This window comes from Flagellimonas flava (genome assembly GCF_900129665.1).
GTDB classification, from domain to species: Bacteria; Bacteroidota; Bacteroidia; order Flavobacteriales; family Flavobacteriaceae; genus Flagellimonas; species Flagellimonas flava.
Genome location: NZ_FQWL01000001.1, coordinates 748769 through 806439, shown reverse-complemented (window position 1 = coordinate 806439; position 57671 = coordinate 748769). Strand labels below are relative to the sequence as shown.

The 57671-nt window shown below is 42.3% G+C and carries 50 protein-coding genes (2 of these 50 running past the window's edge); 32 read left to right on the top strand and 18 right to left on the bottom strand.

Features of this window, described 5'->3' with window-relative positions; all coding sequences use genetic code 11:
• Together BUC10_RS03665 and BUC10_RS03660 are read left to right on the top strand one after the other, a co-directional pair.
• Positions 1–518 carry the 3' portion of an ABC transporter six-transmembrane domain-containing protein gene (locus tag BUC10_RS03665; RefSeq protein ID WP_073176527.1) on the top strand. It extends 328 nt beyond the left edge of the window, so 518 of the gene's 846 nt are visible here — the last part of the coding sequence; its start codon lies beyond the left edge, outside the window; its stop codon occupies positions 516–518.
• 52 nt (positions 519–570) lie between these two features.
• On the top strand, positions 571–978 hold the full coding sequence (locus BUC10_RS03660; protein ID WP_073176526.1) for a thiol-disulfide oxidoreductase DCC family protein: 408 nt from the start codon (positions 571–573) through the stop codon (positions 976–978).
• Positions 979–997: 19 nt separating this feature from the next.
• On the opposite strand, the gene BUC10_RS03655 is transcribed toward BUC10_RS03660, so the two are convergent.
• Genes BUC10_RS03655 through aroC form a run of 5 tightly spaced genes read right to left on the bottom strand, consistent with a single transcriptional unit; the run spans position 998 to position 6484 of the window.
• Positions 998–2170 carry a flavohemoglobin expression-modulating QEGLA motif protein gene (locus BUC10_RS03655; protein WP_073176525.1) on the bottom strand — a complete coding sequence of 391 codons (1173 nt, stop codon included), beginning with the start codon at positions 2168–2170 and terminating at the stop codon, positions 998–1000.
• A complete protein-coding gene (locus tag BUC10_RS03650; protein WP_073176524.1) occupies positions 2167–2994 on the bottom strand; it encodes an N-formylglutamate amidohydrolase in 828 nt (275 codons plus the stop codon). The genes BUC10_RS03655 and BUC10_RS03650 overlap by 4 nt, the downstream gene beginning before the upstream one ends.
• Positions 2987–4018, bottom strand: a complete 1032-nt coding sequence (gshB, locus tag BUC10_RS03645; protein WP_073176523.1) for a glutathione synthase — start codon at positions 4016–4018, stop codon at positions 2987–2989. Before gshB ends, BUC10_RS03650 begins: the two co-directional genes overlap by 8 nt.
• Positions 4019–4036: 18 nt before the next feature.
• Positions 4037–5362, bottom strand: coding sequence for a dicarboxylate/amino acid:cation symporter (locus tag BUC10_RS03640; protein ID WP_073176522.1), 1326 nt, complete (start codon positions 5360–5362; stop codon positions 4037–4039).
• A 57-nt stretch (positions 5363–5419) separates the two neighbouring features.
• A complete protein-coding gene (gene aroC / locus BUC10_RS03635; RefSeq protein ID WP_073176521.1) occupies positions 5420–6484 on the bottom strand; it encodes a chorismate synthase in 1065 nt (354 codons plus the stop codon).
• A gap of 194 nt (positions 6485–6678) precedes the next feature.
• Here aroC and BUC10_RS03630 point away from each other — a divergent pair, with 194 nt between their 5' ends.
• Positions 6679–7581, top strand: a complete 903-nt coding sequence (locus BUC10_RS03630; RefSeq protein WP_073176520.1) for a UDP-2,3-diacylglucosamine diphosphatase — start codon at positions 6679–6681, stop codon at positions 7579–7581.
• Here the strand turns inward: BUC10_RS03630 and BUC10_RS03625 are convergent.
• Entirely contained in the window at positions 7552–10464 is a 2913-nt protein-coding gene (locus BUC10_RS03625; RefSeq protein WP_073176519.1) for an FAD-binding and (Fe-S)-binding domain-containing protein, read from the bottom strand. The genes BUC10_RS03630 and BUC10_RS03625 overlap by 30 nt on opposite strands.
• Before the next feature lie 87 nt (positions 10465–10551).
• Here BUC10_RS03625 and BUC10_RS03620 point away from each other — a divergent pair, with 87 nt between their 5' ends.
• The gene (locus BUC10_RS03620) at positions 10552–11046 is read left to right on the top strand and encodes a hypothetical protein (protein ID WP_073176518.1); all 495 of its coding nucleotides are present in this window, start codon (positions 10552–10554) and stop codon (positions 11044–11046) included.
• Between the two features lie 97 nt (positions 11047–11143).
• Positions 11144–12256 (top strand): TlpA disulfide reductase family protein, encoded by a 1113-nt coding sequence (locus BUC10_RS03615; RefSeq protein WP_245812769.1) that lies wholly within the window; start codon positions 11144–11146, stop codon positions 12254–12256.
• 62 nt (positions 12257–12318) lie between these two features.
• Here BUC10_RS03615 and BUC10_RS03610 read toward each other — a convergent pair whose 3' ends face one another.
• Positions 12319–12969 (bottom strand): rhomboid family intramembrane serine protease, encoded by a 651-nt coding sequence (locus tag BUC10_RS03610; protein WP_073177139.1) that lies wholly within the window; start codon positions 12967–12969, stop codon positions 12319–12321.
• A gap of 53 nt (positions 12970–13022) precedes the next feature.
• On the opposite strand from BUC10_RS03610, the gene BUC10_RS03605 reads away from it, so the two are divergent.
• The 4 genes from BUC10_RS03605 to BUC10_RS03590 all read left to right on the top strand — a co-directional run bounded on the left by BUC10_RS03605 (position 13023) and on the right by BUC10_RS03590 (position 16471).
• Positions 13023–13937, top strand: a complete 915-nt coding sequence (locus BUC10_RS03605; protein ID WP_073176516.1) for a lysophospholipid acyltransferase family protein — start codon at positions 13023–13025, stop codon at positions 13935–13937.
• Positions 13927–14793, top strand: coding sequence for an alpha/beta fold hydrolase (locus BUC10_RS03600; protein WP_073176515.1), 867 nt, complete (start codon positions 13927–13929; stop codon positions 14791–14793). Before BUC10_RS03605 ends, BUC10_RS03600 begins: the two co-directional genes overlap by 11 nt.
• A gap of 78 nt (positions 14794–14871) precedes the next feature.
• Positions 14872–15864, top strand: a complete 993-nt coding sequence (locus BUC10_RS03595; RefSeq protein WP_073176514.1) for a sterol desaturase family protein — start codon at positions 14872–14874, stop codon at positions 15862–15864.
• Between the two features lie 67 nt (positions 15865–15931).
• Positions 15932–16471, top strand: coding sequence for a nuclear transport factor 2 family protein (locus tag BUC10_RS03590; protein WP_073176513.1), 540 nt, complete (start codon positions 15932–15934; stop codon positions 16469–16471).
• Here BUC10_RS03590 and glmM read toward each other — a convergent pair.
• Positions 16468–17859 carry a phosphoglucosamine mutase gene (gene glmM, locus BUC10_RS03585; RefSeq protein ID WP_073176512.1) on the bottom strand — a complete coding sequence of 464 codons (1392 nt, stop codon included), beginning with the start codon at positions 17857–17859 and terminating at the stop codon, positions 16468–16470. The two genes, BUC10_RS03590 and glmM, sit on opposite strands and share 4 nt — an antisense overlap.
• An 86-nt stretch (positions 17860–17945) precedes the next feature.
• Here glmM and BUC10_RS03580 point away from each other — a divergent pair, with 86 nt between their 5' ends.
• From BUC10_RS03580 to BUC10_RS03570, 3 genes are read left to right on the top strand one after another with little or no spacing between them, the layout of a single operon-like run.
• Positions 17946–18539 (top strand): acyl carrier protein phosphodiesterase, encoded by a 594-nt coding sequence (locus BUC10_RS03580; RefSeq protein WP_073176511.1) that lies wholly within the window; start codon positions 17946–17948, stop codon positions 18537–18539.
• On the top strand, positions 18527–20209 hold the full coding sequence (gene ggt / locus BUC10_RS03575) for a gamma-glutamyltransferase (RefSeq protein WP_073176510.1): 1683 nt from the start codon (positions 18527–18529) through the stop codon (positions 20207–20209). The genes BUC10_RS03580 and ggt overlap by 13 nt, the downstream gene beginning before the upstream one ends.
• 11 nt (positions 20210–20220) lie before the next feature.
• Entirely contained in the window at positions 20221–21138 is a 918-nt protein-coding gene (locus BUC10_RS03570) for an ATP-grasp domain-containing protein (RefSeq protein WP_073176509.1), read from the top strand.
• Here BUC10_RS03570 and BUC10_RS03565 read toward each other — a convergent pair.
• Entirely contained in the window at positions 21135–22022 is an 888-nt protein-coding gene (locus BUC10_RS03565) for a LysR family transcriptional regulator (RefSeq protein WP_245812767.1), read from the bottom strand. The two genes, BUC10_RS03570 and BUC10_RS03565, sit on opposite strands and share 4 nt — an antisense overlap.
• 88 nt (positions 22023–22110) lie before the next feature.
• Between BUC10_RS03565 and BUC10_RS03560 the strand changes: the two genes are divergently transcribed.
• Entirely contained in the window at positions 22111–23019 is a 909-nt protein-coding gene (locus BUC10_RS03560; protein WP_073176507.1) for a DUF1338 domain-containing protein, read from the top strand.
• A gap of 115 nt (positions 23020–23134) precedes the next feature.
• Positions 23135–23581 carry a hypothetical protein gene (locus BUC10_RS03555; RefSeq protein ID WP_131819038.1) on the top strand — a complete coding sequence of 149 codons (447 nt, stop codon included), beginning with the start codon at positions 23135–23137 and terminating at the stop codon, positions 23579–23581.
• A gap of 50 nt (positions 23582–23631) precedes the next feature.
• Here BUC10_RS03555 and BUC10_RS03550 read toward each other — a convergent pair whose 3' ends face one another.
• The gene (locus BUC10_RS03550) at positions 23632–24393 is read right to left on the bottom strand and encodes an XRE family transcriptional regulator (protein ID WP_073176505.1); all 762 of its coding nucleotides are present in this window, start codon (positions 24391–24393) and stop codon (positions 23632–23634) included.
• Between the two features lie 103 nt (positions 24394–24496).
• On the opposite strand from BUC10_RS03550, the gene BUC10_RS03545 reads away from it, so the two are divergent.
• Together BUC10_RS03545 and BUC10_RS03540 are read left to right on the top strand one after the other, a co-directional pair.
• Positions 24497–25099 (top strand): TIGR03915 family putative DNA repair protein, encoded by a 603-nt coding sequence (locus tag BUC10_RS03545; RefSeq protein ID WP_073176504.1) that lies wholly within the window; start codon positions 24497–24499, stop codon positions 25097–25099.
• 33 nt (positions 25100–25132) lie between these two features.
• Positions 25133–25918, top strand: coding sequence for a DNA alkylation repair protein (locus tag BUC10_RS03540; RefSeq protein WP_073176503.1), 786 nt, complete (start codon positions 25133–25135; stop codon positions 25916–25918).
• 53 nt (positions 25919–25971) lie between these two features.
• On the opposite strand, the gene BUC10_RS03535 is transcribed toward BUC10_RS03540, so the two are convergent.
• The gene (locus tag BUC10_RS03535; RefSeq protein ID WP_073176502.1) at positions 25972–26496 is read right to left on the bottom strand and encodes a hypothetical protein; all 525 of its coding nucleotides are present in this window, start codon (positions 26494–26496) and stop codon (positions 25972–25974) included.
• Positions 26497–26582: 86 nt separating this feature from the next.
• On the bottom strand, positions 26583–27467 hold the full coding sequence (locus BUC10_RS03530) for a nucleoside hydrolase (protein ID WP_073176501.1): 885 nt from the start codon (positions 27465–27467) through the stop codon (positions 26583–26585).
• 125 nt (positions 27468–27592) lie between these two features.
• Between BUC10_RS03530 and uvrA the strand changes: the two genes are divergently transcribed.
• The 5 genes from uvrA (at position 27593) to BUC10_RS03505 (ending at position 37095) form a co-directional block, all read left to right on the top strand.
• Positions 27593–30454 (top strand): excinuclease ABC subunit UvrA, encoded by a 2862-nt coding sequence (uvrA, locus tag BUC10_RS03525; protein ID WP_073176500.1) that lies wholly within the window; start codon positions 27593–27595, stop codon positions 30452–30454.
• 14 nt (positions 30455–30468) lie between these two features.
• Positions 30469–31155 carry an LOG family protein gene (locus tag BUC10_RS03520; RefSeq protein WP_073176499.1) on the top strand — a complete coding sequence of 229 codons (687 nt, stop codon included), beginning with the start codon at positions 30469–30471 and terminating at the stop codon, positions 31153–31155.
• Positions 31156–31169: 14 nt separating this feature from the next.
• On the top strand, positions 31170–34001 hold the full coding sequence (locus BUC10_RS03515) for a gluzincin family metallopeptidase (protein WP_073177128.1): 2832 nt from the start codon (positions 31170–31172) through the stop codon (positions 33999–34001).
• A 159-nt stretch (positions 34002–34160) separates the two neighbouring features.
• Positions 34161–36572 (top strand): alpha-ketoacid dehydrogenase subunit alpha/beta, encoded by a 2412-nt coding sequence (locus BUC10_RS03510; RefSeq protein ID WP_073176498.1) that lies wholly within the window; start codon positions 34161–34163, stop codon positions 36570–36572.
• Between the two features lie 145 nt (positions 36573–36717).
• Complete coding sequence (locus BUC10_RS03505) at positions 36718–37095, top strand: DoxX family protein (protein ID WP_073176497.1); 378 nt, start codon at positions 36718–36720, stop codon at positions 37093–37095.
• A 2-nt stretch (positions 37096–37097) separates the two neighbouring features.
• On the opposite strand, the gene holA is transcribed toward BUC10_RS03505, so the two are convergent.
• On the bottom strand, positions 37098–38099 hold the full coding sequence (gene holA, locus BUC10_RS03500) for a DNA polymerase III subunit delta (RefSeq protein ID WP_073176496.1): 1002 nt from the start codon (positions 38097–38099) through the stop codon (positions 37098–37100).
• Positions 38100–38125: 26 nt separating this feature from the next.
• Between holA and BUC10_RS03495 the strand changes: the two genes are divergently transcribed.
• The 3 genes from BUC10_RS03495 to BUC10_RS03485 all read left to right on the top strand — a co-directional run bounded on the left by BUC10_RS03495 (position 38126) and on the right by BUC10_RS03485 (position 40555).
• Positions 38126–38572 carry a type I restriction enzyme HsdR N-terminal domain-containing protein gene (locus tag BUC10_RS03495; protein ID WP_073176495.1) on the top strand — a complete coding sequence of 149 codons (447 nt, stop codon included), beginning with the start codon at positions 38126–38128 and terminating at the stop codon, positions 38570–38572.
• Positions 38573–38584: 12 nt separating this feature from the next.
• Complete coding sequence (locus BUC10_RS03490; protein WP_073176494.1) at positions 38585–39586, top strand: glycosyltransferase family 2 protein; 1002 nt, start codon at positions 38585–38587, stop codon at positions 39584–39586.
• A 96-nt stretch (positions 39587–39682) separates the two neighbouring features.
• A complete protein-coding gene (locus BUC10_RS03485) occupies positions 39683–40555 on the top strand; it encodes an OmpA/MotB family protein (RefSeq protein WP_073176493.1) in 873 nt (290 codons plus the stop codon).
• Between the two features lie 51 nt (positions 40556–40606).
• Here BUC10_RS03485 and BUC10_RS03480 read toward each other — a convergent pair whose 3' ends face one another.
• Positions 40607–41227: an L-threonylcarbamoyladenylate synthase gene (locus tag BUC10_RS03480; RefSeq protein WP_073176492.1), complete on the bottom strand. Its 621-nt coding sequence runs from the start codon at positions 41225–41227 to the stop codon at positions 40607–40609.
• Positions 41228–41436: 209 nt separating this feature from the next.
• Between BUC10_RS03480 and BUC10_RS03475 the strand changes: the two genes are divergently transcribed.
• Complete coding sequence (locus tag BUC10_RS03475; RefSeq protein WP_131819037.1) at positions 41437–42780, top strand: hypothetical protein; 1344 nt, start codon at positions 41437–41439, stop codon at positions 42778–42780.
• A gap of 168 nt (positions 42781–42948) precedes the next feature.
• Here BUC10_RS03475 and BUC10_RS03470 read toward each other — a convergent pair whose 3' ends face one another.
• Entirely contained in the window at positions 42949–45273 is a 2325-nt protein-coding gene (locus BUC10_RS03470) for an ATP-dependent helicase (protein ID WP_073176490.1), read from the bottom strand.
• 136 nt (positions 45274–45409) lie between these two features.
• On the opposite strand from BUC10_RS03470, the gene BUC10_RS03465 reads away from it, so the two are divergent.
• The 5 genes from BUC10_RS03465 (at position 45410) to BUC10_RS03445 (ending at position 50221) form a co-directional block, all read left to right on the top strand.
• Positions 45410–45949 carry a DsrE family protein gene (locus tag BUC10_RS03465; protein WP_073176489.1) on the top strand — a complete coding sequence of 180 codons (540 nt, stop codon included), beginning with the start codon at positions 45410–45412 and terminating at the stop codon, positions 45947–45949.
• A gap of 10 nt (positions 45950–45959) precedes the next feature.
• Positions 45960–47231: an amidohydrolase gene (locus BUC10_RS03460; protein WP_073176488.1), complete on the top strand. Its 1272-nt coding sequence runs from the start codon at positions 45960–45962 to the stop codon at positions 47229–47231.
• A gap of 2 nt (positions 47232–47233) precedes the next feature.
• On the top strand, positions 47234–48808 hold the full coding sequence (locus tag BUC10_RS03455; protein WP_073176487.1) for an FMN-binding glutamate synthase family protein: 1575 nt from the start codon (positions 47234–47236) through the stop codon (positions 48806–48808).
• A gap of 32 nt (positions 48809–48840) precedes the next feature.
• Positions 48841–49614, top strand: a complete 774-nt coding sequence (locus tag BUC10_RS03450) for a hypothetical protein (protein WP_073176486.1) — start codon at positions 48841–48843, stop codon at positions 49612–49614.
• Positions 49615–49702: 88 nt separating this feature from the next.
• Positions 49703–50221, top strand: a complete 519-nt coding sequence (locus BUC10_RS03445) for a DUF7935 family protein (RefSeq protein ID WP_073177125.1) — start codon at positions 49703–49705, stop codon at positions 50219–50221.
• Between the two features lie 3 nt (positions 50222–50224).
• On the opposite strand, the gene BUC10_RS03440 is transcribed toward BUC10_RS03445, so the two are convergent.
• Positions 50225–51139 carry a patatin-like phospholipase family protein gene (locus tag BUC10_RS03440; protein ID WP_073176485.1) on the bottom strand — a complete coding sequence of 305 codons (915 nt, stop codon included), beginning with the start codon at positions 51137–51139 and terminating at the stop codon, positions 50225–50227.
• Positions 51136–53313 carry a M1 family metallopeptidase gene (locus tag BUC10_RS03435; protein WP_073177122.1) on the bottom strand — a complete coding sequence of 726 codons (2178 nt, stop codon included), beginning with the start codon at positions 53311–53313 and terminating at the stop codon, positions 51136–51138. Before BUC10_RS03435 ends, BUC10_RS03440 begins: the two co-directional genes overlap by 4 nt.
• A 46-nt stretch (positions 53314–53359) precedes the next feature.
• Between BUC10_RS03435 and recG the strand changes: the two genes are divergently transcribed.
• Positions 53360–55465 carry an ATP-dependent DNA helicase RecG gene (gene recG, locus BUC10_RS03430; protein WP_073176484.1) on the top strand — a complete coding sequence of 702 codons (2106 nt, stop codon included), beginning with the start codon at positions 53360–53362 and terminating at the stop codon, positions 55463–55465.
• A 55-nt stretch (positions 55466–55520) separates the two neighbouring features.
• Here the strand turns inward: recG and BUC10_RS03425 are convergent, their stop codons facing one another.
• Positions 55521–56633, bottom strand: coding sequence for a DUF2911 domain-containing protein (locus tag BUC10_RS03425; protein ID WP_073176483.1), 1113 nt, complete (start codon positions 56631–56633; stop codon positions 55521–55523).
• 413 nt (positions 56634–57046) lie between these two features.
• Between BUC10_RS03425 and leuC the strand changes: the two genes are divergently transcribed.
• Positions 57047–57671, top strand: partial view of a 3-isopropylmalate dehydratase large subunit gene (gene leuC, locus BUC10_RS03420; RefSeq protein ID WP_073176482.1) — the 5' portion only. It continues 785 nt past the right edge of the window; only the first 625 of its 1410 coding nucleotides appear in the window; it begins with the start codon at positions 57047–57049; its stop codon lies off the right edge, out of view.

Sequence of the window (57671 nt, the reverse complement as noted above, 5' to 3'; positions counted from 1 at the left end):
AATTCTTGGAAAATACCCTGCCAGAACTGATCAATACCCTTATTGGATTAGTGGGTGTGATGTGTATTCTCCTCTTGTTGAATCAAAAAGTCTTTTGGGGAGGTGTGCTAGTAACCGGGATGGTGGTGGTCATCTATGCGTTGAGCAGTAAAAAGACCATATTCTTCAATGAACAGGCCAACGATGAACTCGAACGGCAAGTAGAAGTAATCTCGCAAAAGAATACCGTTAAACTGGGAGAGCATCTAAAGAGAATGATGCGCTGGAACATCAAACTATCCGATTTGGAGGCACTGAACTTCTCCCTATCCTGGATTGTTGCCTTAGCTTTTTTAGTTCTTTCCATTATTGTTGGTGTAGGGGACGGAATTGATACCTACGGAGCCCTCTTCGCATTGGTAATGTATGTGTTCCAATACATCGAAAGTGTTTTACAGCTTCCTGTGTTTTACCAAAATTGGTTACGGCTTCATGAGATTTTAGCCCGGTTAAGACAGGGGGGGCATAACGGTAGTTAGTCCAGAATCATGTCCCTTAGGGTTTCATCCTTTTGCGCCTTATCTTTGTACTGTGGAAGAAGGTAAAAAAATCATCTTGTTCGATGGGGTTTGTAACCTCTGCAATGGAGCAATCCAATTTATCATTAAACGGGATAAAAAGGATAGCTTTCGCTATGCGGCTCTTCAAAGTGACACAGGTTTGCGTTTAGTGTCAGAACGGGGAATAGACACAACCAAGGTGGATTCCTTTATTCTCATAGAACCAGGGGTAGCGTACTTTGTAAAGTCTGATGCAGCTTTACGGATTGGTCAGCAGTTTGGGGGGCTTTGGAAGGCCCTTACAATCTTCACATGGATTCCCAGAACCTTCCGTAACGCTATTTATGACCTAGTAGCCAAAAATCGCTACAAATGGTTTGGACGCAAGGATTCCTGTATGATTCCTACCCCAGAATTGCAAGCCAAGTTTTTAGGGTGACCCTAAAAATCAATCCTACCTATTTGAGGTTGTTCAGGATAAAATCCAAGGTCTTGTTAGTATTCAACTTTTGCGAGAAAGAAAGGCTTTGGTGCGTAATGGGCTGGGCAAGTCCAAGACTGCGGAGATAGCGTATAATTTCTTCGTCTTCCAAAGCGACTTTTCCAGATAAGAGCACATCCAAACTTTCCTCTTTTTGGTACCGCTTATAGATTTTACGAAGCCCACTTAGGTACAAACGGTCTTTGGTAAATCCACCTCCCCTGTGCGCCCGTAGGGTAATGGCAAAGGCTTCGTCTTTGTTTAATTTGTATTGCCCGTGGATCAAATCAAAGGTATCTGCAAAGGAATACCCCTTGATTAAACTATCCGCCGCCAACACGCGATACGAAAGTTCCTTCAACCGTTTTAAAGTCAGTGCCCCTCCCATGTATTCACTAAAAACGGCCAGACCTTCCTGGGTTTCCACATTCTTCGGCAAACCATTGGAAAAAATCTTTAGCGGTTGCAATAGGCCGTTGAAAGTGGTGACCAAATGGATTCCAATCTCATGGTTGGCAAGCGTAAGCAATTGGTTTTTACTGAACTTAATGTTCCTGCGGATCAACAGCGACTGGGAGCTGTTACTTACCATCGCCTCGGCAGCGATATGAGTAGAATATTTGATGTTCAGCGGGAAACTATACCGCTGGGAAAAATCCTCAAAATAGGCCCGCGCTTCCTCTGGGGAAAACACTTTTTCCATATCTGAAGAAAGTGGCTCATCCTCAAAATGAAGAATATATCTCGCATTTTGAACGTCCCGCTCAGTAGGTGTTCCATAAACTCTTAAGGAATTGTAGTAGAAGTTCTTTTGTTTTCCAATGGTTTCAATGCACTGGATCATATTGGAATAATGATAGATGACCCGCTGGTATAATTGACGGATTTGATCATCTTGGATACGCTCCAAACGCTGGGAAAAAAATAGCCGATGCAGTTTGTATGGATCAAACTTGAGCTTGGGATACTTAAAATTGGGCTCAGCGGTGAACTTAGAAGCATAAAACCGCTGCTTTTCCTTTTCGATGTTCAAAGGGTTGATGTAGCCCAACAGTTCAATGCGACGCACCAAACGGTCCAAGTTGGCATCAATCTCAAAAAGGTGACCGTATTCTTGCTGTAATTCTTTTGTTTCTTGGGCTCCGATCATTTGTTTGCTGCTTCAAATTCTTTCACCATTTCCGGAATCAAGGTTTTCAGCTGCTGTTCAACAGCTTGTACTACCTCGGGAAATATGACTCCCGTAAGTTCGTCGCAATATACTTTGGAAATTTCCGTGGCCAAAACCAAAGTGTTATTAAAATTCTTTGTGATGTATTTCAAAAAATGTCCGTTCCCCTGGAAGGTGTCATTGACTTTGGAAGTGGTTTTTATCCCATTTGGAAGCGCTATGCATTCCAATTTTGATCTCCAGCTTTCCACTAATGCCCCATACCGTTCATTATCAATATTTGATGTGCCCAAATTCCAAACCGGCACCTCCCGGTCCCAGCGTTTCCAATTATAACTGTGCATATCGAATACAATTACATCTCGGAAATCGGTCTCAAGTTTATGTATCAATGCGTTTACCACCTTGTAAAAATTGGCGTGTTTGGCTAGACTATGTTCTTTTTCCTCCTCAACCAAAGGTTTCTTCCAGAGTTGCTTTCCCCAGGCCGTATCAAAAATAGCCGTATCTGGGGGACGGTTAAGATCGTATTCAAAGCGGCTGTCACAACCGGCGATTACAATCGGAAAACCTTGGACCATCTGTTTGGTACAAGGATCTTCTTCATACCACCGCTCATACTCGGTATGCAGGCAATTGTCCCAAAGGGATTTCCGAAATTGATGTCCATCATGAACTGCCCCACAAACAAAAGGCACATATGTATCAATTTTCACAGTAAAGGAGTAATCTTTGGAAACGGCTTCAAAGCACGCACCTTCCCCTATCAAGGCAATGATATTTTCTATGGAAAGTTTACGCATTCTCTACTTCGCTCCGCAATCTGGACCTTCTATCAAAAGCCTGAAGTTTATCAATCACCTTACTCTCCACAAAATCAATGACCTTGCATTGAATCTTGGTTTTGTAGACTTTGTTCATATAGGTTATTCCCCCTGGAGACATGACGTTCACTTCCACCAATTTCCCACCTATCACATCAATACCTACAAAATACAAACCGTCATTAACCAACTTGGGGCCTATTTGCTTGCAAAGGGCCTTTTCTTCTTTGGTGAGGGAATGTTTGGCAACGGACCCCCCTGCCGAAACGTTGGAACGATGATCATCTGAACCAGGAACACGCCTCATGGCACCAATGGGTTCCCCGTTCAAAATTAAGATTCGCACATCACCCTGGTCCGCACCTTCAATATACTCCTGAAGAATTACATAGTTGGAGCTACCATCTGAATTGGTCACGTAAAAATCCAAAAGGGATTTGATGTTGGACATGGCGGATTTTTCAATTAGGATGACACCAGAACCACCAAAACCATTCAAGGGCTTCAGAATCATCTTGTCCGCTGTAGATTCCTTAATTTGTTGAACCAAATATCTTTTGTTCTTGGAAACATGCGTTGCTGGGATGATATTGCTATGGCTATCCCCAAAAGCAGCAGTATACAGCTTATTGTTAGCTTCACGAAGGCCTTGTAAAGAGTTCATGATAAAAACGTCATCCTTAACCGAATCCAAAAAATTGAGCATCAGTGGATCCAGTGGAGGATTGGCTCGCATGAATATCACGTCAAATCCTGCCAAGGGAAGCATTTCTTCACGTATAGAAGCCTGTTTGTAAAAGGTTTTTAAGCTACTGGACACTTTTTCCATCCTGTTGATAACGGTACAAAAAGCACTGGTAACACTATTTCTAATAGTCAGGTTTGCGGGAGTGCATAGTGCCACTCCATGTCCACGTTTTACACATTCATGAATAAGTGCCAAACTGGTGTCATTTTCCGGTTGTATCTCATCCCATGGATACATTAAAAAACAAATATTCATAACGTTCTTTTTAAGGGTTTATCTAACTTCATCCAAATGATCGTCCCATTCTTTGACATTGGGTTTACCCAATTTACCAACAGATTTGGCCACTACCATGGAGACGGTCGCATCTCCGGTTACGTTTACCACGGTGCGGCACATATCCAATGGTCTGTCCACCGCAAAAATCAATGCCAGACCAATGGCCAGTTTATCCGCGGGGAAACCAATCGATTCCAGAACAATTACCAACATCACCATGCCAGCTCCAGGGACCGCTGCGGAACCAATGGACGCTAGTAAAGCGGTTAGGACAATGGTCAACTGATCCGCAAAAGTGAGGTCAAAGCCCAAAGCTTGGGAAATAAATACTGCCGCTACGCCTTGATACAGGCTGGTACCATCCATATTAATGGTAGCACCTACTGGAAGCACAAAACTCGAAACTTCCTTATCCACACCGATATGTTCTTCCACCCGTTCCATTGTCACCGGTAAGGTGGCAGCACTGGAACTCGTTGAGAAAGCCAGCAATTGTGCCGGGCTGATTTCTTTTAAAAACCAAAAGGGGTTCTTTTTGGTAAAGGTGGATACCACAATGGTATAAAAAACAACCATGAGCAAAAGTCCACCTACGACAACACCTGCATACTTCAATAGAGCTAGTAACAAATCTGGGTCACTCGAGGAAACTACAACGCTGGCCAGCAGCGCAAATACGGCATAAGGAGCCGAAAGCATGATCAGATCTACCATTTTAAGTACCACGTCATTCAGCGAATCAAAAAAGTCTTTAAGCGGTTTTGCCTTGGTTTCGCCGATCAAAAGCATGGAAATTCCAAGGAAGATGGTGAAAAAGATAACCTGAAGCATAAGGCCATTTTCACTCATTGCCTTTAAAGCATTATCAGGGACCATATCTTCTAAAAACTGCAAGGGTCCACTATCTTTTTGCTTGGTAGCTTCGGCCAATTTGGATGTTACCCCGGAATCCGATGCATAGGTTTCAGTAAGCTTGGCCACCGTATCTTCACCAATGCCATTTCCAGGTTGCAGAATGTTTACCAAGATAAGTCCAATCGTTATCGCTACCACGGTTGTAAGGATGTAAATCCCAATCGTCCGCAAACCGATGTTCCGAAATTTAGAAATGTCCTTTAAATCGGAAATACCCTTTACCAAAGAGGCAATGATCAGTGGAATGGCTATAAGTTTAAGGAGCTTGACAAAAATAGTTCCAAAGGGCTGGATCCAATCAGAAACAAAATTTTTCCCCCAATCCACTTGGGTCATGACAAATCCGAATACTATTCCCAAAAGCATTCCAATCAGGATCTGCCAGTGCAGTTCTAATTTACGCATACATCTGTTTTAGGAAAGTAAGATACTATTTTGACCCGAAAACCCCTAACCGGCCGGTTAGATTTTGTTGGTTCTGGCCAAAAGAGTGAAGTCGGCCAAAACCAGAGCAGCCATGGCCTCCACGATGGGTACCGCGCGAGGCACAACACAGGGGTCGTGGCGTCCTTTTCCTTGTGTTGTTACCTTTTCCCCTTCTTTGTTTATGGTTTCGTAGGCCTGTAAGACTGTGGCAACAGGTTTGAAGGCGACATTGAAATAAATATCCATACCGTTGCTGATACCCCCTTGGACCCCTCCACTTAAGTTGGTTTTGGTGCTCCCATCCGTATCGAAGGCGTCATTATGCTGGCTTCCTTTCATTTTAACCCCATCAAAACCGCTCCCATACTCAAACCCCTTTACCGCATTTATGGATAACATTGCAGCCCCTAAAGCAGCATGGAGTTTATCAAAAACCGGCTCTCCTAGACCAATAGGTACATTTTGTAGTACACAGGTGATTACACCGCCAATGGTGTCACCTTCCTTTTTGATGGATTTGATGTAGGCTTCCATTTTTTCAGCCATATCCGTGTCTGGGCAACGCACTGGATTGGTCTCTATTTTTGAGAAATCGAGTTCCTTATAGCCCTTCTCCAATTTCATTTCTCCCACTTGGGAAACAAAGGCATTGATTTGGATACCGTTTAAAAACTGCTTTGCGATAGCCCCCGCGACAACCCTGCTTGCAGTTTCCCGCGCAGAACTTCTCCCTCCTCCACGGTAATCTCGAAAACCGTATTTTTTATCGTACACATAGTCCGCATGGGATGGTCTGTACGAATCCTTGATGTGGGAATAATCCTTGGATTTTTGATTGGTGTTATGGATTGCAAAGCCGATTGGGGTACCTGTGGTCTTTCCTTCAAAAATCCCTGAATAAAACTCAACGGTATCCGGTTCTTTTCGCTGGGTCACAATAGCGGACTGACCTGGTTTTCTTCTGTCCAATTCCACCTGAATCTGTTCCAAGTTCAATTGAATGCCAGCGGGACAGCCATCCAAAACGCCCCCTATGGCCCTTCCGTGGGATTCCCCAAAGGATGTTAATTTAAAAAGTTGGCCAAATGTATTTCCTGCCATAAGGTTAGCTATTCGGTAAACTTCAAAGGTAGAGGTTATAAACCGTTTTCAAAAACCGCCCTGGACATAATGTTAATGTAACAAACGGTATCAATGCATCATGTTTATTTAACACTATCCTCATGAATTATTGATTTGAAATTGATTTTAAGTTTATTCCTACGCATTTATTTTGCACCCAAACCTGTAAGTCATTGAAAAAAAGGAAGATTGAACTGGCTGTGATCTCGGATGTGCATTTAGGTACGTATGGCTGTCATGCAGATGAGCTCATAGCATATCTAAACAGTATTCAACCCAAAAAGTTGGTCCTGAATGGCGATATCATTGATATTTGGCAATTTAGTAAGCGCTATTTTCCGTCCTCCCATTTAAAGGTTCTTAAAAAACTTATTGGTATGGCCTCAAAAGGAACCGAGGTTTACTATATCACTGGAAATCATGATGAAATGCTTCGTAAGTTCAGTGATACTTCAATGGGAAATTTTAAAATCATGGATAAACTGGTCTTAAATTTGGATGGCAAAAAGGCCTGGATTTTTCATGGTGATGTTTTTGATGTCTCGATACAAAATGCAAAATGGTTGGCCAAACTTGGTGGCTACGGTTATGATCTTTTGATACTGATCAATAGTTTTTTCAATTGGGGCTTGACCCAAATGGGACGTGAAAAATACTCCTTGTCAAAACGTATTAAAAATAGCGTTAAGAGTGCGGTTAAGTATATCGACAATTTTGAACGTACAGCCGCTGATCTTGCCATAGAAAATGATTACGATTATGTAATCTGTGGTCACATCCATCAGCCCAAAAAGGAACATTACGAAAATAAGTACGGAAGCTGTGTCTACCTGAATTCGGGAGATTGGGTTGAAAACCTCACCGCTTTGGAATATTCCTTTAAGCGTTGGCGGATCTACCATTATAACCATGATCGATTATCCCCATTTTTTGTAGATGAGGATTTAAAGGAGATGGATATGAACGAACTCATTGCCTCCATCACCAATAAAGATGCTGAAATTGAGGAACTTACAAAGGACATTCAAACGGAAAGGGCAAAAGGTTTAGACAACCAAGGCTTCGAGCAAGATTGAAACTGGATGTTGAGCCTCCCTATCCGTACCGTCCTTAATTTGGTGTCGACAGCTGGTGCCATTGGCTGCAATCAAGGTGTCAGACCGGCTTTTCCTAACTGTCGGAAACAATCTTAGTTCCCCTACTGCCATGCTGGTCTGGTAATGTTCTTTTTCATAGCCAAAAGAACCCGCCATCCCACAACATCCAGAAGGAATAATAGAAACCTTATAGTTAGATGGTAGGTTGAGAATGTCGAAAGTGACCTTCTGGTTGGATAAGGCTTTCTGATGACAATGATTATGAATTTTCACCTCTTTTGCATCGGTTGTGAAATCCGATGCCGAAATAACTCCCTTTTCAATTTCCAAAGCCAAAAACTCTTCCACCAAAAGGGAACGATTGGCAAGCATTTCCACAAATGGGTTGTTTGGGCAGAGTCTTTTGTATTCGTCTCGAAACGAAAGTATCGCTGAAGGTTCAAGGCCTACAATCTTTACCTCATCTTTCAAAACGGACTCAAGTTGTTTAAGGTTTTTAACCGCCAACTGTTGCGCTTGCTTCAAAAAACCTTTGGATAAATATGTTCTTCCGCTTTCAGCAAAGAACAATTGAACGTCGTACCCAAGGCCGCAGAGCAGGGCTATGGCATCTTTTCCAACTCCAACATCCAGATAATGCGTAAACTCATCAATATAGAGAACTACTTTCTCCTTTGTTATCTTATTCGTGGAGGCCGTCTTCTCAAGGTAGGCTTCAAAATTAACATTGTGCACTTCAGGCAAACTCCGCTCCATGGCCACATTACTGACTTTTTTTAGAATTCCCCCCAAAATCCTTGAATTATACACCGCATTCGTCAATCCTGCCATCTTACTGCCAAGTGCATTAATTTTGGTATTGTGCGCAAACAGTTTGCTACGTAATGAATAACCGTTCTTTTCCTGATACTGATACAGAAACTCAGCCTTCAAGGTGGCAATATCCACATTACTTGGACATTCGCTTGCGCAAGCTTTACAACTGAGGCATAAATCAAAAACTTCCTTTAGTTCTTTATGGTCAAATCGATTCGGTTGGTCAGAATTGGTCAAAAACTCCCTTAGGGTATTGGCCCTACCTCGAGTCGTATCCTTTTCGTTTTTGGTGGCATGGTAACTGGGACACATGCCGCCCTTCATGGTATGACTTTTTCTACAATCCCCGCTGCCGTTGCATTTTTCCGCAGCTTTGAGGATGCCTTCACTATCTGAAAAATCCATAAGGGTCTCAACTGCAGGTTCCTGACGGTCAATTTCATATCGCAGCGACTCATCCATTGGAAATGCGTCCACAATCTTACCTGGATTAAATATATTATTGGGGTCGAAAGTGGTCTTTAAGCGTTTTAGCAGCTGGTAATTCTCTTCTCCGATCATCATAGGAATGAACTCTGCTCGGACAATCCCATCTCCATGCTCACCACTAAAACTACCCTTGTATTTTTTTGTCAATCGAGCAACATCTGTAGTGATATCCCGAAACAACTTTACGTCCTGCGATTTTTTAAGGTTAAGAATGGGGCGTAGATGTAATTCACCTGCTCCTGCATGGGCATAGTAGACAGCTTCCTGGCCATAACCTTTCATGATTTGGGTAAACTCCCCAATAAAGTCCTTTAGGTCATCTAAGGCTACAGCGGTATCTTCAATACATGCAACAGCCTTGCGGTCCCCTACCATATTTCCCAAAAGACCCAGTCCTGCTTTGCGCAGTTCAATGGCCTTGGCGATGTCAGCACCCTTAAGTATCGGATTGGCATAGCTGAGCCCTGTTTTTTCTATGGTCACTAAAAGGGAGTCCAATTGGTCCTGAAGTTCTTCCTCCGTATCCGCCTTGACTTCCAACATTAATATGCCAGCGGGGTCACCATCCACAAAAAAACGGTTTGCCAATTGCGCCCTATTGTTTTTTGTACAATCCAGAATCACCTTATCCATCATCTCGCACAGGTGAAGACTGTGCTGCATAACCGGTGCCACATCCGCAAGGCAGTCCTCCAAGGTATGGTAGTGGGTAGCCACCATGGCCGAAAAAGCAGGCGGTAAATCGTCCAGTTGCAAAGTCACCTCAGTGGTAAATGCCAAAGTGCCCTCACTCCCACTCAAAAGTTTGCTGAGGTTAAAATCCTCTGTACATGTTCCGAACAAATTGTTGTTCAGAAGCTCATCAACCGCGTAGCCGGTATTTCTTCGGTGGATACTCGGATGGGGGAATTCCTCATGAATTCTTTCTTGAGTTTCCTTATTGCCAAGTTCATCTGCGATGAAGCGATACAGGGCGCCTTCCAAGGTTTGAAGGGCTTGTTTATGTTTAAAATCATCTTTTTTCAACGCCCCAACAGAGATTTCACTGGCGTCGGAGAGTATACATTCCATACCCACAATCTTATCACGGGTGACCCCATATTGGATAGATGTTGTCCCGGAAGAATTGTTTCCGACCATTCCCCCGATCATGCAACGGTTGGATGTAGAGGTGTTGGGACCAAAAAAAAGACCGTATGGTTTCAAATACTGGTTCAATTCATCCCTAACCACCCCAGGTTGCACCCTGATCTGCTTTTTAACTTCATCCAAATGGATTATTTTGGTGAAATAGCGAGACACATCGACCACAATTCCATCACCTACACATTGCCCGGCCAAAGAAGTACCTGCAGTTCTTGGGATCAAGCCCACTTTATGTGCATTTGCAAATGCAATAAGTTCTTTAATGTCATCAGCATGCTTGGGATATGCTACAGCCACAGGGAGTTTTCGATATACCGAAGCATCCGTGGCGTATAGGGCCCTGCTGAGATCATCAATCAATAATTCGCCATGTAACTTTTCGGAAAGTGCCGTGAAAAAAGATTTTTCCAATCTGGAACAATTTTTGGTAACCTAATTCAGTTTTAGTGTCTAAAGAGACACAAAGCTATCTTTAATTTTTAACTAAACGAGAAACTTATGAGGATTACCACATTATTTATCGGACTTTTTTTGTTTGCAACGTATTTTGCGAGTGCTCAAGATATTTCTGAGCATGCATTAGGCTTGCGTCTTGGTGACAGTGATGGTTTCGGAGCCGAGATTTCCTATCAAAAGTCCATTGGTAGATACAACCGGGCTGAATTTAACCTGGGATGGCGAGACAGCCGGAATTTTGATGCTTTCAAACTTTCCGGAGTTTACCAATGGGTACACCAATTGGATGGTAACTTTAACTGGTACTACGGTGTTGGTGGAGGATTGGGAAGTGTTGACTTTGAAAACATTCCTGGCGCTGAGGACAATGACGGCCTCTTTGTTTTTGCTGCAGGTGATATAGGAGTGGAATATAATTTTGACATTCCACTGCTCTTGTCATTGGATTTTAGGCCTGAAATTGGGTTGATTGGATACGATGGGTTCGACAATGATTTTGATTTTGATATCGCCCTTGGGATTCGATATCAGTTCTAAAGTATAAACATAAAACTGACAAGCCCTTGACCTTTAAGAGAAGTTAAGGGCTTTTTTATGCCATCGGTAATGAATACCTTAGCAACTTAAACTGAAAATGATGAGAAAAATCTTGATGATTGCCCTAGGAGTTGTATGTCTTACCTCCTGCAACTCCACTCCTGAAGGATATACCGTTAATGGAACGGTTACCGGGGAATTGGACAACGGAACGGAAATTTTTCTAAAGACTACAGATTCCCTGAACCAATTGGTAGATATTGATACCACAACGGTTGAAAATGGGGTTTTTGCTTTTTCTGGGTTTCAGCAGGAGCCCAAACTGCACTATATTTTTGTTGGGACCGATCGTGGAAACATTCCATTGGTATTGGAAAATGGTAAAATCGACCTGAAATTTCAAAAAGATAGTATGAACTATGCCAAAGTCAAGGGCACGGTTCAAAACGACATGTTCATGGAATATCTGGATGAATCCCGAAAGCTTTCTGACCGTGCCCGCTCCATGCAGGATGACATGCGTTCAGCTGCACAGCAGCGCGATACAGCTACTGTTGCCGCTATACGCGAAGAATATGTAGAGTTCCAGGATGATGTGAAGAATTTCAACATCGACTTCGCAAAGCAAAATACCAATGCGCTTATCTCCGTGTTGATCATACGAAATTTGATGATGAGCAAGGCATTGCCCAATGCCGAAATCAAAACCATGTTCGAGAATCTTACCACGGAAATGAAAGCTTCGGCACCAGGAGTTCAGCTCAAAGCGCAATTGGACAAATCAAAAGCAACGGAAATTGGTGGAGTTGCACCGGAATTCTCTGCACCAACACCTGATGGGAATGTGTTGGCTCTTAGCGAGGTCAAGGGAAAAGTTACCCTAGTGGATTTCTGGGCGGCATGGTGTAGACCCTGCAGGGCGGAAAACCCGAATATTGTTAACGTATACAATAAGTACCATGATAAAGGCTTGAATATTATTGGGGTATCCCTGGATACCAGGGCAGAAGATTGGACCAAAGCCATAGAATCCGACGGTCTGGCTTGGAACCATATATCTAACCTCAAGCGTTTTAGGGACCCAATAGCGGAATTGTACAATATCAATGCCATTCCCGCTGCGTTCCTCTTGGATGAAAATGGGGTGATCATAGCCAAGGATCTAAGAGGTCCTGCCTTGGAACAAAAAGTTGCCGAGCTTTTAAACTAGACTAAGGCCCGTTTCGAATACCAAAGCTGAAGTAAAACTTCAGCTTTTTTTTGTGGAATTCTCTAAATCTTTCCCATTTTTTCCAAGGCAAAAAGAATCAGAATTGGGATAGCCATCAAAACAACTATCAAGGTATCTGTCATAAAAAGCTCCGGTTTGAATAACAAGGTAGTTGCATACCCCCCAATTGCCCCTCCAAAGTGCGCCGTATGTCCAATATTGCCCAATCGACTTTTCATCCCATAAATGGAGTACAACAAATAGGCAATTCCCAAAACGTAGGCCGGTAGGGGTATAGGTATGAACATTATTCCCAATTGCATATCGGGATTTAAAAGAATTGCTGCATATAAAATACCAATAACAGCACCACTAGCACCAACAGCACTGTAATGCGGTTCATCTTTATGAAAGAACAAGGCCAATAGACTACCTCCCAAAAGACTTATAAAGTAAATGATCAAAAATTTGCCTGGACCAAACCAATTGATGACCACATTGGCAAAAAAATAAAGCGTAAACATATTAAAGAACAAGTGGGAAATATCCACATGTAAAAACGCGGAGGTTGCCATGCGTTCCCGTTGCCCTGCTTGTATGCCCCCGATACTGAACTTATATCTTTCAAAAAAATTGGTGTCGCTAAAACCGCGTAGGGATACGAGAATGTTGGCCGCCATAATTGCTATTGTGGCGACATGTAAATTGTGCATGGGCATAAAGGTTTGGATTCAAATATAGCTATATTTGCTCACAAGAATTACGTATGCAGCTGCTTGTTTTTGTGCTTGTTTATCCCCTACTCTGGCTGGTTTCAAGACTTCCGTTTAAACTCATCTATATCATCTCCGATGGTGTCTATCTTTTATTGTACCGAATCGTTGGATATCGAAAAAAGGTAGTGCGAAGTAATTTGCAACTGGTGTTTCCCAGCAAATCGGACACAGAACGTAAACAAATTGAAAAAACCTTCTATAAGCATCTGTGCGATATGTTTTTGGAAATGATCAAAACCATGGGTATCTCCAATAAACAGCTCCAGAAACGCTTTGTGTTCACCAATTTGGAAGTGCTTCACAACTTAGAGCGGCAAAACAAAAGTATAATGCTGATGTTCCCCCACTATGCCAGCTGGGAATGGGTCATTGCATTGGATAAGCACATTGCTTCAAAAGGATATGCCATCTATCAGAAAATTGGGAATAAGTATTTTGACAGGTTGGTCCGGGATATCCGACAAAAATTTGGCACCACGCTAATATCCACCAAAGACACCAAGGAGATTGTGGCAAAGAATAAGGAACAGGATCAGTTGAGCATGTATGGTATATTGAGCGATCAATCCCCCATGGTTAAGAAGGCCCATTTATGGACTCCTTTTATGGGTATTACCGTGCCCGCCCATACCGGAGCAGAGCTGTTGTGCAAAAAACTGGAATTGCCAGCGGTATATCTAAAAGTATCCAAACTTAAACGCGGACATTACCAAGGTACTTTTAAGGTACTTACAGAAAATCCTGGGAACCTTGACGAATTTGAGCTCACCAAAAGCTTCCTCAAAGAGGTGGAGATGGCTATAATGGAAGCTCCAGAATACTACTTTTGGACCCATAAGCGATGGAAACATAGGAACAAGGTTCCCATGGAATTTCAAAAGACCTCCGATTCCCATGCCCCGTAAGCGAAGATTTCTAAAACGAAAAATTCTTGGCCTGCTGATTTTGGCCTATCTGTTATTTGCCAACTCGTGTATGACCATGCGTACTTCCCAAAAGCAAACGGTCCAATATTTTAAGGACAAAGGCATCACCTTTAAAGAGGGAAATTTAGAAATTCAAGCTCGAAATCTGCACTATATCCAAACGGGGCAGGAAGATGCTCCAACGCTGGTGTTCATTCATGGCTCTCCAGGAAGTTGGGATGCCTACAAAGCCTATTTAGCGGACTCCATTCTCACTGCGCAATATAGAGTTATTGCTCCGGACCGCCCTGGCTTCGGTAAAAGTGAATTTAGAAAAAGTATGGCTTTGCAGCCGCAAGCTGAAATACTCAATCAATTTTTAAAACAGCTAGACAACGGGCAGCCCTATACATTAATCGGACATTCTTATGGTGGTCCACTTATTGTCCAAATGGCGCTAGATCAACCAGAGCTATACCAGAATCTGGTCGTGCTAGCGGGGGCATTGGACCCCAATGCAGAAAAACCTGAGAAATGGAGAAAACCTCTTACATGGTTTCCGCTTAAATACTTGGTGCCGGGAGCTTTAAAGCCTTCAAATGATGAACTTTGGATGCTCAAGGATGATTTAAAAATTTTGGAATCAAGACTTAAAAGCTTAGCCCAGCGAACACTCATCATCCATGGCACCGAAGACAATCTGGTCCCCTACCAAAATGTACCTTTCATGGAGAAGCGGTTTAGCAATGTGGACAGCATTAAAGTAATTCCGATCGAGAACGAAAATCACTTCATTGTTTGGAATCAGGAAAAGTTGGTCAAGCAATCCATACTGGACTGGGTTCGAAGTCGTTAATCGTTTTATTGGTTGGCCTGAAAACGCTGTTGGTCTAAATTTTCTGTGCCCACGATTAAAATTCCATAAACTTAGAGTATGGAAATTCTTCTTGAACTTTGGAACGAAGTTATTGGTTTTTTGGGCATTACACAGGCCCTGGAACTCTTACAGGCAGGTGACTATACGGTTTTTACAACTTACGATGGTGTCGCTTCCCTTATTTATCCAATAATTCCCTTCCTCCTTATCTTGGAGTTCATAGTAGGTCTTGTTTATAAAAAACCGCAGATTAAAGTATACCGTGTAAATTTTCTCATCTATATCTTTAATAGGTTTGTTGGGCGATTTATCGCCATTGCCATGGTGACATTTTGTATAGGGGTTTTCAGCAAATATGCCATACTTCAAACCTCCTACACCTGGTATTGGCTTATCTATGCTTATATCGTTTGGGAACTGGCTCATTTTGTCTATCATTATCTAGGTCATAAAGTGCGTCTTTTTTGGTGCCTTCACTCCACCCATCATGCTCCAGAAGAGATGAATCTTTCCGTTACCCATGCCCACTTCTTTTTGGAAGCGCCTTATGCGGATACCATTCGGACATCCATCTGTATTGTGTTGGGCGTGAAGCCAGAACTATTATTTACGGTAATGTTCATAGATGGCACCTACGGTGCATTTATTCATATTGGCGAAAACATGATCAGGGATGCACGTTTTGGTTTTCTCAATAAGATTATGCTAACACCTTCCCATCATCGTGTGCATCATGCACGAAACCCATTGTATATGGACACCAATTTTTGTAATCTCCTCAACATCTGGGACCGGGTCTTTGGCACCTATCAAGAGGAGCAAAAAACGGTTCAAATTGAATATGGCATTACACGGCAAATGGACTCCGGTAATTTTTGGGATGTTTATTTTGGGGAAATAGTTGCCTTGGCAAAAGATGTTTTTAAAGCGCCGGGCATCGTGAACAAATTCTTGTATATAGTTATGCCTCCCGGCTGGAGCCATACCGGAGAGCACAAAACCGCCAAAGTGGCTCGAAATCACTATCTGTCCACTCAGCAGGAATCTTAAACTTATCCTAAAAAACTATTGCTCAGGCTTTTGTTTTTTAAATTGAAGGACATTCAAAAACCAAAAAATGAAACAGTTCTTCACATTGATCCTATTGTTGGGGTTTGGAATTTCATCTGCCCAACAGAAAAAAGAAATCCCAAAAGAAACTCTTGAAGCCATTAAAACGGATATATGGATTCCTTTTATGGAATCGTATGCCCAACTTGATTCGGACATGCTAAAATCTGTACACTCTTCGGATATTGTGCGGGTTACCATTGATCAAAACGAGGTGCGAACAGGTGAACCCTACCTGGATTATTTTGGTGCATTTCTAGATCAAACCAAAGAACAAGGTGGAAAATTGGCCATTGCCTTTGCCATTAGTTCCACTGCAATTGATGAATCTGGAAAAATCGCCTATCAAACCGGATACTATCGATTTGGCGCGGCCCGTGACGCCAACTCTGAGTTTAAAACAAGAGGATACGGCCGATTCAATGTAGGGCTACGGTTAGCAAACAACGGCTGGAAAATTTGGTTGGACTCCGATAAAAGAGTGGATATTACAGCCGATGAGTTTAATGGACAGGAAATCGTTTACGAACTAGACCCGGTCGACTAATCGAGACCGGCAATCTCCTTTATTTCACCTATAATACGGTCAGCTAACCCATCAGCCTGGTCTTGGGACTTGGCTTCTGTGTAAATTCGGATGATAGGTTCCGTGTTGGATTTACGAAGATGTACCCAATTTTCGGGGAAGTCAATTTTAACACCATCTATGGTGGACACTTCTGCGGTCTTGTATTTTTCGTACATGGCTTCCAAAAGGGCATCAACATCCAATTCCGGTGTCAACTGAATTTTCTTTTTGCTCATGAAATAACTGGGGTAGCTGGCCCTAAGCTCCGCAACGGTTCCCCCTTTTTCCGCTAAAAGCATTAGGAACAAAGCCGTACCAACAAGGGAATCCCTACCATAATGACTTTCAGGATAGATTATTCCGCCATTACCTTCCCCGCCAATAATAGCATTTGTGGCTTTCATTTTAGCTACTACATTGACCTCTCCTACGGCAGCGGCTTGGTACGTTCCTCCATGTTTTTGGGTCACATCCCGTAGCGCCCTGGAAGATGATAGGTTAGAAACGGTATCCCCAGGTGTTTTGCCCAACACATAATCCGCACAGGCTACCAAGGTGTATTCCTCACCAAACATTTCCCCATCGTTGCTGATAAAAGCCAAACGGTCTACATCTGGATCTACAACGATGCCAAAATCGGCGTTTTCCTTAACGACCAATTCGCAAATATCCCCCAAGTGTTCTTTTAAGGGTTCGGGGTTATGCGGAAAATGCCCAGTGGGATCGCAATATAGTTTTATCACTTCCACCCCAAGTTCTTCCAATAATTTGGGAATGGCAATACCGCCTGTGGAGTTTACCCCATCAACCACAACCTTAAAACCTGCTTTTTTGATGGTTTCCTTATCCACCAAAGGAAGCTTCAATACTTCATCTATGTGGATATCGATATAAGAATCATTTTTATTGACCTGCCCCAAGTCATCTACCTCGGCAAACTCAAAGCTTTCATTTTCCGCCAGCTCCAAAATCAAAGCGCCTTGCTCGGCATCCAAAAACTCACCTTTTTCATTTAGAAGTTTAAGGGCATTCCATTGTTTGGGATTATGACTGGCTGTTAAAATGATGCCCCCATCCGCTTTTTCCAAAGGAACCGCTATTTCCACAGTGGGTGTTGTGGACAAATCCAAATCAACCACATCTATTCCCAAACCAACCAAAGTGGATACTACTAGGTTTTGAATCATTTCCCCCGATAATCGGGCATCCCTGCCAATGACGACGGTTAAATCATCCTTCCCAGAATAGGATTTCAACCAAGTTCCATACGCAGCCGCAAACTTGACTGCATCTATTGGGGTTAAATTATCGTTGGTCCTGCCTCCAATAGTGCCTCGAATTCCGGAAATAGATTTTATAAGTGTCATAGTTGTTAAAAAAGTTTTTGCAAATATAAACGGCCATACGGTATTCAAGGTTTCGAATTTGTAAATTTCCACAGGAAAACTGTTCCATGAATTTTCTGGCACATATCTATCTTTCGTTTGACGACCCCGAAATCACATTGGGCAATTTTTTTGCGGACCATATTCGGGGGAATAAATTCAAGCACTTCCCAGACCGTATCCAGAAAGGCATAGTACTCCATCGTGAAATAGACACCTTCACCGACTCCCATCCTATTGCCAAACAAAGCAGTAAAAGACTCCACAAAAACTACAGTCACTATAGTCGTGTCATCGTGGATATATATTATGACCATTTTTTAGCCAAAAATTGGAGCACTTATTCCAATGTTCCACTTGCAAACTTCATTGATAGTTTCTATGATTTGCTTGAAGACAATTATGCACTTTTACCCTTGGCTACTCAACGTATGATTCCATACATGATTGCAGATAACTGGTTGTTGAGTTATGCCCATTTGGATGGGATTTCAAAGGTTTTGGATGGAATGAACCGCCGCACCAAAAACAAATCAAAAATGAACTTTGCCATCTTGGATTTGGAAGAACACTATGGCGCCTTTGAAAATGAGTTCACACTTTTTTTTGAAGAATTGATTACCTTTTCCAAAGAAAAATTTATCTCCCTATGCGAAGACTGATCTTTATCCTTCCCCTCTTACTTTTTACAACCTGCAAAAAACAACCCACACAACCTACCGGCCTCGTTACAGAAAATGCCATGGTGGTAACGGCCCGGGCAGAAGCTTCCAAAATTGGTTCCGACATCATGGAAAAAGGGGGCAATGCCTTTGATGCCATGGTAGCCACGGAATTGGCATTGGCTGTAGCTTATCCTTATGCAGGCAATCTTGGCGGTGGTGGTTTTATGGTCTATCGAAAAAACAATGGCGAAGTTGGCGGTATAGATTATCGTGAAAAGGCTCCCTTATCCGCACACAAGGACATGTATTTGGATTCTTTGGGTAATGTCATTTCTAAGATGAGTACCGTGGGGGCCACAGCGGTTGGCGTTCCTGGCACGGTAGCCGGGGTGATTGCCGTCCATGAGAAGTTTGGTTCCCTGCCCCTATCCGATTTAATCGAACCTGTCATTGCCTTGGCCAGAAAAGGTGTAATTGTTACGGAAAAGCAGCTTCAACGTATCACGCATTACAAAGAAAGTTTTGTCGAAGTCAATGGCGATAGCACAAAATTTGCCCAGCCCTTCTCGGTTGGTGATACCATAAAGTACCCAAAACTCGCCCAGACCCTTACCCAAATATTGGAAAAAGGTCGGGATGGATTCTACAAAGGTGAAGTTGCCGAAAAGTTATCCAGTTTTATCCAAGAAAAAGGTGGTTTTGTCACCATGGCAGATTTGGAAAAATATGAAGCCAAATGGCGAGACCCAATCGTGTTTGATTATAAAGAGCTTAAAATGATTTCCATGAGTCCCCCGAGTAGCGGCGGAGTGACCATCAACCAGATTTTCAAAATGATGGAACCCCACGACATTGGGTCTTTCGGTCATAATTCTTCCAAATCCATACAGTTGTTCACCGAAGCGGCAAGAAGGGCCTATGCCGACCGAAACTATTTCCTGGGTGACCCAGATTTTGTAGACATTCCATTTGATGTACTTTTGGATGACACCTATCTGGAAGAACGCATGGCAGATTTTTCATTTGAAAAAGCCTCTCTATCATCAGCCATTGGCCATGGCGAGGTTGAAATTCTTGAAAGTTCGGAAACCACACACTACTCCATTGTTGACGATGCAGGGAATGCTATTTCAGCAACAACTACTTTGAACGGAGGTTACGGCTCCAAACTTTATTCAGAGGATCTGGGTTTCTTTCTGAACAATGAAATGGACGATTTTAGTGCCAAACCTGGTGTACCCAATATGTTTGGACTTATTGGGGCTGAGGCAAATAGTATTGCTCCGGAAAAACGTATGTTAAGCAGTATGACGCCTACCATTGTGGAGAAGGAAGGTAAACTGTATATGGTCGTTGGCACACCCGGGGGCTCAACCATTATCACCGCTGTTGCCCAAACCATCTTGAACGTATATGAGTTTAACCAAAGCATGCAAGAAGCCGTGAATTCGCCAAGATTTCATCATCAATGGCTACCCGACCACATTAATTTTGAACCAGAGGGTTTTTCCAAGGAGCTAAAGGATGAGTTGAAATCCAAAGGGTATAACATTGACGAAAAACGTAATCCAGTTATTGGGAAAGTAGATGCAATCAGGGTTCTTGAAAACGGTAAATTGGAGGGTGGTGCCGATCGGAGGGGTGATGATACTGCAGTTGGATTTTAGATTGTTCAAACATGGCTTTTGATGTCGTCATTCTTTCCGCTCCAGGTTATTTGTGCGCCAAAGAGGGGAATCCGTTACTCACGAACGTGGTGTTGGAAGATCAATTAGTGATGGATGCCCTAACCGAGAAGGGTTTAAAGGTCACCCGTAAGTCATGGGATGAAACCAATTTTGATTGGAGTTCCACTAAATTTGCATTATTCCGCTCCACTTGGGACTATATCCATAGAGCGGAAGAATTTAGTCTTTGGTTGGAAAAGGTTTCCCAAAAAACCCAATTAATAAATTCCAAGGAATTGATTTCCTGGAACTTCGATAAACATTATCTACAAGAGCTAAGCAGTCTGGGAATCTCAATTCCAAAAACAATTTTTATCGAAAAAGATTCTAAGATTACCTTAGAAGAAATCTATTTTGATGCAATTAAAAATCACGGATTCGCTTATAATACCCTTGTTCTGAAACCTTGTGTTTCAGGAGGGGCCAGACATACGTACAAAATTGAAGTCAAAGATATTCCGTCCTTTGAAAAGACTTTTCAGGAATTGATAGTGGGTGAGGCGATGATGGTCCAGGAGTTTCAACAAAACATTATAGATAAGGGTGAAATATCCATGATGGTCTTCAATGGGGAATTTACGCACGCGGTACTTAAAGTTGCCAAGCAAGGGGATTTTAGGGTCCAGGATGATTTTGGGGGAACTGTAAAAGAATACCTGCCCTCCCATGAGGAAATCCAGTTTGCGGAGAAAACAGTCAATGCCGCTCCTGAAATGCCTATGTACGCACGTGTGGACATCTTTCAAGATAATTCCGGTAATCTTGCTTTAGCGGAACTTGAGATTTTTGAACCGGAGCTCTGGTTTCGATTAAACCCTAATGCTGCAAAAGTATTGGGCAAGCACATTTTTGAAAGGTATTTTACCTAGGATTCAAACAACAATTCCCTAAACCTTTTGAGGCCGGTTTTAGGATTTTTTTCATCCCAAATAGCATATAGAGAAGTAGTAAAGGGAACGTCTTTTAGTTCAATAAATCGAACCTTATAGTTTGTGTCATCCCGAAGGGATTTGGGCACTAATGAGATTCCCATCCCGCTCTCCACCAACTTAAAAATGGTGGGGCCATGGATAGATCTATGGGAGATTTTTGGAGAAAAACCATAATGCTGGCACAATCGCACAATCTGTTGATAATACATTTGACTTTGCTGGTTGGGAAAAAGAATAAACCGTTCCTCCGATAGTTGTCCCATGTCCTCAAAATTTGTTTTGTTGATGGAATGCTGCTCTGGCAGAACCAAACACAGATTTTCCGAATACACTTGTTTACACTTCAAATGGGAAGGAACTTCATTGGAACGAACAAAGCCAATATCCAAATCTTGAGCCTGAAGCGCGGTTAGTTGTTGGGTATTGTTCATTTCATCCAACGAAAATTTAATTTTGGGGTTTCTTTTCCCGAATTGCTTGATTATTGGTGGTAGAAATTCTTGCATGGCCGAACCCACAAAGCCTATTCGGATAATTCCCTCCATTTCCTCCAAGGCAAGATTCCAGTTTTCGAGGGAATCATGCAGCTGATTTCTAACGTTTAAGGCCACTTTTTTAAAGAGTTGTCCTGCATGGCTTAACGCCACCTTCCTGTTTGTTCTTTCAAACAAGCTCTGTCCCACTATCAACTCCAATCGTTGAATTTGCTGACTTAAAGCAGATTGGGAGATGTACAATCTTTCCGAGGCCTTACCATAGTGCAGCGTTTCAGCAAGAGCCAAAAAATATTCAAGATGCCTAAATTCTAATTGATTAGTCAAACTAATTATTTAATATATAAACATTATTGTTAACGATTAAATCTACACTTAATTTTGTGGAATAGAAAAATCTAAACCCAATATTGCTATGTATCTGACAGAACAAAAACCGGTGGACAAAATCATGAGGGCACTATTTGAACCCTACAAAGAACGGGTGGCGGATGTCGATAAAATAACCAAGGCCATGGTGGAGCATCAGCTTATTCCTGATGAAGAATCAATAGTCAATGACCATATTGCATTTAGAACCCTTGGAGTCCCAAATCTGGGAATTGCTTCCTTTGAGAAGATTTTTCTTCATCATGGATACAAGCGAATGGACAAATATCAATTTGCAGAAAAGAAGTTGGATGCGCATTGGTATGCGCCTCCTGAAGAAAGGTTGCCTCGTATATTTATTAGTGAACTTAGGGTACAGGATCTCTCCAAAACAGCCCAGGCCATAATAAAACGTTACACGGACCAAATTATAGCAGATCCGGTCGACCTTATCAACTTGGATGATTTGGAACAGGTAGGTAAATTCTTTTACCAACCTTTATGGAACCTACCTCTTTTGGAAGATTACAATAAGTTATTGGAGGAAAGCGAATATGCAGCCTGGGTCATCTATAACAGATACTACTTAAACCATTATACCATTAGCGTGCATGAACTTCCAGGCGCCTACTCCGAACTAGACCATTTCAACAAATTCTTGGAATCCATCGGTATTATGCTGAACACTGCAGGGGGTAAAATAAAGGTTAGCAAAGATGGGTTACTTAAGCAAAGTAGCTCCGTGGCTCAAATGGTAGAGGCTGAATTCGCACTGGGGAAAACAGCCAATATTGCAGGAAGTTATGTGGAGTTTGCAGAGCGATTGCCGCTTCCCAATTTTGAGTCCATACCGCACAACAAACTTTCCAGAGACCAACGCAGGGAGGGCTTTGAAGCCGCAAATGCCGATAAGATTTTTGAAAGTACCTATACGGAGCAAACGCAGCAGGTTTGATTCTTGCAAATTGAGCAAGATATTGAAGGCCAATTCGGATATTTTTCCGAAAATGACTTAAGTCATAGGACTGAAAATGGCATTGGGTTAATTTTGGAAACACAAATTAAAAACCATGTTTCCCAGGACCAAAATCTGGACGATTGCATTACTAGTGCTAACTAGTATGACATCCCATGCCCAGAAGGGAGCGGGAGAACAGCAAGGAGTGGCAAGTAGCGATCAATTTCCAGAATTAATTGAAATTAATGGTGTAGTAAGTGCGATTAGGACCGGGCCTTGTGAATTTACCAATGGAAAGTCCAATTCGGGGACCCACCTGATGGTCTCTTCAAAAGATGTTATCTACAATGTACACTTGGGTCCAACATCGCAAGTAAAAAATTTTGTGGCCGAAAGTGAAAACCGAACAATACAAATAGTTGTATTTAGGACCAACAAACTTCCGGCGGATCATTATATCGCCCAAAAAATCCTCTTTGAAGGAAATGAATTGGTGTTACGTGACGGGTATCTCAAACCGTTTTGGGCTGATAGAAATTGTAGGTCCGTTTGGAAATAAATCCCTTATTCTAGGGATATGGGGCTAGAAGGTGTGTGGATGGGCACCTTCTAGTTCTTTTTTTGTCCTACTTGCTGTTTTAATTCCTCCATGGACTGTTGTAGTTGGCGCAAAAGACCAGTTTCCGTAGTGGCATCCAAATTGAAGGTCAACTTACTGCTCACCTCCCAGATCTCCTGGATTTGGAATGGCTTTATTTCATAGGGAGGATATGTTTCGTTCAAGGAAACCAGTGTAATATTATTGGAATTGGGTCGTTTTTCAATTTTTTTGACCAAAACAGCATCTTGCAATACCACCACATACATTTTATTTGCCGTAACATAATCAATATGTTCAATCGCCCTTGCCAACACCCAATCATTTGGTCTTAGGTTGGGAAGCATACTATCCCCTTCTACCTGAAAACCACGGTAGGTTGCATTTCTAAACTCTGGAATGGGCAAATCAAAAGCAGGGAGTTGGTGATACCAACTTGTATCGGCTATATTCTGTGGGTAACCAGCGGCGGCCTTAGCATTTACCAGCACCATATTTTCATTATCCGCACTATCTACCGTAACTACTTTGGGAATAACACTTGTCCTAGAGGTCTCTAGGTATTTTTCATCGCTTCCACCAAACAACCAAAGGGGGTTGATATTAAATTGCCTTAACAGTTCTGCAACTACCTTGCCCGATAATTTGGTACGTCCACGTTCTATATCAGCAGTCGTACTTGAAATCCCCAACAATTTGGCAAATTCTGCCTGGGTATGGCCTAATTCCCTCCTAATCTCTATAAAACGTTTTAGTGTTAGCTCGTTTTCCATAGTTCAAATATATAAAATTTGGATTATTTCCAAAAAAATGTTGGATTATTTCCATTTTTAGGAATAATTCCATAATTTTGGATTAATTACAAAATAGAAAGCCATGAATTCTACCAAAACACTTCTCTACGACGGCACCTTTAATGGGTTTTTAACTCTAATTTATATGATCTTTGATAAGAAATGGTCAGTAATTGATATTCAAAAAAAGGATTTCCAAGTCCAAGGGTTATTTACGGATGTTATAACCGTGGAAACGAATACCATTTTGGCCAAGAAAGTTTGGTATGGCATCAATAAGAAGAACCATATGGCCATGAAAAGGATATACTATGCCTTTTTGAGTGAGGACAAACACATTGAGATGAATTTGTATCACTATATCTGCCATATTATGGGCACTTCCCAAGAAGTTATGGATACTGAACAACTTATTAATCAATTGGAGTTATTGTCTGCAAAAGTTGGAAAGGAGAAAAGGCGTGTTGAAGCGTTTGCCCAATTTCAACTGGCCCAACAACAGGGTGAAGTGGCCCATATCAAACCAAAATATAATGTATTGCCCCTACTATCCAAGCACTTACGCCAGATGAATAAAGGTATTGAATGGCAGGTTTTTGACGATCGAAGAAAGTATGGGGTACGTTATAGCAGTTTGGGATTGGAACTGTTCACTTCAAAACCTATGGTTTTGGAAGCCGTTTAAACAACAATTGGTATCTTCATTTTTTAACCTCATATGGCCTACAAACAGCTCAAACTTTGGTTTGATTCCGATTTGGCGGAACTTCTTGCGGAGAAGTTAATTTCTAACGGTAACTCCTTTAATAAGAACTCTTTTGTCAACATGATTGTTGACAAGGTTGATGATTTGGAACTCAAAGATAGGGTGGAGCATTTTTCCGACAGTTTGCGAGCTCACCTTTCAGATGAATTTACAACGAACATTTCGTGTCTAATGGCCATTCTTGGGCCAGAAAATGAAAAGGAAACAGGTATGTTCAAAGAGTTTTACTGGGTAATGCCCATTGCCAAATACGTTGAAAAATATGGGTTAGAACATTTTGAGGTTTCCATGGATGCAATTAAGGAAATTACAATGCGAAATACTGGGGAATATACCATTAGACCCTTTCTTGAAAAATTTCCGAAACGAACCATCGACACTCTTTTGGGGTGGTCGCATCACCCAAATAAACATGTCAGGCGACTGAGCAGTGAAGGTGTACGTCCAAGATTACCTTGGGCCTCCAAATTAGATATGTTTATTGAAGACCCGCGTCCTTTGTTTCCAATTTTGGACAATCTAAAAGATGACACTAGTAAATATGTTCAAAAATCGGTGGCTAATTGTCTAAATGACATCATAAAGGATAACCCGGAGATGGCCAAGGCATGGATAGAGCTATGGGCCCCAAAAGCTGGTAAAGAACGAAAATGGATTATTAAACATGCTTTGAGAAATCTTATCAAGGTAGAAGATAAGTGGGCGCTAAGTCTTATCGCTAAGTTCTCGAATTCCTAGTTCCGGAGAACCTATACATCCATATATTATTGTTTGCTCCTAAAAAAATAAGCTTATTTACTGCGCTCACCTATGAACTGATCACTCTTGTTTTTAAAGAGCACATTGAAGGTGGTCAGACTTCCATAAATACGGGTGATGTATTGCTGTAAATCTACTTTTTCCTGATCATCGAGATTTTTGCTGCTATTTATTTTCTGCTCCATAACCCTTATCCTATCCCGGACCATAACAATTTTATGGAAAAAAGTATCGATGGGAATTTCCTTGGAAGCCAAATCATCCCCAGGTTCCAACACAAGCTTTCCTCCTCGCCATTTATCCGCAATGGCTACTTTTTCAGTAGTATCACTCCATTTTTGAAGGATAGATACCAAAGAGCGTTCTACGTCAAAAAAACTGACTGTATCCACTTCATCCGCTACTCCTTCAATTACCTCAAATTCAGAATCAATATCAATGGTTTCCAACCCATTTTCCAAAAAAGTTACCCAATAATGTTGAGCCGAAACATTCGTCACCACTCCTTTTCCATATTCGGGGTGGTCAATTCTAGATCCTATTCCAAGTAATTTCATACCGTCATAAATTTAATGCTAGCGATAATCAAGTCCATGAACAAAGGTGCCTGTCCAAACACCTCTATCCAAGGCGTAAAAATACCCTACTTCCTTTCAAATGCCAATAGGGTTCGGTAAAAATCTTGGTAGATGTGTTTTGCATCTATATGTTCAAAAAAGTGGATATCTCGATTACCACTATCAGGTGAGGTCTTAATTGTTTGAATTTTAGCCAACTCTGGATCGATATAGGCGGCAACCAGAGCCAAGTCCCAAAGTATTCTTTTTTCGCGGGAACCATCAATATGATCGTCCCAACGTTTGAGCAAAAACTTCCCTAAGGGATGGGTATCAATTGCTTTTGCCAGGTCAGCATAGGCTATTTCCATATCCACGGCAACATTGATCGGCATAATGTAAAAATCAACTTGCGAATCCAAAAGTAGGTCCAGTGCATAAGGGTCCATCAAAGGATTAAAATCGTTCCGCTTAAGCATCTTGGTCTCAAAATCCATTGTAGTACCCAACCAATATATTTTAAGTTTTTTGGCAATTTCTGGGGCTATAAACACTGCGGACGCCACATTGGTTAGCGCGCCCAACGCCAATATGGTAACCTCTTCTTTTTCCCTAGCTTGTTTGACGATTTCGTAAGCTGCGGCTGAATGCTGTGCGCGATCACCCCAATCGTACATGCGGGCCGGAGCACCACGAAGTGTCCTGACACCCATCCCTAACTCGCCAAGTAATTGCTGATTCAGCCTATGGCTGTTTTCCATAGATTTAGGTTTTGTCCAATGACTGGTTTGCCAATGCGCTGCGTTCAAGGCGGTAACCTCCACGCTTGGCTCAAGCAGTATTCTCACCAAGGCATAGGGGTCGTCTACCTCATTGCCGGTATCAGCGTCCACAATAACTTGTCGTTGCGCCTGACCAGCCCCCATAAACAATAGCAATACCAGTAAACTTAAATTTTTAGATGTGTTCATTTTCCAAGGTATTCATTTGGTTTTCCCCTAAGATAATCATCCCCTGTTCCTTCACAAAATAACAACAAAGACAAGCTTCTTTTTTAATGCCCAAAACCGTACTTTTGAAGTTTTGCCATGATTTCATGATTGACTTCGAAGAACATATTGAGGTACAGGGGGCAAGGGTCCATAATCTTAAAAATATTGATGTTACCATTCCACGCGAAAAGCTGGTGGTGATTACCGGACTTTCTGGAAGCGGTAAGTCATCCTTGGCCTTTGATACCATCTATGCCGAAGGCCAGAGACGATATATTGAGACGTTTTCGGCCTATGCAAGGCAATTCTTGGGGGGGCTGGAACGTCCCGATGTGGACAAAATTGATGGACTTTCACCAGTTATCGCCATTGAGCAAAAAACCACCTCAAAATCACCCAGGTCCACTGTGGGAACGATTACGGAAGTCTATGACTTTCTTCGCCTGCTATTTGCGCGGGCAGGTGATGCCTACAGCTACAATACGGGGCAAAAAATGGTAAGTTATAGCGACGAGCAAATCAAAGATTTGATTATCGCTTCGTATAGAGACAAGAAAATTAATGTTTTGGCTCCTGTGGTCAAATCTAGAAAAGGACATTACAGGGAGTTATTCGAACAGATTGCCAAACAAGGTTTTGTAAAGGTTCGAGTCGATGGGGAAATCGCGGATATCACAAAAGGTATGAAGGTAGATCGCTATAAGACACACGACATTGAAATAGTGATCGACCGATTGAAGGTTATTGAGAATGAAGACTTCCATAAGCGCTTGGGCGAGACCATCAATACTGCAATGTATAGTGGTAATAACGTGCTCATGGTCCTAGAGGAAGGTGACACGGAACCACGGTATTTTAGCAGGGATTTGATGTGCCCAACCACAGGGATATCCTATCCTACCCCCGAGCCCAACACATTCTCGTTTAATTCCCCTAAAGGCATGTGTCCCACCTGCAATGGATTGGGCCATGTTTACGAAGTGAATGAACAGAAAATATTTCCAAATAAAAAACTCTCCATAAAGGGCGGTGGAATAGCCCCGTTGGGGGAATACAAAAAGTCATGGGCCTTTAAACAGCTGGAAACTATTGCACAGCGCTATAACTTTGAATTGACCGACCCACTTTCCAAAATACCCAAGGAGGCCATGGAGGTTATTCTAAATGGTGGCAAGGATAGTTTTGAGGTAGATTCAAAGACCTTGGGCGTTAAAAGGCAATATAAAATAGACTATGAGGGTATAGCGCACTTTATTAAGAATCAGTTTGATGAAGCCAACTCCACTTCCATTAAACGTTGGGCCAAAGAATATATGGATAAAGTCCAATGTCCTAACTGCAATGGTGCAAGACTCCGCAAGGAATCCTTATATTTTAAAATTGGGGAAAGGAACATTGCAGAACTTGCCCAACTGGACATCGCTGAGTTGGCAGATTTCTTCAAGAATTTGGAAAACAGTTTAGAAGGCAACCAAAAAAAGATAGCCGAGGAAATCATTAAGGAAATTAAAACGCGTATCCAATTTTTATTGGACGTTGGTTTGGATTACCTCTCTTTGAACCGAAGTTCCAAATCGCTTTCCGGTGGGGAGGCCCAACGTATCCGATTAGCCACCCAAATTGGGTCTCAATTGGTCGGGGTACTCTATATTTTGGATGAACCTAGCATTGGGCTACACCAAAGAGACAATGAACGACTCATAAACTCCTTGGAATCCCTTAGGGACATAGGCAATTCTGTAATTGTGGTGGAACATGATCGCGATATGATCGAACATGCGGACCATGTAATTGATATTGGACCAAAGGCCGGGAGACACGGTGGTGAAATCATATCTGAGGGTAAACCCGAAGAACTGAAAAAACATCGGACCTTGACCGCTGAGTACATTACCGGGGAACGAGAAATTCCCGTGCCCGCAAATCGAAGAAAAGGGACCGGGAAGAAAATTGTACTATCCGGCTGTACCGGAAACAATTTGAAAAACGTTACTGCTTCATTTCCATTGGGCAAACTCATTGGGGTAACAGGGGTTTCAGGTAGTGGAAAATCTACTTTGATAAACGAGACCCTCTACCCTATCATGAATGCCCATTATTTTAATGGTGTCAAAAAACCAATGCCCTACAAAAAGATAACCGGTTTAGATCATGTGGATAAGGTAATCGACATTAACCAATCTCCGATTGGGCGAACACCGCGATCAAATCCTGCCACCTATACCGGTACCTTTAGCGAGATACGAAGTCTTTTTTCCAAAACGACCGAGGCCACGATCAGGGGATATAAGCCCGGTAGATTTAGCTTCAATGTCACCGGAGGTAGATGCGAGACGTGTCAAGGAGGAGGTCTAAAAGTCATTGAAATGAACTTTTTACCCGACGTTTATGTAGAATGTGAGACATGCAACGGGAAGCGATTCAATCGGGAAACCCTTGAAATTCGTTACAAAGGCAAGTCCATTGCCGATGTGCTTGAAATGACCATCAACGAAGCAGTGGATTTCTTCGAGAATATCCCGAAAATCCATAGGAAGCTAAAAACTATACAAGACGTTGGGCTTGGGTATATCTCCCTGGGGCAACAGTCGACTACCCTTTCCGGTGGTGAGGCACAGCGGGTAAAACTGGCTACAGAGCTATCCAAACGGGATACCGGGAACACCTTCTATATTTTGGATGAACCCACCACCGGACTTCATTTTGAAGATATCCGGGTGTTAATGGAAGTTTTGAACAAATTAGTGGACAAAGGAAATACCATTTTGGTCATAGAGCATAATATGGATGTTATAAAAATGATGGATCATATTATCGATATTGGCTATGAAGGTGGTCGAGGTGGTGGAATGATCGTGGCCCAAGGTACCCCGGAAGAGGTCGCGAAAGACAATAAAAGCCATACAGCAAGGTTTTTAAAGAAGGAATTAGAACAATCAAAACGAAATATCGCGCCAGCGGTTTAAGAAACAATATCTACATGCGAAAAGAACAACATCATAAGGGATGGAATGAGATAAAAACCAACGACTCCTGGGCCATTTTTAAGATTATGGGTGAGTTTGTCAACGGTTTTGAGAAGATGAGTGAGATTGGACCTTGTGTTTCCATTTTCGGTTCGGCAAGGACAAAACCTGGAGAGGAGTATTATGAACTCTCCGTACAAGTAGCCAAAAGTGTTTCGGAAGCAGGTTATGGTATTATTACAGGTGGTGGACCCGGTATCATGGAAGCGGGTAATAAGGGAGCTAGTCTGGCGGGGGGAACATCCGTAGGGCTAAATATTGATCTTCCCTTTGAACAGCACGACAACCCATATATCGACAATGACAAAAACTTGGATTTCGATTATTTTTTCGTTCGAAAGGTCATGTTTGTAAAGTATTCCCAAGGATTTGTGGTTATGCCAGGAGGATTTGGCACCTTAGACGAGCTTTTTGAGGCGATTACCCTGATTCAAACCAATAAGATTCACACTTTTCCAATTATTTTGGTAGGCACCCAATTCTGGAGTGGACTCATAGACTGGATAAAAAATACCATGCTCGAGGCCGGCAATATCAGCCCCAAGGATTTGGATCTAATCAAAATAGTGGATTCTGCGGATGAAGTGGTGAACATCATTGACGCCTTTTACAAGGGCCGAAACCTTAGTCCTAATTTTTAAACAGGCCCCCTTTGTTGCGTAAACGATTCTTGCCATATCTCCTGCCCTTTGGGCTTTTCTTCATTTACAATGTAAGTGGACAACATATTAATGAGATTACAGCAAGGTTGGATGATACAACCAAGGAAATTGAGATCAAACAAAGGTTCACCTATGTAAATACCTCCCAAGATGGTCTAACGGCATTATATTTTAATGACTGGAACCATGCCTATTCCAATAAAAACACAGCACTGGCCAAACGTTTTGCCGAAGAGTTTAAACGGAGTCTGCATTTGGCCAAAGACCGGGAAAGAGGATACACACAAGTCGTAAGTATCGTCAATAATGACTATGAAGGCTTGGATTGGAATCGGGTGGACAACAAAGATGTGATACGCGTACAATTGCAAAGTGCTTTGGCACCAGGAGACTCTATCCAACTTTTTTTTACCTATAGCATAAAACTGCCACATACCAAATTCACCTCCTTTGGATTTAATCCCAATGGAGAATATGCATTAAAGGATTGGTACTTTACCCCAGCTGTCTATTCCCAGGAATGGAAGCTTTACAACAATATGGATTTAAACGATCTGTATACGGATATCACGAATACATCAATTAACCTCACATATCCGGAAAAACTATTTTTGGCCACCAATTTTGAAGAAACCGGAGGCACCAAGTTTCCTGGAGGGCAAAACATTCAGCTAAAGGGGAATAATCGCAAGAACTGCGAAATTGTATTGACGAACACCAAACGTTTCACCAAACATGTGACTCGGTTCCTGACTGTTTCCACTGACTTGGAAGCCAATAAAAATGTAGGGATCACCCAAGGTATTTCCATTAACAAAATTGCTCGATTTCTCAATGAAAACCTAGGCAGATATCCCCATGGGAATTTGCTGGTAAGCGAACTGGAATACAACAAGACCCCGCTCTATGGCATCAATCAGCTTCCTTCGTTTATTAGACCGTACGATGAACAGTTCCAATTTGAGATGAAATTCCTAAAAACGGCAATTCATAGTTATTTGAGGGAAACCTTGTACCTAAATCCAAGGACGGAACGGTGGGTGGGTGATGCGATAGGCAACTATCTCATGATAAAATATGTGGAGGATCTCTATCCCAATCAAAAACTGGCTGGGAAACTTTCCAGGTTATGGGGGTTTAAGAGCTTTCATATGGCCAAAATGGATTTTAATGAACAGTACGCCCTGTTGAGCATGCTTTCGGCCCGCAAAAATATTGATCAGGCCCTGACCACTCCAAACGATTCGCTGATCAAGTTCAACCAAAAAATTGCGAATGCCTACAAGGCTGGATTAGGAATGTCCTATCTTTCAGAATATCTGGGAAAGGAGAAAATAGACAGCAGTGTCATTTCTTTCTATAAGAACCAGAAGCTTAATCCGAGAGTGAGCGCCCAAGATTTTAGGGAGACCATCGAAAGTTTTGCGGAAAAAGATATTGATTGGTTTTTCGATGAATACGTAGCGACCCGAAAGAAAATTGACTATAAAATAAAAAAGGTTGAGAAATCGGAAGATTCGCTAACCTTTGTCATTAAAAATAAAAGAGGCACCAAGGTTCCCATCTCCCTGTTTGGACTACAAAAAGATTCGGTAGTATCCCAATATTGGTTCACGGATATTGACACTTCCAAGGTTTTTACCATTCCTAGAAACGGGGAAGACCGCTTGGTTCTCAATTATGATCAAAAAATACCGGAGTTCAACCAAAGGGACAACTGGAAGACCCTGAACGGCTTCTTTTCAAGCAACAAAAAATTGAAGTTTCGCTTCTTCAAGGATACCGAGGACCCTTACTACCATCAGATCTTCTATGTGCCCATCGCCAACTTTAATGTATATGATGGTATTACACCCGGAATGCGCATCTATAACAAGACTTTTTTGGAAAGACCATTTCAATATGATATCGCACCAACATACTCTTTTTTGGAAAAAACATTGGTGGGAAAGGCCAGCCTGCGGTACCGAAAATACCATGGGAAAAGTGGACTATACGTATCCAATTACTCCTTTTCCGGTTCTACCTCCCACTTTCAGGTCAACTCACGATTCTCAACCCTAACGCCAGCGATAAGTTTTGGTTGGCGGCCAGATGATCTTATTTCCAATCGCCGACAGGCTTTACTGTTACGCTATCGCAGCGTCTTCCGAAATATTGACCCCAGCATTGCCGATCAAGTGGACACGGACCCGGATTATAGTGTTCTCAACCTGAGGTTTTGGGATGTGGATAATGATATCTTAAACTACACTTCTTGGTTTTTGGATGCCCAGCATTCCAGCGACTTTACCAAATTGGCCTTTGAATTGGAATACCGAAAACTATTTCAGAGCAACAGGCAGTTCAACTTGAGGTTCTTTGCAGGGAAATTTCTTAGGAACGATACCGACTCGGATTTTTTCAGTTTTGCCCTGGACAGACCAACGGATTACCTGTTTGACCTTAATTACCTGGGAAGGTCCGAAAGTTCGGGAATTTATAGCCAACAGATTATTATTGCAGAGGGTGGGTTTAAATCCCAATTGGAAAATCCCTTCGCCAACGATTGGATTGTAACTACCAATGCCAGCACCAATATTTGGAGGTGGATTGAAGCCTATGGAGATATAGGGTATATTCGAAATAAAGGAGAGAATGCCCGCTTTGTGTATGACTCAGGTATTCGGCTAAATCTGGTTACCGACTATTTTGAGCTTTACTTTCCCGTTTACTCCAATAATGGCTGGGAAATTGCGGATCGTGACTATGGGGAACGCATCCGATTTGTGGTAACCATAAGTCCAAAAACCTTGATTGGGCTCTTCACAAGAAAGTGGTTCTAGTATTGACATATTCTTAAAAAACATGTTGATTATTGTGATAGAATTAAAAAATTCTTGACCATAGCCCTGTTTTAATAACAAATTACTACTTTATTAACACCCGTTGCTGTTGCCTACTTGCCTGCGTTTTTGTAATTTTGCAGAAATTCGACTTAGCCCATGAAACCCCATTCCAAGACAAGTAATGATATTTCTTTTGATGATTTCCAATCGCAAATCCTTCAGGATTACAAGATTGCGGTCACCAGTAGGGAATGTAGTCTTTTAGGGAGACGGGAGGTATTATCCGGGAAAGCCAAGTTTGGTATTTTTGGGGATGGAAAAGAGTTGCCGCAGTTGGCCATGGCCAGGGCGTTTCAAGATGGTGACTTTAGGAGCGGCTATTATCGGGATCAAACTTTTATGATGGCATTGGGGTATCTCAACCCAAAAGAATTCTTCCACGGTCTTTATGCCACCACGGATTTGGAGAAGGAGCCCATGAGCGCAGGTAGACAAATGGGAGGACATTTTGTGACCCACAGTATTAATGATGATGGCTCCTGGAAGAACCTTACCCAACAAAAGAACAGTAGTGCGGATATTTCATGTACCGCTGGTCAGATGCCCCGCTTGCTGGGTCTAGCACAAGCATCCAAAATATACCGAAATCTTGAGGAACTCAATCAGCCCAATTTCTCCAATAATGGTAATGAGGTAGCTTGGGGAACCATTGGCAACGCAAGTACCAGCGAGGGCCATTTCTTTGAGACCATTAATGCCGCTGGGGTCCTTCAGGTACCTATGGTTATGTGTATCTGGGATGACGACTATGGAATTTCGGTTCCTGCAGAGTTCCATACTACCAAAGGTGATATTTCAGAAGTCCTTAAAGGGCTGCAACGTGATGAAGACAACCACGGCTTCGAAATACTGCGCGTAGAAGGATGGGACTACACTGCGCTGATCCATGCTTTCGAAAATGCTTCCGATATCGCCCGGGAAGAACATGTGCCTGTCTTGATTCACGTCACCGAGCTTACCCAACCTCAGGGACATTCTACATCCGGCTCCCATGAACGCTACAAGTCCAGTGAACGATTGGAGTGGGAACGGGAGAACGATTGCAACAAAAGGTTCCGGGAGTGGATTCTCGAAAATGAAATCAACACCGAAGAAGAGCTTAAACTTCTGGAACGTGAAATAAAACAAAAAGTTAGGGCCGCTAAAAAAGAGGCTTGGTCTGAGTTTCTAAAGCCCCATATAGAGTCAAAAAGAGAACTGGTGCAGCTTCTGGACAATGCAGCGGCAAAAAGTCCCAACAAATCCTTTGTGACCAAGGTTAAAAATGACCTTATTGCCGTTGAGGAGCCCTTAAAAAAAGATTTGGCCTCCACCTCACGAAAGGCATTGCGTTATCTTATCGGCGAGACCACAGCTGAAAAGTTGGCGCTTGAGCGGTGGGTCGATTCCTTTTTGAAAGAACACCAGCCCAAATACAGCTCCCATCTTTATAGCGAATTAGATAGCAAGGCCACATCCGTTCAAGCTCTAGAGCCCGAGTATTCCGGGACCTCGGAACCTGTTGATGGCCGTATCATCCTTCGTGATAATTTTGATGCACTTTTCGCCAAGTACCCTGAAGCTCTGGTCTTTGGGGAAGACACTGGAAACATTGGAGATGTGAACCAAGGATTGGAAGGTCTGCAAAAAAAATACGGTGCTCTTAGAGTCGCTGATACCGGAATCCGGGAAACCACAATTATTGGCCAAGGGATTGGATTGGCATTGCGAGGGTTAAGACCAATTGCTGAAATTCAATATTTGGACTACATTTTATATGGCCTTCAGACCCTAAGTGACGATTTGGCCACTTTGTTGTACAGAACCGTTGGCAAGCAAAAGGCTCCGCTAATTGTTCGTACACGTGGACATCGTTTGGAGGGAATATGGCATTCTGGCTCACCCATGGGCGGATTGATTCATTTGCTACGAGGTATGTACATTCTTGTGCCAAGAAATATGACACAGGCGGCAGGCTTCTATAATACTTTGATGAAAAGTGATGAACCTGCTTTGGTCATAGAAAGTTTAAATGGTTATCGGCTAAAGGAAAAAAAGCCAGAAAATCTTGGTGAATTCCTTACCCCTATAGGTAAGATTGAAACCCTTAAAGAAGGTAAGGACATTACCCTGCTATCTTATGGTTCAACACTAAGAATAGTTCAGAAAGTGGCTATGGAACTCTTGGAGGTAGGCATTGATGCCGAAGTTATTGATGCCCAATCACTCCTACCCTTCGACTTAGAGCACGATATGGTGGAAAGCCTAAAAAAAACCAATAGACTTCTTATCATAGACGAAGATGTGCCGGGAGGATGTTCAGCCTATCTGATGCAGGAAATCCTGGAAAAACAGGGAGGTTACACCTTTTTGGACAGTGCCCCCCAAACCCTAACTGCTAAAGCCCATAGGCCCGCCTATGCTACAGATGGGGATTACTTCTCCAAACCAAATGCGGAGGACATCTTTGAAAAAGTGTATGCAATCATGCACGAAACCGATCCTTCTGCCTACCCCAAGTTGCGCTAGGTCGAGGCTTTTTTATTATTTACTTTTTGTAAGCTATTACTGGTAATTCCCGTGCGGTTTTTTTTGTGGTCATCTAGTTTTCATTGGCATTTTGCCTTTTGTTGGAACATAATTTATACATTCACGTAACTAAATTCCCCCATCAATGAAAAATAATCTCCTGATTCACCTGGGACTTGCCCTTTTAAGGATAGTTCCCGCAGCGTTTATGCTGTCACACGGTTACCCAAAACTTCAAAAGCTTATAAGCGGAAACATGGAATTTGCCAACCCATTGGGAATAGGACAAGGACCATCACTTTTTCTGACTGTTATTGGAGAGTTTATCTGTCCCTTACTCATCATCATTGGCTTCAAAACACGCTGGGCGGCCATTCCCACAGCAATTGTAATGTTGGTTGCGGCTTTCGTGGTCCATGGTTCCGACCCTTTTGGTACCAAGGAACTGGCTTTGGTTTATGCGCTTGTGTTTATTGTGATTTTTCTTTTGGGTCCAGGAAAGTACAGCGTAGACAGAAAGTAAGTCTAGACAATTTCGGTAAGCAATTCTTTTAATAGTTCTCGCTGGGGCATATTGTTGGCTCCTACCCCCTTCCCCTTAAGGTCAAGTGCTCTTAGACTAGAAATGATATGGCTTACCTTTTTCATAGGGTAGTTTTTGGCCGCCACGGTGTACTCGTTTACAAAATAAGGGCTTACACCAAGCACCTTGGCCACATTTCCAGGAGAATGGTCATTTAAACCATGGTATTGAAGCAGTTGGGTGAAAAAAGTATTTAATAAGGTGACCGTAACCACAAATGGGTTGTCTTTGGGATTCTGAGCAAAATAATCCACAATTCGCGTGGCTTTTCCCACATTACGCTCCCCTATCGCCTTTTTTAGCTCAAAATTATTATAGTCCTTACTAATGCCAATATGTTGTTCGATAAGTTCCGGGGTAATCTCTTCCCCCTTGGGAACCACAAGGCTTAGTTTATCCAATTCGTTGCTGATTTTACTTAAATCCGTACCCAAGAACTCCACCAACATCTGACTTGCTTTTGGGGCAATCTTATATTTTTTCCCGGAAAGTGTTCGGCGTATCCATTCAGAAACCTGGTTTTCGTACAGCTTTTTACTCTCAAAAAGTATCCCATTCTTCTGGATTGTCTTGTACAATTTTTTGCGTTTGTCCAGTTTTTTGTACTTATAACAAATCACTAAAATGGTTGTGGGCTGGGGCTGTTCCGCATAGGAGATCAGGTTTTCGATCGTGCGCGAAAGATGTTGCGCCTCTTTCACAATAACAACCTGATATTGAGCCATCATTGGAAACCGCTTTGCATTGGCCACAATATCATCTACACTGGTATCTTTTCCATAGAGTACCATCTGGTTAAAGCCTCTTTCATCCTCGGTCAGCACATTTTCAGCAACGTATTGGGAAATCTTGTCTATATAATAGGCTTCTTCCCCCATTAAAAAATAAATGGGACTTGGGTTACCCTGTTTGATATTTGCTACGATTTCCTTTACCTGCTCCATTCAGAAAAAATCATCAAATTTGTCCAATGCAGAGATTGAACTTTCCTACCTATACGTTCCGATTCAAAAGTAGCGAAAAAGGGCTCCAAATCTTTGACCTTATCCGTAAAAAATTTGTGTTGCTTCAACCCGAAGAATGGGTAAGACAGCATGTGGTTCATTACCTGATGTTAACCAAGAACTATCCCAAAAGTCTGATTAACGTAGAAAAACAACTTTTGGTGAACAAACTTAAAAAGCGGTACGACATTGTACTTTTTAATCCTGATGGCTCAATTTTTTTATTGGTGGAATGCAAGGCCCCAGAGGTTAAAATCGACCAAAAAACCTTTGATCAAATTGCTCAGTACAATAGAATGCTCAAGGCTTCATACTTAATGGTGAGCAATGGAATGGACCATTATTTTTGTGAAATGGACTTTAAACACGAAAAATATCAGTTTTTGAAGGAAATTCCTGATTTTAGCCGTTAATTTGCTGCCGTTTTGAATGTTGCGGTCGTCATACTCAATTGGAATGGGAAAACCTTGTTGGAGAAGTTTATCCCTTCCGTTGTTGCTCATTCCCAAGATGCTTCAATCTATGTGGTGGACAATGCCAGTGAAGACGAGTCAGTTGCTTTTGTCTCCAAAACCTATCCCCAAATTCAGATTGTTCAAAACAGTTCCAATGGTGGTTTTGCCAAGGGATACAATGACGGTTTACAGCATATTGAAGCCGATATTTATTGTTTATTGAATTCGGACGTTGAAGTTACTTCCAATTGGTTGGACCCAATTCTTAAGGTGTTCAATGAGCATTCCGATGCGGCCATCATCCAACCCAAGATCCTAGATTTAAAGAAAAGGACATATTTTGAGTATGCCGGGGCGGCAGGAGGTTTTATTGATCGTCTGGGCTACCCCTTTTGCCGGGGAAGAATATTTCAAGCCTTGGAGAAGGACATCGGACAGTACAATGATGTCAAAGAAGTGTTCTGGGCAACAGGTGCCTGTATGTTCATTAAAAGTTCGGTATTCAGGGAACTAGGAGGTTTTGATGAGGACTACTTCGCACATCAAGAAGAAATTGACTTGTGTTGGAGAGCAAAAAATAGGGGATACAAGGTATTTTATGTCGGTTTGAGTCATGTGTATCACTTAGGTGGCTCTACCCTTAAGAACATGAATCCCAAAAAGACCTTCCTAAATTTTAGAAACTCTTTGTACTCCATTACTAAAAACCTTCCAAGGAAAATGGCCCTGCCCATTATATTCTTCCGTTTGTTATTAGACGGTGTAGCAGCAGTTCGATTCGTTTTTCAGCTTAAGCCGGGCCATTGCATTGCGATTTTACGTGCCCATTTAAGTTTTTATGCTAACTTTAGAAAGGTTTACAGAAAAAGGGAAAAAGCCAATTTTATATTAAAATATTACTCAGCCACATCCATTGTCTGGTCTCATTTCGTACATCAGGTAAAGAACTTTAACATTTTAGTAAAAGATTAACGATGCCGAAAAGAAGTCAACTTTGCAATTTATCTAATTTTGGCTGAAGTTTTCGGTGAGGAAATATCTAACAATTCTTAATTTATACCCAATACAATGAAAAAAGTATTTCTAGGAGCAATGGCAATGGCAGTTCTGTTGTCTTCCTGCGTGTCGCAAAAAAAGTATGCCGATCTTGAGGCCAAACACAAAGAAACCCAAGATTTGTTGAATTCTGCTACAGTAAAACTAAATGATTGCTTGGAGGAAAAAGCCACGGCTTCTTCCCGTCTAAAAACCCTTGAAGATCAAAACGCTTTTCTCAAAGCGAACAACCAAGAATTGATCAACAATATGGGTAACCTTACCACCCTTACCACCAAAGGAGCGGAAAACCTTGAAAAGTCTTTGGAGAGTTTACGTGAAAAAGACCTTACCATTAGAAAACTTCAGGATGCAGTTACCCGCAGGGATTCTGTAAACCTTGCTTTGGTGCAGAGCCTTAAAGGTGTACTTGGTAACTTGGATGACGAAGACATTGAAGTAAGTGTTGAAAAAGGTGTTGTATTCGTCTCTATTTCAGATAAATTGTTGTTCAGAAGCGGAAGCTACAATATTACCAATGCCGCAAAACAAGTTTTGGGCAAAGTGGCCAAAGTGGTCAACAACAAACCTGATTTTGAATTCTTGGTAGAGGGCCATACAGATAACGTACCATATTCAAGCGGTGTTTTGGTGGACAACTGGGATTTGAGTGCCAAGCGAGCTACTTCCATTGTCCGTACACTTCAGAACGACTTTGATGTTGATCCCAAGCGTATGACTGCGGCCGGAAGGAGCTATTACGTACCATTAGCTTCCAATGATTCAGCTGCTGAAAGAGCTAAGAACAGAAGAACACGTATTGTGGTACTTCCAAAAATCGATCAATTCTATAGCATGATCGAGGAAGGCATGAAAGATCCTGCAATTGGAGGCTCTGGAAACTAATCCACAGTGATAACATAAGAAAAAGCGACCCTTTGGGTCGCTTTTTCTGTTTTAGAAGATATCCAAAGTCCCCTTACCTTCCCTAATAACTTCGGGGTATCCAGTGGATAAATCCACCACCGTTGAGGCTATATTGCCCCCGTATCCCCCGTCGACTACAATATCTACAAGATCCTGCCACTTTTCGTAAATCAGTTCTGGATCTGTCGTGTATTCCAAAAGGTCGTCCTCATCATGAATAGAGGTCGAGACAATAGGGTTTCCAAGTTCCTGTACCAGGGCATTCGCAATTGCATTGTCCGGAACACGTATTCCAACGGTTTTCTTTTTCTTAAAATCCTTAGGTAAATTGTTGTTTCCTGGAAGAATAAAAGTGTACGGTCCTGGCAGAGCTCGCTTTAAAATCTTAAAGGTTGTGGAATCAATCTGACGCACAAAATCCGACAGGTTGCTAAGGTCGGCGCATACAAAGGACCAATTTGCCTTTTCCAGCTTCACCCCCTTAATACGGGCGATTCGCTGTAATGCCTTTGAATTGGTAATGTCACAGCCAAGACCATATACGGTATCGGTAGGATAAATGACCAAGCCTCCCTTCCTCAAAACATCCCCTACCCGCTCTACCTGCCTTGGATTGGGGTTCTCTTCAAATAGCTTTATCAATTCGGCCATAACGCAGTCTCATTTTACTACAAGGTAGTGAGAATCTTTTGCAAACCATCTGGTGGCCTTGACAAGATTCTGGTTTTAAATACACCATCCGTTGGCCCAATCGGCCCATTGATCAATTCATATGGGCCATCCGTCCATTTGTCTAATAAAGAGCGTCAAGAATAAGGCAACTTTACATGCAAACTACGTCTACCATCAAACATGGATTCATGAATACAAAAATCGGTCGGGTCATTTTGGTACTGTATCTGCTCTTGAGCGTTGCCAGCTGTGATACTGCAGAAACTAAAATGCAAAGAAAGTATTTGCATTTTTCAAATGGTAGGGAATTGGTGGAACATCTAGATCAATTGTTTGTGCAACTCGCTCAAATTGATCCAGCGCCATCGGAGTCCAAACCACTATTGACCTCTGTCAATGAGCAAATACGAAAAACTATTGAAAGTATAAAAAACCAACGCCTTCTAGCAGAGGTGGCGGAGTCTTACATCTACAAGGCACATGAATTTGGATTCATCCTTTCAGAAGACCGGCGACTGGCCGTCTTCTCTTGGGATGCTATGGGGGAAGTCGGAACCAATAAACTCAAAAATATTGCGCTGTACACAAAGGGTCATAAAATAATCCCTTCCTCCTTGTATGGGGAACCCATCATTTATCATGAAGCTCATACCATCCAGGATTCAAAAAGCAAACACTCTTACGTAATCCATGGAAAGGGTAAGACTCAGGAAGGCCATGACTTTTATCGTTTGGATGCCTTAAACATAACTCCCAATGGCCTTAGTGAAGCACCTATTTTTCCAGATCGGCAATACTCTATGATTTCTGCCCACCCTATTGATGCCGATGCGCGCCTATCTGCGGATTTCAGTATTGAAAAGGACGGTTCTCTTATCCTAAAACCTGAATTTTGGTATCCGACTGTGGTTTATCGACCTTTGGAACTGAAGGGAGACAGCACTGGGAACAGGTTCCATGAAGGTGGCTTTACTTTAAAATATCAACTTAATGCAAACGATTTTAACCCCAAGAACAACTATAATTTCATCAACGGTTCCGAGCTGCCCATCAAGGCCCTGGATGGCAACCATAGCACACATTCCTTTGACGATCGAATCAATGTATCCGTAAAGCATGAAAAAGAAGAAAATGTTTCCCAAATCCAAGTCGGTATTTATGGGGCGGACTTAATTCATATCGAATTGGCGGGGACAATCAGTCTAATTGGAAAAAAGGGTGATTTACTATTCTTTTCCCAAAAAGGACTGGATAACAAGGTTTTACTGTACGATTTGGTTAAAAAAAATATAGTATGGTCCAAAAGCATGGAAAATTTATTAATCTCGAACGACAAACTGATCTTCACGGAGCCCGTTCAAGCGCATCAGGTTTCCAACAAAGAAGAAATAGATTGCAAATCGGGAACCGGAGTTCAACAAACTTATTACAAGGTCTATGCTCTTAATTATGATGTTCCTAATCCCATAGTGGAATACACCCAACAAATCTTATGTGGTTATAGGGAAAACCAAAGTCTTGCAAAATTGTAAAAAAGTGCGGAAAAAAAGGGACTTCAACCGTATGATAGTTTTAAAATCCAACATCGTATAGTGCTGTCATTTTGGCTTTGGCACAAATCAATAGGATAAGACCTATATTTTGTGCAATGAATACCACAAGAGGTGGAGTTTTATTGGAGAAACGATTTTCAAAGTATCCTAGCTTTCCAAGACTTCCAATTTTGCGAAGCGAAGCAGTAGCTTTTTGATATCTCCACGCTCAAACTGTATTTCGGCCTTTTTATCATTGCCCATCCCCTCAATTTTCAACACCTTACCCTTCCCAAATCGGGTGTGGTTCACCAAACATCCCTCAATGAGATTGGAATCAATGGCATTCGTGTTTGGCGCGGAAAGTTCAGGTTTTAGCTTTCTAAGTTTGCGTAATTGGTTCTCATTGGGCCTAAGGGTACTGGGTGGCGTTCCATTTTTTGGTTTTATCTGACGTAGCTTGCTTTTATCTATCTCACCAAAAATGTTGGCATCTATCATGGATTTATAACGATATCCATCATTCACAGGAGTAAGGTTTTCAACATATTGTTCTTCAATCTCCTCCAAGAATCTACTGGGCTCAGCATCTATAAGTTTACCCCATCGGTAGCGATTTTGAGTATAGGTAAGATAAGCCTGTTTTTCTGCACGTGTTAGGGCCACATAGAACAATCGTCGCTCTTCTTCGAGTTCACTTCGTGTGTTCATGCTCATGGCCGATGGAAACAAATCCTCCTCCATTCCTACAATGTAGACATAGGGAAATTCAAGTCCTTTCGCCAAATGAATGGTCATAAGGGCCACACGGTCATCGTCGCCGGTATCCTTATCCATATCAGTGGCCAAGGCAACATCTTCCAGAAATTCGGAAAGGCCACCGGTTGCATCCGCCAACTCTTTCTGCCCTTCCACGAAATCTTTGATTCCATTCAAAAGTTCTTCAATATTCTCCATCCTGGCAATTCCTTCTGGAGTACCATCCTTTTTGAACTCCAACAACAGCCCAGTTTTTTTTGCCACGTGCTCGGCCAAGGTAAAGGCATCGGCACTTTCGTTCATAATCTGAAAACTTTTGACCATGGTAACGAAGTCACCCAGCTTGCGTTTGGTGCCAGCATTGATGTTAAGGTTCAACTTCTCCAAATGTTCCATGACCTCAAAAATGGATCGATCGTATTGGTTGGCGGAAACCGTGAGCTTATCCACAGTAGTTTGGCCAATCCCCCGAGCTGGAAAATTGATTACTCGCTTCAGTGCCTCCTCATCCTTTGGATTTAGAATCAACCTCAGGTAAGCTAGAACATCCTTGATTTCCTTTCGTTGATAAAAAGAAAGCCCACCGTAAATCCTATAAGGAATATCCTTTTTTCTAAGGGCATCCTCAATGGCCCTAGACTGGGAATTGGTTCTGTACAATACCGAAAACTCGCCATTGGGCAACTGATGCTGCATTTTGTGTTCAAATATGGATGCGGCCACATATCTACCTTCCTCAGCATCGGTAGGACTCCGATGTATCTTGATTTTGTTCCCTTCATCGTTGGAGGTCCAAACCACCTTTTCCAGTTGGTTCTTATTTTTTGCAATGATGGAGTTGGCCGCGTTAACGATGTTCTTGGTGGAGCGGTAATTCTGCTCTAACCGGTAAACCGCAACACCATCATAGTCTTTTTGAAAGTTTAGGATATTGCTAATGTTCGCTCCACGAAATGAATAGATACTTTGCGCATCATCCCCAACAACACAAATGTTTTGGTACCTGTCAGATAACGCTTTTACGATAAGGTACTGGGAATGATTTGTATCCTGGTACTCATCTACCAGAATATACCTAAATCTATCCTGATACTTCATCAACACCTCAGGAAAACGGGTCAGCAACTCGTTGGTCCGAAGCAGTAGGTCATCAAAATCCATCGCCCCGGCCTTGAAACACCGATCTACATAGTTTTGATAGATCTCCCCCAATCTGGGTCGTTTGGCCATGGCATCAGCCTCAACGAGTTCCGGATTTTGAAAATAGGCTTTTACGGTAATCAGACTGTTTTTATAGGAGGATATGCGATTCTGAATCTGTTTGTACTTGTAAATATCCTTGTCCAATCCCATTTCCTTGATGATGGAAGCAATCAGCCGCTGAGAATCCTGAGTGTCATAGATGGTAAAGTTGCTAGGGTATCCCAATTTGTCGCCGTCAAAACGCAACAGCTTTGCAAAAACGGAATGAAAAGTCCCCATCCACAAGTTTTTGGCCTCAGAGTTCCCAACTATGGTGGCAATACGCTTTTTCATCTCCCTGGCGGCTTTGTTGGTAAACGTCAAGGCCAGGATGTTGAATGAATCCACTCCTTGTTCCATCAGATGCGCTATCCGATAGGTAAGCACCCGGGTTTTACCAGACCCAGCTCCGGCAATTACCATCAATGGGCCATCCTTGTGCAATACAGGTGCCCGCTGTGCATCATTCAATTCGTCCAAAAAACTGCTCAAACCATTCAGGGATTTAAAAAGTAAAGGTGAAAATAGCCAATAAAGGTTTCACGCTAAAATCCTTGTCAGAATACTTATAAACACCAAACCACTTTCCTGTGAATTTGATATATTTAAAGACTAATTTGAAAATGGAATGAATTCCAACCGTATTGCTTTTCCACTTTTTTTTCTTTTTTGTTTTTCCCTAAGTGCACAAACTACCAAAGCTGGACCCGTGGTTACCGATTTTGGAAAAGTGTATCGTATCGAAAATCCGGATTTCAAAGTTGAGAAGGAAAGGGAATATAAGGCGGTAATAGATGTTACCGGGTCATGGGATGAACATGAAAAAAGGAATGCGCTTATCGAAACTGCCGCTCGTTTTTTGAACATGCACGCTCAAAGCGGTGTGCCGGCTTCGCAGCTCAAAGTGGCTTTGGTGATGCATGGAGGAGCTACCAAGGATATTATTTCCAATGCGGCCTATCAGGAAAAATTCGGTACGGACAACCCCAATCTGGCTTTGGTAAATTCCCTTTTAGAACTCGATGTGCCCATAATTATTTGTGGCCAATCAGCCAATTATCGTGGTATTTCAAGGGAAGAGTTCATTCCAGGGGTGCAATTATCCCTTTCAGCCATGACGGCCCTGGTACATTTGCAAAGTGAAGGTTATCAACTAATAAAATTCTAAAATAGAGACTATGCAGAAATTTTTAATACTGGCCCTTCTTTTTTCGGGCGTTACCCTTTGGGCGCAAGGTCCAATGGAAAAAGATTATTTGGCCGTTGAAGACAAGGTAATTGAATGGCGAAGGGATATCCATCAGAATCCTGAATTGAGCAATAGAGAGTTTAAAACTGCAGAGAAAATTGCCAAACACCTACAATCCCTGGGGATTGAAGTGCAAACCGGAGTAGCCAAGACAGGAGTGGTTGGTTTATTGAAAGGTAACCAAGATGGAAAAGTGGTTGCCCTTAGAGCAGACATAGATGCGCTTCCAGTTACGGAGCGTAATGACCTATCCTTTAAGTCGACCGTAACCTCTGAGTTTTTGGGGAAAAAGGTTGGTGTTATGCACGCCTGTGGACATGACACCCATACTGCCATTTTGATGGGTGTTGCAGAAGTTCTGTCCAAGAACAAGGACAAAATAAAGGGAACAGTTAAGTTCATATTTCAACCTGCAGAAGAAGGTCCGCCTCCTGGCGAAGAAGGTGGTGCTGCACTTATGGTGAAAGAAGGTGTACTTCAGAATCCTAATGTGGATGCTATTTTTGGCTTGCACATCAATTCCCAAACACCTGTTGGACAAGTAAAGTACAAGCCCGGAGGCAGTATGGCGTCCGCGCAACGTTTTGTGGTCAATGTAAAGGGGAAGCAAACCCATGGTTCACAACCTTGGGGAGGTGTTGATCCTATTCTGATCAGTGCAAAAATCATTGATGGCCTCCAAACCATAATTAGTAGGGAAACCGAACTCATTAATGAAGCGGCAGTAATTTCCGTGGGTAAAATAACCAGTGGAGTACGTTCCAACATCATTCCAGAAAGTGCTGAAATGATTGGAACCATCAGAACTTTGGATTACGATATGCAAAAATTCATCAACAAGAGGATGGAGGAAATGGTGCCCGCTATTGCCAAGGTATATGGGGGCGAGGCTACCATTGACATTCAAACCTCAACCGCAATAACTTATAATGATTTGAACCTAACGGCCCAAATGGCCCCTACACTTGAACAAGTTGCTGGTAAGGAAAATGTAAGTATACATAAGGCTATTACGGGAGCTGAGGACTTTAGCTATTTCCAAGAAAAAGTACCAGGGTTTTACTTCTTCCTTGGGGGAATGACACCCGGTAACACAGAATCTTATCCGCATCACACGCCAGATTTCAAGATTGATGATAGTGGTCTTTTGTTGGGTGTAAAAACCATGACCCAATTGGCTTTGGATTATTTGAACATGTAAAAATGGACGGTCTTATGGATTTTTTGGCGCATGTTCCATGGTGGGTCTGGATTTTGATATTTCTGCTTATTGTGGCACTTAGGGATATCTTCTTCCAAAAAGCCCATACCATAAGTCACAATTTTCCAGTAATTGGCCATTTACGATATTGGTTGGAGAGCATCGGACCCGAGATGCGGCAATACTTTGTGGCCAATAACAGGGAGGAACTCCCCTTTAATCGTATTGAGCGCGGATGGATTTACGCCTCTGCAAAAAAGGAAAACAACTACGAGGGATTTGGTACCGATCGTGATATTTATTCGCATCAGCACATTTTTGTTAAAAATGCCATGATCGGTTACCAAACACCCAAAAATCATGTTAATCGGACAGATCCTTATTTTTTACCCTGTGCCAAGGTAATTGGAGGGTTCAACCAGCGAAAAAAACCGTATCGTCCGGCTTCAATCATCAACGTTTCCGCCATGAGTTTTGGCTCCTTATCCGCCAAGGCGATAGCATCTATGAACAAAGGTGTGGATAAGAGTCAGGCCTACCACAATACGGGAGAAGGTGGGCTCTCCCCCTATCATAAACAAGGTGGGGATGTAATTTTTCATTTCGGTACGGGATATTTCGGGGTGCGATCAAGAGAAGGCACTTTTTCCATGGAAAAGATGAAAATTCTGGTGGATGAAAATCCATGCATCAAGGCCATTGAAATCAAACTTTCCCAAGGGGCCAAACCTGGAAAAGGCGGTGTACTTCCCGGGGCAAAGATTAGCCCGGAAATAGCCAAAATCAGAGGAGTCGAGGTTGGCAAGGATGTATTATCACCAGCTACGCACAAAGCTTTCAATTCTATCCCCGAACTGGTAGAACTCATAGAATCGATTGCGGATGAAACCGGACTTCCAGTTGGTATCAAAGGTGCTATTGGAAAACTTGACCAATGGGAGGAATTGGCAGATCTAATGCAAAAATCGGGAAAAGGTCCCGATTTCATTACAGTGGATGGTGGTGAAGGTGGAACAGGGGCCGCTCCACCCAGCTTTGCCGATCATGTTTCCCTACCCTGGGTTTATGGGTTTTCATCTGTGTATAAAATCTTCAAGGACCGAAAGCTCACGGAACGAATTGTATTTATAGGGAGTGGAAAACTCGGGTTTCCCGCCAAGGCGGCAATGGCTTTTGCCATGGGAGTGGATTGCATTAATGTAGCACGCGAAGCCATGATGAGCATTGGCTGTATTCAAGCCCAAGTTTGTCATACCAATAGATGTCCCGCAGGGGTAGCCACACAAAGCAAATGGCTTCAAAATGGCATCAATGTGCCTTTGAAATCCGATCGACTGGCCCAATATTTTAAAACATTCAGGAAGGAGTTTTTGGAAATCACCCATGCTGCCGGTTACGAACATCCAAGTCAGTTTACCATGAACGACATCCAAGTCAACGTGGATGACGACTACTTAAGCAGCGACCTTGAATCGGTTTATGGATACCAAAAGACCACAGTTCCATTTGATAGTATGCAAGCCTTGCATGATTGTATTTATTTGGGCGGTAGGAAAGTTTCCGAAAAAACATCCTAATTTTACAGCTGAGATAACCTAATAGCTTACTTATGAAAAAAAGACTACTTCTTTGTTCATGCCTTCTAATAACCATTTCAGGATTTGCCCAAAAGAAAAGCGAACTGTTTGCACAGATTGACGAGTTAAAAACCCAGATTAGTGAAACCGAACAGGAGCTGGCCAAGGCCAAAAGGGAAATTTCTTCTTCCAATGCCAAAGCCGAAGCTTTGGAGACTGAAAATGTAAGCCTAAGGGATGCCAATGCAACTTTGCTCAAGAATCTGAGCAATTTCTCAGAACTTTCCAAAAAGAACAGTGAAAACGTAACCAAGACTTTGGCAGCGTTAGAACGGAAAGAAAAACAGCTTAGTGGTATTTCTGACCAAATTGCTTCCAGTGATTCTACCTCGATTGTAGTGCTCACACGCATAAAACAAACTATGGGCGAAAATTCGAATGCCAACGTAGCCGATGGTGCTGTGGTGCTCTCCAGTAGTCTAAACAAGTTGTTCGGTTCCGATACCGGTCTTGAATTGACCGATGAAGGAAAGCTTTGGTTATCCCAGGTAGCGAAAGTGCTTTTGGCCAGTCCGAATCGAACGGCCCAGGTGGAAGGGCTGAACATCACCGGGGAGTTTGGAGTTACTTACGATCAAGCCAATGTAGTCACCAAGGAGTTGGTAAACAACTTGCAGGTCCCCAATGATAGAATTGGGACATCAGTTAAGGATGGAAACTTTAAGGAGGGGATTTCTATAAGTCTGCAACCCGACTACAAAGGGTTTTATGACAAGGCCAAGAGTGATTTGAAGGCAACAAACTGATATACTTTTTGAACTCCTTAGGGAAACCCAATACTTTTTGGCTTTTATAGACGTTTATGGTTTTATAAAATCAAAAACCAAACTATCCATGACCGGAGATGATATCTTTCAACTTTTCGCTTTTCTATTGCCAGCTGTAGTAACCGGTGCGGTGGCTTTTTACTTTTTTAGACTACACACCCGAAACGAAGATGGCCGCAGGCGTTTTTTATTGCACAAAGACTCCCAAAAAGATACCCTTCCCATCCGCTTACAGGCCTACGAGCGTATGGTTCTGTTTCTTGAACGAATCGCCATTAATAGTCTTGTTGTACGTGTAGCTCCGAAAGGAAAGAGCAAAAGCGATTATGAAAACTTGCTCATTAAACAAATAGAAACGGAATTTGAGCATAACCTTTCCCAGCAAATCTATATGAGCGATGAGTGCTGGAATATTATCAAAACAGCTAAAAACGCAACCATTCAACTGATACGTTCCGCCGGGATGAGCGAGACAGACTCTCCTGACAAGCTTAGGGAGGATATCTTGAACAAGACCATCGACAAACAATCCCCTTCCGCCACGGCCCTTTCTTTTGTGAAAAAGGAAGTTGGGGAACTTTGGTAATCCCTACTCCTGATGATCGGGGTCTATAGGACTGGTTTCCTCGTTCTTGTTTTTCGCATATAGGTATCCTCTTTTCCACCAAAGTGTCATGCGTTCTTTGTTGAACACCAGTGAATTGGTAGTTAATACAGTTGGTGTATAGTAAAAGTTGATGATGGCATCCTTTTGATTGGCCACCAATTTACCAATACGAATATTTTGGTTTTCTATCCGATCCAACATATAGCTGAAAATGGTAGTAATCAATTCAAATGGGTTTCGAACGGGCATCCGATTCAAGTAATTCACTTCCGTGTGCAAGACCACTACGTCAACTTCAGTGGCTCCCCGTTTTAGGGCTTCCTCTATAGGAACCAAGGTACCCAGACCTCCATCGGCATATTCGCAGCCATTGCGTCTGGCCAAGCTCATAAAGGGAGTGTAGTTCGATGAAATCCAAATCCAGTCGCAAAATTCATCATAGGTGCAATCGTTTATGGATTTATACTCTACCTGGTTCAAGGAAAGATTGGAAACTGTAACAACCACATCCTTGGTACCTTTTCTGAGTGCTTCAAATTCCTCAATGGTAATGGATTGTCGAATGAGATGTTTTAAGTTTTCGCTCTCCCCAAAAGTTTTTTTACCGCGAATAAAGTTTTTCACCACATTCCAATGATTAATTGCAATGACCTCAATGCCGTGCTTCTTCTTAATTGTAAAGGGGCAGTTGTTGAAAATACTCTTTTGGTTCACGGAGGAATAGATTTCCTTGATCTTATCCAGCTTGTTAAGCGCCAAATGGGAAATAAGCAAACTTCCCGTAGAGGTTCCCACGAACAAATCATACTCATGTTGCGCTTCTTGAATCAGGAATTGCGCGACACCACCTGCAAATGCCCCTTTGCTGCCTCCGCCGGAAATAACCAATGCTCTCATCTTCCCAATGTTTTGTCCAAATATTGCTGTTGCTCCAAGTTTAAGGTGGGATAGATAGCCTCCACACGAGCCAGGTTCTCTTTTGCCTTCATAAAATCCTTTAGCATTTTTCGGGATGATTTTTTAAAGTGCCATACATGGTGATTACAGGCAGCTATCAGGTTTTTTAGGGTTTGGTCGTTGAAAGCCCCAATACTTCTGAGATACTGAAATGCCAACAATCTGACCTCAAAATGGTGTTCTATTCCCGTATACCCGTTCAGCTCTTCAAAATATTTGGATTTCATATTGTTTTCATAATCAGGTGTGACCAAGGCCAAGGCCAACCATAGCATATGCACATTTTTGTTCGGAAGTCCGGTTATATCTTTCGTAACATCCAAATAATGCTTTCGCTGATCGGGAAAATCGGTCCAGAGTCGGAATAAAGCAGATTCAATGGTTGTATAACTTTGGTCTTTTAACAAGGTTTCAAAGTCGGTTTTAATTTCCAACGGGATACTTTCAGTGCCTAAAACAATGGCCTGTCTAACTTTCAAGCCCTCTTCTTTCAAAAGTTTTTGTAAAAAGCTTGGCGATAATCCGCCGGCATACTCCAAAAGCAATTGCTTCTTAAGTGCTATGGATTTAAAACCTTCCCATTCAGCTTTCAAAATTTCTTCAGCTGCCCCAGGCCGGTTTTCTATCTGGTTTTTCATTCCATAAAACCGCTTTATGGATGCATTGTTTTCCATTAGATAGTTCTTGGCTATCTCCATGGGGAACTCGGACTCCTGCAACCACTGCTCTTCAAAGTCCTTGAGTTTCATCCCTGATGCCTTTTCCATTTCCCACATAAAATCGGCTATGGTCACATTTTTATAGGCAAACTTTGTCAAGTAATTTTTGATTCCTTCCTTAAATGCTTCACCCCCCACTCTTTGTTTGAGCATCAACAAAGCCCAGGCCCCTTTCTCGTAAAAGGTCAGACTGCCGGCACTGGCATTAGTCAGGGCCTCACCGTTCCCTTCCCCGGAAAAATTGGACAGGGCATTGGCGGTCTCCCATAATCTCCAGTAAAAGTAATCCGATCCAAAAATCTCTTTTTCTGCTAGATATGCATAGAATGTGGCAAAACCTTCATGAAGCCAATGGTGTTCACCGCTCTGCTCCGTTACCAAATTGCCAAACCATTGATGTGCCATTTCGTGGGCATTCACGTTGACGTAGTTTTTGTCCACAAACCCAACGGAATCTACCACAAAGGTATTGGAGAACACAGTTGCTCCTGTATTTTCCATTCCCGCATATAGGAAATCCTGAACCGGTATCTGTTTGTAATTTTGCCACGGATAGGGTACTCCAATCTCTTTTTCCAAAAAATCAAAAACCTGTTTGGTATATCGGTAGGTAGGCTCAACCTTCAAACTGTCCTTTGGCTCAAAATATAATCCTATTTCAACTCCGGAAGACGACTTTACGGTCTTCTGTTTAAAATTTCCAACAACGAAGGCCACCAAATAGCTGCTCATTGGATTCTTCATATCAAAATGCCATGTCGTCTGTCCGCCCTTGGTAATTTTATCTTTTAAAATCCCATTGGCAAAAACCTCATATCCAGAATTGAAGATGATGGAAAGATCAAACTCAACTTTTTCTGTCATATCATCAAAACTGGGAAGCCAGTGACTGGTATATTTTCCCTGGCCTTGGGTCCAAATCTGCCCTTCTCCCTTATTCAGTAGATATAGCATTCTGGAATCCATGTACTGCTGCAGTTTGGAGTAGATTGCCTTCGACCCCGTTCCTTCTCTCTTTTGCATCAGCGAATCAGGAAATTGCCATCTAGAATAATAGACTGTTTGCCGCGGCTGAGAGGTATAGTCCAAAAGAAGGGTGTACGCCCTTCCTTTCTTCAGTCTTTTTTTTATAGTGATTCTTTTGCCATCATTGGAGTATTTAACCTTTTTGGAGTCCAAGATCACATTGGAGAACTCCATGTCTATCGCATCCAAAAAAACAGATTCGGTATCCCTAAGCGCCACAAAATCATAAGTTACTGTTCCTTTTATGGATTTAGAAAGGGGGTTTGGCTGAACCGTAACCTTTGCAGATATAAAATCAATCTTGTCCTGAATTTGGGACAAGACCACCTGACATAGCAGTAAAAAAAATAGGGCCACGGAAAGCTTCATAGCTGAGGTATCACAAAAGTCTTTCCAAATTACATATTTTAGTTTGATGAATCCCAATTTTCTACAAACTCCCCTCCCCTATCTTAAAGGAATTGGCCCTAACAGGGCCGATACCCTAAAGGTTGAATTGGGATTGGAAACATTTAGGGATTTATTGCACCTATTCCCGAATCGTTATTTAGACAAAACCCAATATTATAAGATATCCCAACTCCATCCCAGCGGGGCGGATGTTCAAATAGTTGGAAAAATTGTCCATCTGAAAATCGTAGAACAGAAACGGGGCAAACGCTTGGTGGCACGGTTTGTTGATGAAACAGGAGAAATGGAATTGGTTTGGTTCCGAGGACACAAATGGATCAAAGAGCAACTAAAACTTAATGAGCCTTATGTGGTGTTTGGGAGGATTAACCGCTACGGTAGCATTTTTTCTATGGCCCATCCAGAAATGGAATTGCTTAGGGAACACCAAAAAGGTCTGAAAATTGCAATGCAGCCCATCTATCCCTCTACCGAAAAATTAAGTGCAAAGGGAATCACAAATCGGGTCATCAGTAAAATGGTGCAACAGCTGCTTATAGAATCCAAAGGATTGTTTCCGGAATCCCTTTCTCCTTCTATTATGGAGGAACTGCGTTTGATGCCTAAAAGTGAAGCCTTATTGAACATCCACTTTCCCAAAAGTCAAGAACTGCTTGCCAAGGCCCAGTTCCGTTTAAAGTTTGAAGAGCTATTCTATGTACAGCTGCAGTTAATCTCAAAAAAACTGGTTCGGAGGCAAAAAATTAAGGGCCTAAGCTTTGAAACCGTTGGTGAAAACTTCAACGCTTTTTTTAGCGATCATTTACCATTTGAGTTGACCAATGCCCAAAAAAAAGTCATTAAGGAAATCCGAAACGATTTGGGGAGCAATGCTCAAATGAATAGATTGCTGCAAGGTGATGTGGGTTCGGGGAAAACCATAGTTGCCCTTATGGTAATGCTTATGGCCTCTGATAATGGATATCAATCCTGTATAATGGCTCCTACCGAAATTTTGGCCCAACAACATTATAACGGACTAAAAGAGCTTTTAGGTCAAATGGATATCAAGATTGCCCTGTTGACCGGATCCACCAAAAAGTCGGAACGTACCTTACTGCATAATCAATTAGAAAACGGTAATCTTAATATTTTGGTTGGCACCCATGCCGTTCTGGAAGATAAAGTTCGGTTCAAAAACTTAGGATTGGCCATAATTGACGAACAGCACAGGTTTGGAGTGGCCCAACGTTCCAAATTATGGCATAAGAACGAAACCCCTCCCCATATCTTGGTAATGACCGCCACACCCATTCCAAGAACCTTGGCCATGAGCCTCTATGGCGACCTGGACGTTTCCGTCATTGATGAATTGCCTCCAGGTCGTAAACCTATCAAAACCGTCCATCGCTTTGACACCAACCGGTTAAAAGTATTCCGATTCATTAAAGATGAGATTAAAAAGGGCCGACAAATCTATATGGTATACCCTCTTATACAAGAATCCGAGGCCTTGGATTATAAGGATTTGATGGATGGATATGAAAGCATAACACGTGATTTTCCAATGCCCGAATATCAGGTTTCCATTGTCCACGGAAAAATGAAACCAGCTGACAAGGACTATGAAATGGAGCGTTTTGTTAAAGGAGAAACGCAAATCATGGTAGCCACTACGGTAATCGAAGTTGGCGTGAACGTGCCCAATGCATCGGTGATGATCATAGAAAGTGCTGAGCGTTTTGGGTTATCGCAGCTGCATCAGCTTCGAGGTCGTGTGGGTCGTGGAGCGGAGCAAAGTTTTTGTATTCTAATGACAGGAAATAAACTGTCCGAAGATTCCAAAACAAGATTGCAAACCATGACAAGGACAAATGATGGTTTTGAGATTGCCGAGGTGGACCTTAAACTAAGAGGTCCAGGGGATTTAATGGGGACCCAACAAAGTGGGCTTCTGAATCTTAAAATTGCTGATATCGTAAAGGACAACCAGATTTTGCAGACAGCAAGATACCATGCCATTCAGCTCTTAAAGGATGACCCCAGATTGGAAAAACCTGAAAACGCCCCAATCCGTAATGCTTACAACTCTATAGCCATGGGAAGGGAAATATGGGGGTATATAAGTTAAAATGCCCGGCAAAAGCCGGGCATCCAACATTAAATTAATCCCTAAGTATAATGGTTTAGTTAATCCCCTCTCCTTTTTCGGCCTTGTCCAAATTAGCCTGAACCCTATCGCGGTTGGCTTGGGCCGGAGCATTTTCCAATGCAAGCTTAAGATGCTTTACTGTAGACTTGTTATCACCCACCGCAGAATAACCTCTTGCCAAGCCATAGTGTACTGGCCATGTTCCTTTGTGGTTTTTGGCATTCCACTTAAATACTTCAAGTGCTTCCTGGGTTTTGCCCTGACCGATGAGCTGACGCCCATAACCATGTACTTGGAATACGGTCCCTAGTGGCATTGCTTCTTCCATCAAAGCTTTGGCCTCTGCTTCCTTGCCTTGCTTCGCCAGAATCTGCGACTTGATACTTAAATTGTTAAAGTTTTTCTGACTGAAGAACTGCCCTGCTATAGCGGCATCCACCCAGCCAAGAGCCTCATCCAAATCACCTCCATTGTTCTGTGCAAAATTAGCCGCCTGTTCCCAACTTTGTCTGTTGAAACCTGGGGTGGTCTGCAATTGATTTCTTATTTCTGCCAGTACATTGTTGGTCACATCCGTTTCTACTTTAAACGGTATTTGCTTTTTCTCCCAATTTAAGGATGCAACAGCTGAATTGGCATCTACATCGGTGAACATGTAAGTCAATTGCTCTACGTGGGGAACCTCCTTGGCCTCCACATCAACTTTGATTACATCTTCGCTAGGCTCATAGAAGTAGCTGCCCCAAGCTGTATGGTTTTTGGAGAAAATCACGGTAGCTGTATTATCTTCATTTACCACCATATGCAGGCCATACTTTCCGGCCGGAAGTGTTTTTCCACCAATGGTAAGGTCATGGGAGGTTTTAAAGATGGTGTTTTCATTCGCACCTGCCCTCCATGGCGATTCGGCTGCAGTTCCAAATCCTAAATTGTTCATGCCGTAAGGCACTAGGGCTCCCCATATTTCCCTGTCATTGACGCTGGGTCTAGAGTAAACAATGGTAACATCGGTATTTCCAATTCGTTGTGAAACTTTGGCCATCTGACTACCGCGTGGTAGGAAAGTAAGCTGTGCATAACCACTTGAGGAAATACATAAAAATGCGATGAGAATCATGGCCGAAATGGCCGAGTAACTTTTTTTCATTTGTTCGTCTTTGATGTTGTTAATGAATAAACTTTTAGGTTGAGTCCCTAAAGTAGAAAGCTCAGTGTTTCCATAGCGTTACAGCAATGTTAAAATAAATTGAAACCTGTTAAATTTCAGAAGCTTACACTTAATGCGCTAAAAATCAATCCATAGTTAAGGTCCATATCGCAACCAGCTGGTAAACCTTCATCGGGAAATTGGTTTACCATTCAAAATTGTAGCTCATTTCTCATAGTTTTCCTTACAGCATCAACGATTCCAATGCTTTTTGTTTGAATTCCATAAAGGATATCTTTTTCGCTCCCAAGCGACATAAAACTTCCCTTGGACGTCGTAATTTTAGAAAATGAAAAAACCACTTTTGGTTTTCATATTTTAAATTTACGAGCTTATAATTATTGATTGCTACGATGAGTAAAACACTATTTGACAAGGTTTGGGATTCGCACGTGGTTCAGCATATCGAAAATGGTCCCGATGTGTTGTTCATAGATAGACATTTGGTACATGAAGTCACGAGTCCAGTGGCTTTTCTGGGATTGAAGAATCGCGGTATCAATGTACTCTACCCGGAACGTACTTTTGCTACTGCGGATCACAACACCCCGACCAGAAATCAACATTTACCGGTTAAGGATAAGCTTTCCGCCAACCAATTGAAAGCCCTTGAGGAAAACTCAAAAGCACATGGCATTCCATACTGGGGGCTTGGACATGAGAAAAATGGAATCGTCCATGTAATTGGTCCGGAAAACGGAATTACGGTTCCCGGTGCCACCATAGTCTGCGGGGATTCGCATACATCCACGCACGGAGCCTTTGGTGCAATAGCATTTGGTATTGGAACAAGCGAAGTGGAAATGGTATTATCCACCCAGTGTATCATGCAGCCAAAGCCCAAGAGTCTCCGCATTAATATCGATGGAAAACTCAACAAAGCCGTTACACCAAAGGATGTAGCACTATTTATCATTTCGAAACTCACCACCTCTGGCGCCACTGGTTATTTTGCGGAATATGCAGGAGAAGTATTTA

Coding starts and splice junctions, on each gene's coding strand:
- BUC10_RS03655 (WP_073176525.1), bottom strand. CDS start 2,170: ATGATCGGAGCCCAAGAAACAAAAGAATTACAGCAAGAATACGGTCAC.
- BUC10_RS03650 (WP_073176524.1), bottom strand. CDS start 2,994: ATGCGTAAACTTTCCATAGAAAATATCATTGCCTTGATAGGGGAAGGT.
- gshB (WP_073176523.1), bottom strand. CDS start 4,018: ATGAATATTTGTTTTTTAATGTATCCATGGGATGAGATACAACCGGAA.
- BUC10_RS03640 (WP_073176522.1), bottom strand. CDS start 5,362: ATGCGTAAATTAGAACTGCACTGGCAGATCCTGATTGGAATGCTTTTG.
- aroC (WP_073176521.1), bottom strand. CDS start 6,484: ATGGCAGGAAATACATTTGGCCAACTTTTTAAATTAACATCCTTTGGG.
- BUC10_RS03620 (WP_073176518.1), top strand. CDS start 10,552: ATGAGGATTACCACATTATTTATCGGACTTTTTTTGTTTGCAACGTAT.
- BUC10_RS03615 (WP_245812769.1), top strand. CDS start 11,144: ATGATGAGAAAAATCTTGATGATTGCCCTAGGAGTTGTATGTCTTACC.
- BUC10_RS03610 (WP_073177139.1), bottom strand. CDS start 12,969: ATGCACAATTTACATGTCGCCACAATAGCAATTATGGCGGCCAACATT.
- BUC10_RS03605 (WP_073176516.1), top strand. CDS start 13,023: ATGCAGCTGCTTGTTTTTGTGCTTGTTTATCCCCTACTCTGGCTGGTT.
- BUC10_RS03600 (WP_073176515.1), top strand. CDS start 13,927: ATGCCCCGTAAGCGAAGATTTCTAAAACGAAAAATTCTTGGCCTGCTG.
- BUC10_RS03595 (WP_073176514.1), top strand. CDS start 14,872: ATGGAAATTCTTCTTGAACTTTGGAACGAAGTTATTGGTTTTTTGGGC.
- BUC10_RS03590 (WP_073176513.1), top strand. CDS start 15,932: ATGAAACAGTTCTTCACATTGATCCTATTGTTGGGGTTTGGAATTTCA.
- glmM (WP_073176512.1), bottom strand. CDS start 17,859: ATGACACTTATAAAATCTATTTCCGGAATTCGAGGCACTATTGGAGGC.
- BUC10_RS03580 (WP_073176511.1), top strand. CDS start 17,946: ATGAATTTTCTGGCACATATCTATCTTTCGTTTGACGACCCCGAAATC.
- ggt (WP_073176510.1), top strand. CDS start 18,527: ATGCGAAGACTGATCTTTATCCTTCCCCTCTTACTTTTTACAACCTGC.
- BUC10_RS03570 (WP_073176509.1), top strand. CDS start 20,221: ATGGCTTTTGATGTCGTCATTCTTTCCGCTCCAGGTTATTTGTGCGCC.
- BUC10_RS03560 (WP_073176507.1), top strand. CDS start 22,111: ATGTATCTGACAGAACAAAAACCGGTGGACAAAATCATGAGGGCACTA.
- BUC10_RS03555 (WP_131819038.1), top strand. CDS start 23,135: ATGTTTCCCAGGACCAAAATCTGGACGATTGCATTACTAGTGCTAACT.
- BUC10_RS03550 (WP_073176505.1), bottom strand. CDS start 24,393: ATGGAAAACGAGCTAACACTAAAACGTTTTATAGAGATTAGGAGGGAA.
- BUC10_RS03545 (WP_073176504.1), top strand. CDS start 24,497: ATGAATTCTACCAAAACACTTCTCTACGACGGCACCTTTAATGGGTTT.
- BUC10_RS03540 (WP_073176503.1), top strand. CDS start 25,133: ATGGCCTACAAACAGCTCAAACTTTGGTTTGATTCCGATTTGGCGGAA.
- BUC10_RS03535 (WP_073176502.1), bottom strand. CDS start 26,496: ATGAAATTACTTGGAATAGGATCTAGAATTGACCACCCCGAATATGGA.
- BUC10_RS03530 (WP_073176501.1), bottom strand. CDS start 27,467: ATGAACACATCTAAAAATTTAAGTTTACTGGTATTGCTATTGTTTATG.
- uvrA (WP_073176500.1), top strand. CDS start 27,593: ATGATTGACTTCGAAGAACATATTGAGGTACAGGGGGCAAGGGTCCAT.
- BUC10_RS03520 (WP_073176499.1), top strand. CDS start 30,469: ATGCGAAAAGAACAACATCATAAGGGATGGAATGAGATAAAAACCAAC.
- BUC10_RS03510 (WP_073176498.1), top strand. CDS start 34,161: ATGAAACCCCATTCCAAGACAAGTAATGATATTTCTTTTGATGATTTC.
- BUC10_RS03505 (WP_073176497.1), top strand. CDS start 36,718: ATGAAAAATAATCTCCTGATTCACCTGGGACTTGCCCTTTTAAGGATA.
- holA (WP_073176496.1), bottom strand. CDS start 38,099: ATGGAGCAGGTAAAGGAAATCGTAGCAAATATCAAACAGGGTAACCCA.
- BUC10_RS03495 (WP_073176495.1), top strand. CDS start 38,126: ATGCAGAGATTGAACTTTCCTACCTATACGTTCCGATTCAAAAGTAGC.
- BUC10_RS03485 (WP_073176493.1), top strand. CDS start 39,683: ATGAAAAAAGTATTTCTAGGAGCAATGGCAATGGCAGTTCTGTTGTCT.
- BUC10_RS03480 (WP_073176492.1), bottom strand. CDS start 41,227: ATGGCCGAATTGATAAAGCTATTTGAAGAGAACCCCAATCCAAGGCAG.
- BUC10_RS03475 (WP_131819037.1), top strand. CDS start 41,437: ATGAATACAAAAATCGGTCGGGTCATTTTGGTACTGTATCTGCTCTTG.
- BUC10_RS03465 (WP_073176489.1), top strand. CDS start 45,410: ATGAATTCCAACCGTATTGCTTTTCCACTTTTTTTTCTTTTTTGTTTT.
- BUC10_RS03460 (WP_073176488.1), top strand. CDS start 45,960: ATGCAGAAATTTTTAATACTGGCCCTTCTTTTTTCGGGCGTTACCCTT.
- BUC10_RS03455 (WP_073176487.1), top strand. CDS start 47,234: ATGGACGGTCTTATGGATTTTTTGGCGCATGTTCCATGGTGGGTCTGG.
- BUC10_RS03450 (WP_073176486.1), top strand. CDS start 48,841: ATGAAAAAAAGACTACTTCTTTGTTCATGCCTTCTAATAACCATTTCA.
- BUC10_RS03445 (WP_073177125.1), top strand. CDS start 49,703: ATGACCGGAGATGATATCTTTCAACTTTTCGCTTTTCTATTGCCAGCT.
- BUC10_RS03440 (WP_073176485.1), bottom strand. CDS start 51,139: ATGAGAGCATTGGTTATTTCCGGCGGAGGCAGCAAAGGGGCATTTGCA.
- BUC10_RS03435 (WP_073177122.1), bottom strand. CDS start 53,313: ATGAAGCTTTCCGTGGCCCTATTTTTTTTACTGCTATGTCAGGTGGTC.
- recG (WP_073176484.1), top strand. CDS start 53,360: ATGAATCCCAATTTTCTACAAACTCCCCTCCCCTATCTTAAAGGAATT.
- BUC10_RS03425 (WP_073176483.1), bottom strand. CDS start 56,633: ATGAAAAAAAGTTACTCGGCCATTTCGGCCATGATTCTCATCGCATTT.